38 protein-coding genes and 3 pseudogenes (1 of these 41 only partly in view) are annotated in these 48,896 nt (G+C 68.8%); 24 read left to right on the top strand and 17 right to left on the bottom strand.

The features are described from left to right. On the bottom strand, positions 1 to 368 hold a 368-nt coding region (locus AB0I54_RS13260; RefSeq protein ID WP_363296057.1), incomplete at its 3' end, for a PEP-utilizing enzyme. A 17-nt stretch (positions 369 to 385) separates the two neighbouring features. Between AB0I54_RS13260 and AB0I54_RS13255 the strand changes: the two are divergent. Both AB0I54_RS13255 and AB0I54_RS13250 read left to right on the top strand, forming a co-directional pair. Then, positions 386 to 505, top strand: a pseudogene (locus AB0I54_RS13255) (phosphoenolpyruvate--protein phosphotransferase); the annotation flags it as partial. Further along, on the top strand, positions 489 to 794 hold the full coding sequence (locus AB0I54_RS13250; RefSeq protein ID WP_363296056.1) for an HPr family phosphocarrier protein: 306 nt from the start codon (positions 489 to 491) through the stop codon (positions 792 to 794). The pseudogene AB0I54_RS13255 and the gene AB0I54_RS13250, both read left to right, overlap by 17 nt. 75 nt (positions 795 to 869) lie before the next feature. Here AB0I54_RS13250 and AB0I54_RS13245 read toward each other — a convergent pair whose 3' ends face one another. Continuing rightward, positions 870 to 2,105: an alpha/beta hydrolase-fold protein gene (locus AB0I54_RS13245; protein WP_363296055.1), complete on the bottom strand. Its 1,236-nt coding sequence runs from the start codon at positions 2,103 to 2,105 to the stop codon at positions 870 to 872. 464 nt (positions 2,106 to 2,569) lie between these two features. Between AB0I54_RS13245 and AB0I54_RS13240 the strand changes: the two genes are divergently transcribed. The 9 genes from AB0I54_RS13240 to AB0I54_RS13200 all read left to right on the top strand — a co-directional run bounded on the left by AB0I54_RS13240 (position 2,570) and on the right by AB0I54_RS13200 (position 16,062). Further along, positions 2,570 to 3,832 carry a phenylacetate--CoA ligase family protein gene (locus tag AB0I54_RS13240; RefSeq protein ID WP_363296054.1) on the top strand — a complete coding sequence of 421 codons (1,263 nt, stop codon included), beginning with the start codon at positions 2,570 to 2,572 and terminating at the stop codon, positions 3,830 to 3,832. Beyond that, the gene (locus tag AB0I54_RS13235; RefSeq protein ID WP_363296053.1) at positions 3,829 to 5,154 is read left to right on the top strand and encodes an MFS transporter; all 1,326 of its coding nucleotides are present in this window, start codon (positions 3,829 to 3,831) and stop codon (positions 5,152 to 5,154) included. Before AB0I54_RS13240 ends, AB0I54_RS13235 begins: the two co-directional genes overlap by 4 nt. Next, on the top strand, positions 5,151 to 6,287 hold the full coding sequence (locus AB0I54_RS13230; RefSeq protein WP_363296052.1) for a GNAT family N-acetyltransferase: 1,137 nt from the start codon (positions 5,151 to 5,153) through the stop codon (positions 6,285 to 6,287). Before AB0I54_RS13235 ends, AB0I54_RS13230 begins: the two co-directional genes overlap by 4 nt. Continuing rightward, positions 6,284 to 7,450 (top strand): acyl-protein synthase, encoded by a 1,167-nt coding sequence (locus AB0I54_RS13225; RefSeq protein ID WP_363296051.1) that lies wholly within the window; start codon positions 6,284 to 6,286, stop codon positions 7,448 to 7,450. Before AB0I54_RS13230 ends, AB0I54_RS13225 begins: the two co-directional genes overlap by 4 nt. Continuing rightward, entirely contained in the window at positions 7,447 to 9,960 is a 2,514-nt protein-coding gene (locus AB0I54_RS13220; RefSeq protein WP_363296050.1) for an acyl-CoA reductase, read from the top strand. Before AB0I54_RS13225 ends, AB0I54_RS13220 begins: the two co-directional genes overlap by 4 nt. A gap of 343 nt (positions 9,961 to 10,303) precedes the next feature. Next, a complete protein-coding gene (gene mmsA / locus AB0I54_RS13215; protein WP_363296049.1) occupies positions 10,304 to 11,851 on the top strand; it encodes a multiple monosaccharide ABC transporter ATP-binding protein in 1,548 nt (515 codons plus the stop codon). Continuing rightward, positions 11,848 to 13,146: a multiple monosaccharide ABC transporter permease gene (gene mmsB, locus AB0I54_RS13210; protein WP_363296048.1), complete on the top strand. Its 1,299-nt coding sequence runs from the start codon at positions 11,848 to 11,850 to the stop codon at positions 13,144 to 13,146. Before mmsA ends, mmsB begins: the two co-directional genes overlap by 4 nt. Positions 13,147 to 13,268: 122 nt before the next feature. Next, entirely contained in the window at positions 13,269 to 14,378 is a 1,110-nt protein-coding gene (locus AB0I54_RS13205) for a sugar-binding protein (protein ID WP_363296047.1), read from the top strand. 217 nt (positions 14,379 to 14,595) lie between these two features. Continuing rightward, positions 14,596 to 16,062, top strand: a complete 1,467-nt coding sequence (locus AB0I54_RS13200) for a cellulase family glycosylhydrolase (protein WP_363296046.1) — start codon at positions 14,596 to 14,598, stop codon at positions 16,060 to 16,062. Here the strand turns inward: AB0I54_RS13200 and AB0I54_RS13195 are convergent. From AB0I54_RS13195 to AB0I54_RS13170, 6 genes are all read right to left on the bottom strand, one after another. Next, positions 16,026 to 16,547 (bottom strand): transglycosylase SLT domain-containing protein, encoded by a 522-nt coding sequence (locus tag AB0I54_RS13195; RefSeq protein WP_363296045.1) that lies wholly within the window; start codon positions 16,545 to 16,547, stop codon positions 16,026 to 16,028. The two genes, AB0I54_RS13200 and AB0I54_RS13195, sit on opposite strands and share 37 nt — an antisense overlap. Positions 16,548 to 16,971: 424 nt before the next feature. Continuing rightward, on the bottom strand, positions 16,972 to 17,964 hold the full coding sequence (locus AB0I54_RS13190) for an asparaginase (RefSeq protein ID WP_363296044.1): 993 nt from the start codon (positions 17,962 to 17,964) through the stop codon (positions 16,972 to 16,974). A gap of 69 nt (positions 17,965 to 18,033) precedes the next feature. Next, positions 18,034 to 19,218 carry a hypothetical protein gene (locus AB0I54_RS13185; RefSeq protein ID WP_363296043.1) on the bottom strand — a complete coding sequence of 395 codons (1,185 nt, stop codon included), beginning with the start codon at positions 19,216 to 19,218 and terminating at the stop codon, positions 18,034 to 18,036. A gap of 226 nt (positions 19,219 to 19,444) precedes the next feature. Beyond that, positions 19,445 to 20,386, bottom strand: a complete 942-nt coding sequence (locus AB0I54_RS13180) for a 3-hydroxyacyl-CoA dehydrogenase (protein ID WP_363296042.1) — start codon at positions 20,384 to 20,386, stop codon at positions 19,445 to 19,447. Positions 20,387 to 20,418: 32 nt separating this feature from the next. Continuing rightward, complete coding sequence (locus AB0I54_RS13175) at positions 20,419 to 21,657, bottom strand: iron-containing alcohol dehydrogenase (protein ID WP_363296041.1); 1,239 nt, start codon at positions 21,655 to 21,657, stop codon at positions 20,419 to 20,421. Continuing rightward, complete coding sequence (locus tag AB0I54_RS13170; RefSeq protein ID WP_363296040.1) at positions 21,654 to 23,144, bottom strand: NAD-dependent succinate-semialdehyde dehydrogenase; 1,491 nt, start codon at positions 23,142 to 23,144, stop codon at positions 21,654 to 21,656. Before AB0I54_RS13170 ends, AB0I54_RS13175 begins: the two co-directional genes overlap by 4 nt. Before the next feature lie 234 nt (positions 23,145 to 23,378). Here AB0I54_RS13170 and AB0I54_RS13165 point away from each other — a divergent pair, with 234 nt between their 5' ends. Further along, positions 23,379 to 24,053 carry a GntR family transcriptional regulator gene (locus AB0I54_RS13165; RefSeq protein WP_363296039.1) on the top strand — a complete coding sequence of 225 codons (675 nt, stop codon included), beginning with the start codon at positions 23,379 to 23,381 and terminating at the stop codon, positions 24,051 to 24,053. A gap of 132 nt (positions 24,054 to 24,185) precedes the next feature. Then, a complete protein-coding gene (locus tag AB0I54_RS13160) occupies positions 24,186 to 25,901 on the top strand; it encodes a helix-turn-helix domain-containing protein (RefSeq protein WP_363296038.1) in 1,716 nt (571 codons plus the stop codon). 111 nt (positions 25,902 to 26,012) lie between these two features. On the opposite strand, the gene AB0I54_RS13155 is transcribed toward AB0I54_RS13160, so the two are convergent. From AB0I54_RS13155 to AB0I54_RS13140, 4 genes are all read right to left on the bottom strand, one after another. Further along, entirely contained in the window at positions 26,013 to 27,074 is a 1,062-nt protein-coding gene (locus AB0I54_RS13155) for an ABC transporter permease (protein ID WP_363296037.1), read from the bottom strand. After that, complete coding sequence (locus AB0I54_RS13150) at positions 27,071 to 29,527, bottom strand: ATP-binding cassette domain-containing protein (RefSeq protein WP_363296087.1); 2,457 nt, start codon at positions 29,525 to 29,527, stop codon at positions 27,071 to 27,073. Before AB0I54_RS13150 ends, AB0I54_RS13155 begins: the two co-directional genes overlap by 4 nt. Before the next feature lie 204 nt (positions 29,528 to 29,731). After that, positions 29,732 to 30,454 carry a glucose 1-dehydrogenase gene (locus AB0I54_RS13145; protein WP_363296036.1) on the bottom strand — a complete coding sequence of 241 codons (723 nt, stop codon included), beginning with the start codon at positions 30,452 to 30,454 and terminating at the stop codon, positions 29,732 to 29,734. Positions 30,455 to 30,668: 214 nt separating this feature from the next. Further along, positions 30,669 to 31,844: a substrate-binding domain-containing protein gene (locus AB0I54_RS13140; protein WP_363296035.1), complete on the bottom strand. Its 1,176-nt coding sequence runs from the start codon at positions 31,842 to 31,844 to the stop codon at positions 30,669 to 30,671. A 351-nt stretch (positions 31,845 to 32,195) separates the two neighbouring features. Here AB0I54_RS13140 and AB0I54_RS13135 point away from each other — a divergent pair, with 351 nt between their 5' ends. From AB0I54_RS13135 to AB0I54_RS13125, 3 genes are all read left to right on the top strand, one after another. Continuing rightward, positions 32,196 to 33,095 (top strand): alpha/beta hydrolase, encoded by a 900-nt coding sequence (locus AB0I54_RS13135; RefSeq protein WP_363296034.1) that lies wholly within the window; start codon positions 32,196 to 32,198, stop codon positions 33,093 to 33,095. A gap of 114 nt (positions 33,096 to 33,209) precedes the next feature. Then, complete coding sequence (locus tag AB0I54_RS13130) at positions 33,210 to 34,835, top strand: NAD(P)/FAD-dependent oxidoreductase (RefSeq protein WP_363296033.1); 1,626 nt, start codon at positions 33,210 to 33,212, stop codon at positions 34,833 to 34,835. 27 nt (positions 34,836 to 34,862) lie between these two features. Then, positions 34,863 to 35,633, top strand: a complete 771-nt coding sequence (locus tag AB0I54_RS13125; protein ID WP_363296031.1) for an SDR family oxidoreductase — start codon at positions 34,863 to 34,865, stop codon at positions 35,631 to 35,633. Positions 35,634 to 36,099: 466 nt separating this feature from the next. On the opposite strand, the gene AB0I54_RS13120 is transcribed toward AB0I54_RS13125, so the two are convergent. The 3 genes from AB0I54_RS13120 to AB0I54_RS13110 are packed head-to-tail and all read right to left on the bottom strand — an operon-like array spanning position 36,100 to position 38,677. After that, positions 36,100 to 36,738 carry a 3-oxoacid CoA-transferase subunit B gene (locus AB0I54_RS13120; RefSeq protein WP_363296086.1) on the bottom strand — a complete coding sequence of 213 codons (639 nt, stop codon included), beginning with the start codon at positions 36,736 to 36,738 and terminating at the stop codon, positions 36,100 to 36,102. A 50-nt stretch (positions 36,739 to 36,788) separates the two neighbouring features. After that, a complete protein-coding gene (locus AB0I54_RS13115) occupies positions 36,789 to 37,484 on the bottom strand; it encodes a 3-oxoacid CoA-transferase subunit A (protein ID WP_363296029.1) in 696 nt (231 codons plus the stop codon). Beyond that, the gene (locus tag AB0I54_RS13110) at positions 37,481 to 38,677 is read right to left on the bottom strand and encodes a thiolase family protein (protein WP_363296028.1); all 1,197 of its coding nucleotides are present in this window, start codon (positions 38,675 to 38,677) and stop codon (positions 37,481 to 37,483) included. The genes AB0I54_RS13115 and AB0I54_RS13110 overlap by 4 nt, the downstream gene beginning before the upstream one ends. A gap of 70 nt (positions 38,678 to 38,747) precedes the next feature. Here AB0I54_RS13110 and AB0I54_RS13105 point away from each other — a divergent pair, with 70 nt between their 5' ends. From AB0I54_RS13105 to AB0I54_RS13085, 5 genes and pseudogenes are all read left to right on the top strand, one after another. Further along, entirely contained in the window at positions 38,748 to 39,629 is an 882-nt protein-coding gene (locus AB0I54_RS13105) for a LysR family transcriptional regulator (RefSeq protein WP_363296027.1), read from the top strand. A gap of 428 nt (positions 39,630 to 40,057) precedes the next feature. Next, the gene (locus tag AB0I54_RS13100; RefSeq protein ID WP_363296026.1) at positions 40,058 to 40,717 is read left to right on the top strand and encodes an NAD(P)H-dependent oxidoreductase; all 660 of its coding nucleotides are present in this window, start codon (positions 40,058 to 40,060) and stop codon (positions 40,715 to 40,717) included. Positions 40,718 to 40,743: 26 nt separating this feature from the next. Next, a pseudogene (locus AB0I54_RS13095) lies at positions 40,744 to 40,971 on the top strand (hypothetical protein); the annotation flags it as partial. A gap of 58 nt (positions 40,972 to 41,029) precedes the next feature. Continuing rightward, the gene (locus tag AB0I54_RS13090; protein ID WP_363296025.1) at positions 41,030 to 42,283 is read left to right on the top strand and encodes a hypothetical protein; all 1,254 of its coding nucleotides are present in this window, start codon (positions 41,030 to 41,032) and stop codon (positions 42,281 to 42,283) included. Positions 42,284 to 42,331: 48 nt separating this feature from the next. After that, complete coding sequence (locus tag AB0I54_RS13085) at positions 42,332 to 43,402, top strand: phosphotransferase (RefSeq protein ID WP_363296024.1); 1,071 nt, start codon at positions 42,332 to 42,334, stop codon at positions 43,400 to 43,402. Positions 43,403 to 43,424: 22 nt separating this feature from the next. Here the strand turns inward: AB0I54_RS13085 and AB0I54_RS13080 are convergent, their stop codons facing one another. Further along, a complete protein-coding gene (locus tag AB0I54_RS13080) occupies positions 43,425 to 46,301 on the bottom strand; it encodes a tetratricopeptide repeat protein (protein WP_363296023.1) in 2,877 nt (958 codons plus the stop codon). A gap of 232 nt (positions 46,302 to 46,533) precedes the next feature. Between AB0I54_RS13080 and AB0I54_RS13075 the strand changes: the two genes are divergently transcribed. The 3 genes and pseudogenes from AB0I54_RS13075 (at position 46,534) to AB0I54_RS13065 (ending at position 48,042) form a co-directional block, all read left to right on the top strand. Next, positions 46,534 to 46,926, top strand: coding sequence for a hypothetical protein (locus AB0I54_RS13075; protein ID WP_363296022.1), 393 nt, complete (start codon positions 46,534 to 46,536; stop codon positions 46,924 to 46,926). Between the two features lie 12 nt (positions 46,927 to 46,938). After that, positions 46,939 to 47,205 (top strand): annotated as a pseudogene (locus tag AB0I54_RS13070) (FAD-dependent oxidoreductase); the annotation flags it as partial. A 90-nt stretch (positions 47,206 to 47,295) separates the two neighbouring features. Further along, on the top strand, positions 47,296 to 48,042 hold the full coding sequence (locus tag AB0I54_RS13065; protein ID WP_363296085.1) for a UDP-galactopyranose mutase: 747 nt from the start codon (positions 47,296 to 47,298) through the stop codon (positions 48,040 to 48,042). Positions 48,043 to 48,092: 50 nt separating this feature from the next. Here the strand turns inward: AB0I54_RS13065 and AB0I54_RS13060 are convergent, their stop codons facing one another. Beyond that, positions 48,093 to 48,896 carry the 3' portion of an FAD-binding oxidoreductase gene (locus tag AB0I54_RS13060; protein WP_363296021.1) on the bottom strand. 834 nt of this gene lie beyond the right edge of the window, so 804 of the gene's 1,638 nt are visible here — the last part of the coding sequence; its start codon lies beyond the right edge, outside the window; it ends in the stop codon at positions 48,093 to 48,095.

Raw genomic sequence — 48,896 nt, 5'->3', positions numbered from 1 at the left:
GCGCGTTCGTCGTCGTCGGGGTGGGCGACCGCGTTGGCCTGATCGGCGTCGAGCAGGATCTCCTGCCCGTCCGGCAGTTCGAGCAGCTGGGGGTCGACGGCCAGGAGGAAGGGTATGCCCAGCGAGCGGGCGACGATCGCGGCGTGGGAGTTCGGGCCGCCCGTCACGGAGATGGCCGCTGTCACCGTCAGGCCGGGTTCCAGCAGGTCGGCTGCGCCGATCGCGCGGCAGCCGACCTGCCGGACATCCGCCGCCCGTTCGGCGAGGGTGAGGTCGTCCAGGGCGGCGATGGTTCCGGCGTAGGCGTCGATGGCCTGGCGGACAGCGACGGGTACCGGCTGGCCGCCCGCACTGTCCTGGAAGACCACCCCGCCCCGACGTGCTGATCGTCGACGCGCCCTTCGTCGAAGGAGCCGTCGCAGCCGTCGTCACCGCCGCATCCGGTGCCGACCTCAAGACCGTCACCGAGGCCGCCAAGGAGGCCCGCCATGTCCACAACCTCTGACTCCACCACCACGAGCACCACGACCACTTCCAGTTCCAGGCATGAGACGGCGGTCGTCCTGCCCGCCAACCTCCACGCCCGGCCCGCAGGCCAACTCGCCCGGGCCGCAGCCGCATTCACCAGTGCCATACAACTGGAGTACGCCGACCGGACCGTCAATCCGACCGGCGTCCTCGCCGTGATGGGCCTGGGTGCCACCGCCGGAAGCAGTGTGACCGTCCGCGCCGAAGGCCACGACGCCGAACAGGCCGTCACGGCGTTGGCCGAGATCCTCGCCGGCGCCGAATGACCCGGACTGCCCGAAGGACACCTGCGGACGCGTCGTAATCGAGTATGCAGGCCGCCAAGACTCTCGCCACGGATCTCAAGGACGCCGGCCGATGGGCGCGGTTCCCGGCGCTGCACTCCTCTTGGGGTGGTGCCGGGGCACCACGTCCTGGGGGAAGGTGAGCTGCCGGCTCATCCACTGCAGGGTGCCGGGCATCTCCCGTACCCAGGTCGGGAAGTTGTGACTGCCCTGGTCGGGTTCGATCGACGCGACGCGCATGGGTGCCTTGACGGCCTTGATGAAGGCCAGCGTCTGCGGGTAACCCCGCTCGCCGTGTTTGCTCTCGGCGACCAGGACGGAGACCTGCGGTGCGGGCAGGTGCTTCAGCCGCCACATCAGATCGTGCTCGTTGACCCGGTTGACGCGACCCGGCCCGCTGCCGAAGAGGTTGCCGGTCGTGGGGTCGTCCTTGACCTTGTAGTCGGGCGACAGGGCGCCGGCCGTTGTGTACACACCGGGATTGCGCATCGTCAGCTGCAGGGCGCAACTGCCGCCGGACGAATAGCCCATGACGCCCCAGGCACTGGCGTCGTGGCCGACCCGGTAGGCGGACTTCAGGGCTTCCGGGAGGTCCTTGGCCAGGAAGGTCTCGGTCTGCGGTCCGCCCGGCACGTCCACGCACTCCGTGTCGCGCGGCGGAGCGATCGTCGGCCGGATCATCACCATGATCGTCGGCTGCATCCGGCCGCTCTTCTGCAGCTCCCCGGCGGTCTGTGACACCCGCAGGTGTTCGGCGAGATTGAAGATGCTGCCGGGATAGCCGCTGAGCGTCACGATCACCGGGAAGCGTTGCCTGGCGTACGCCTTCTGAAAGTACTGCGGTGGCAGGTAGACGAACGCGGGGTCGACCACACCCGTGCGGCGGCCGATGACCTTCACGGAATCCACCCGGCCGTTCACCGCGGCAGGACCGGTGGGCAGTCCGCTGACCCGGTTCAACTGCTCGCTGGTGGCGGGCTGCACCAGCGCCCCCTTCACCATGGGGCCGTTCCCCGTGCCGTGACCGATGGACGCCTGCGTCACGCCGACGGGGGCGGTCTCGGTATCGCCGAAGAGCTCGCCCCACGATCCGAAGAACTGGTACGACGAGTTCAGCCAGCATGCGAAGGCCGCGATGATCGCCACCTGAGTCACTCCGATGGCCACCAGCCGTCCAAGCACGTGCCGCACCCCGCGGTCGGCAAGCTGTGGCCACAGCCAGACCAGCACAGCCACACAGACGACGGCCACGGCCGCCGTGACGTACACGGTCGCTTCGCTGGTCAAACCCATGCCACTCGATCCCTGGTGTGCTCGTCTGTGCTGTTTCCTTCACCCAGAAGGAGGGCTACAGACACGTCCACGTTCCTCAACGAGGGCAAAGCTCTGCGGTTCCACGCGGAAGCCCTATTGCCCGTCAAACCCCCTGAGGGAGTGGAGCGGTGACAGAGACCCATGTCGCGCCGGTCCTCGTCGCCCTCACGGTGGCATCTGAGCCCAGAAGCGGACGAACCGAAAACAGGCCGGCATGTGACCACGGTCTCCGTTTCGCCGGGAACCGAAAACAGCAATGACTCGTCCGCGGCCCCGAAGCCCGGCACCTGAATGACGAGTTGGCAAGCGGCGTCCGAATGGTGAGATACGCTGGCGTCGCATCGGCTGATGAAATGGTTCTCCGAACTGCCGGAGCGAACCCATCCGCCGCACCCCGTCGTGCCTTTTCGCATGCCGGCGATTCAATCTTCAAGCAGGAATTGATGCCCGTTCAACCATTGGCGGAGCTCATACGCTTCGCACGCCACAACTCGCCGTTCTACCAGCACCTTTACTCGCACCTCCCCGACCATGTGGCGCACCTCACGGACCTGCCGATAGTGCCCCAGGCGGCTTTCTGGCGAGCCAACTCGCCGCGTGACAACAGGCTGCTGACGGCTCCACTGCACGAGGCGGTCGTATTCCGCAGCGGCGGCACCACGGGGTCCCCCAAGTTCTCCTACTACACTCGCACGGAATGGCGGGAATTCACCGCCGCATTCGGGGCCGGACTCGTCAACGCAGGTCTTCGACAGGGCCACCGAGTGGCCGACCTGTTCTACGCGGGTGACCTCTACGCGAGTTTCAGCTTCGTCCTCGACTCACTGCACCGCTCCCCCGTGGCCAACGTGCGTCTGCCCCTGGGCGGCGCGGCGCCCTGGGAATCCATCGTGACCACGCTGGAGGAGTTCCGCGTACAGGTGGTCGCCGCTACGCCGACCACACTGTGCTCGCTCGCCGAGCGCCTCACCACCGCCGGCCGGACGCTGCCCGACGTGGAACTGCTCTTCTTCGGCGGAGAGTGTCTCTTCGGCGACCAGCTTCCGCACCTGAGGGCCGCGTTCCCGAACGCCGAGCCCCGCTCGCTCGGCTACGCCAGCGTGGACGCGGGCCTGCTCGGCGAGGCCGTGCCCGGCGGCGACCCCCGGGTCCACCGCGCGTTCGCCCCGTACACCCTCGTCGAGATCGTCGACGACGACACCGAGCTGCCCGTCGACAGGGCTGGAGTGCCGGGTCGGCTCGTCGTCACCGACCTGCGCCGGCGGTTGATGCCCGTACTGCGCTATCCGGCCGGCGACCGGGCGGAATGGGTGGACCCCGACGCCGGAGTCTTCCGCATCCTCGGCCGTGCCGAGGAAGGAGTTCGGGTCGGTCCCGTCTCCCTCTACACCGAGGATGTCCACGCCATCGTGCGCGCCGCCGACACGGACCGCGAGGTGAGCGGTCTCCAGCTCGTGGTACGCCGCCGCGACGGCCGGGACGGTCTGGTACTACGGCTGGCGACCGGCGAACCCCAGGACGCACAGGGCGCGTTGGGGGCTGCCATCGCCGCGGGCGTGCTCGCGCAACGCCCGGCCTACGGGACCGCGACCGCGGCGGGGCACGTCAATCCACTCACCGTCGAATGGGTGCGGCACCGTGATCTCGCCGTCAACTCCCGTTCCGGCAAGCTGGTACGCGTCGTCGACGAGCGGCCGTGCGCATGAACGCGACCGAGCCCCGCGGCAGGCGCCTGCCGCTCGTGCTGCGCAACTCGTCCTTCGGCAGAGTCTGGTCCGCTCAGCTCCTCACCCAGGCCGCCGGCCGGATGTTCCAGGTCGGCGCGGTCTGGTGGCTCGTCGGCTTCGCCGCCGACGGCGATCAACGGGGTCTGGAATCAGGCCTGTTCCTCACCGTGAGCACTCTTCCTGCCGTCGCGCTCGCTCCCGTCGTCGCCCGCGTCGTGGCCCGCCACCCGCACCGCACCGTGCTGGCCGGCGCTGCGGCCGTCGCGGGCACTGTCGCCGCGGCGGCCGCACTCGCGGCGTACGCCGGGGAACTGCCCATGGCCGCGGTGTACGCGGTGGGTCTGGCGCTGGCATCCTGTCAGGCGCTGTTCGACCCTTGTCTGACCACATCGGTGCCCGATCTGGTCGAGGACGCCGACATCGAGGCGGCCACCGGATTCGAGCTGTCCACCCAGTCGATGGCCGGGCTCGGCGGTGGTCTGCTGGGACCGCTCGCGGTCGACGCGGGTGGGCTCGCGGGAGTCGTGGCCGTCTGCGGCCTCGCCCATCTGCTCGCCGCGGTGCTGGTCGTCTCGGCCCGCTTCGCGGATGCCGGGATGACCAAGGACGGCCCCGGGGGCAGAAGCGTCGGCCCCGGCGCGGCGCACGGCACGGTGCCCGCGCGCCGTACGCTGCGCCAAGTCCTGACCGCTCTCCCCTTCATTCGCCGGGTGCTGGTCTGCTTCGCCGCCGCCAACCTGTTCACCACCGCCATCTACGTCGTCATGCCTCTCTACACGCGCGGGGTACTGCACTCCACCGGCTCGACCGTCGCCGCGCTGGAGGCGGCCCTCGGCGCGGGCACGCTCGTCGGGTCCTTCACCGGAGCCCGTGTCCCCGGACGGCCGACGACCGTCGGCAGCGTCTGCCTGACCGTGATGGCCATGGCACTGTGCCTGCCGGGCCTGGTCGCCACGCACGCGGCGGCCCTGGGCTCGATGACCGTCGCGGGCTGGTGCGTCGGCGTGATCGGTGTCCGGTTCGTCGGGCTGTTCCAGCGGCTCGTTCCCGCCGCCGACAAGCCGGGCTTCTTCGCCGTCATGCAGGCACTGCTCGGCGCCACGTTCCCCGTGTCCTGTCTCCTCTTCGGCGCGCTCGGCGACCATCTGGCGGCTCGTACGCTCTGCCTCGCTCAGGGCGCCGGTCTGCTCCCCGTCGCGGCAGCCCTGTGGTGGCTCGGCAGCCGGACGGAACCCGACCGACGGCGCACGTCCCACGGCATCGCCGCAGCGCACCCGGCCCCGATGGGAGAGGCGCCATGAGCGCGACCATCGCCCCGGCCGGGGTCCGGGACATCGCAGAACTGCGGCAGCTGTACTTCGACGTGTACGGGAACGGCTACCCGGTGCCGCTCGGCAGCGACCCGGCCGTGATGCGCCGGCTGCTCACCGACGGCACCGCCCACTGGCTCACCGCCCGCACGCACCGCGGGGACATCGTCGGGTCGGCCGTCGTGCAGACCGACCCGGGCAGCCGTATCGGCAAACTGGTCGGACTCGCCGTACACCCCGGCCACCGGGGCGACGGACTGGCCTCCCGGCTCACCGGCGCGGTCTGCGACGCGGCGTTCGCCGCCGGTCTGCTCGACTCGGTGTTCGCCACCGTGCGCGTCGTCACCGAGGGCCCGCAGCACGTCGTCGTGCGCAACGGATTCCGGCCGCTGGGCCTGCTGCCCAACGCGGTCGAGGTCGATGGCTGCGAGAGCCTCGCGCTCTTCGCCCGGTACGCCGACGGCGTGTTGCAGCGACGGGCCCGCGTGGAGCACGTACCCGAACCTCTGGCGGGGCTGCTGGCCGCCGCGTCCACCGGTATCGGCATCGACTGCGCCGGTACGGGCCGCGTTCCGGTGCGGAGCGGGTCGCGTACGACGGCCGGTTCCGGGCCGATCGAGGTGATCGCCGCCCCGGCGTTCGTACGCCGACGCTTCCTGGAACGCTTCCCCCACCCCGACGACCGCTTCTTCCCTCTGCACACCCCCAACACGGTCCTGGTCGCCGCCGACGGCGGATTCGAGGCGTACGCCGATCTCGACCCGGTGGCGGGCAGCTGCGCCCTGGTCGCCGTCCACCCGCGTGCGTCCGCGCTGACCGGCGCGCTGGAGGCGCTGATGACCGCGGTCACCCAGGCAGGGGCGGACTACGTAGAAACCCTGCTCCCCCTGGCCGACACCGAGGCCCTGGAGATCTTCCTCGCCTCCGGATTCGTACCGAGCGCGGTCTACCCGGCGATGCGCCGCGTCCAGGACCGCCTCCACGACTATGTGGTCCTCTCCCGCACCAGCCGTCAGATCGACTTCCGGAGGGCGGCCGTCAGCCCGCTGCTCCAGCCCTACCTCAGCGCCTATCTCAGCGCCTGGGCCGCCACCTATCTGCCCCCTCACGAGGTGTCCCTGTGAACCCCCATCTCGCTCCCGTCGAGGTCCCCGACCCGACGCCGCTCGGCCAGGTGCAGCGGCTGTGCGACCTGACCGAGCCGTACGCCGCCGGCGCCCACGCCGACGAACTGTTCGCCGCCGCCATGGCCGAGTCCAACGCCTGGCACGCCGAGCGCTCCCCGTTCTTCGCCGCCCTCCTCCAGGACCCGCCGGAGACGCCCGCGCCCACCGTCGGACTCGGCGTGCGCACGCCGCTGGTGCCCGCCGCCTTCTTCAAGCGCCACGAGGTGCTCTCCGTACCCCGTGACGAGGTGTTCCTGCATCTGACCTCTTCGGGAACGACGGGCCAGAAGTCCCAGATGTTCTTCGACCGGTGGACGATCCGGTCGGCTCAGCGCATGGTGGCCCGGATCTTCGATCACTACGGCTGGATCACCCCCGATCGACCGGTCAACTACCTGCTCTACAGCTATGAGCCCGCACCGTCGCTGAAGCTGGGCACGTCGTTCACCGACAACTACCTGTGCGACTTCGCCCCCGCACGACACACCGCACACGCACTGCGGCACACCGGATCCGGGCACGAGTTCGACGTGCACGGCTGCGTCGCGGCGCTCCAGCGCTATGCCGAGGACGACATCCCGGTCCGCATCCTCGGCTTCCCGGCCTTCCTCCACTTCACCCTGGAGCGGATGAGGGCGATGGGGCTGCCGCCGCTGCGGCTGCCCGAGGGATCGCTGGTGGTCCTCGGCGGCGGCTGGAAGGGCCACGCGGACCGCCGGATCGGCAAGGACGACTTCCGTGCCGAAGTCACCGAACGCCTCGGCATCCCGGGCGCGCGCATCCGCGACACCTTCGGTTCCGTGGAGCACTGTGTGCCGTACGTCGAGTGCGCTCACCACCGCCTGCACATACCCGTGTGGTCCCGCGCGGCGGTCCGCGACCCGGCCACGCTGCGCCCCCTGCCGTACGGGGAACGCGGCTTCCTGCACCTGGTCAGCCCGTACATCACCTCGGTTCCGGCGCACAGCGTCGTGATGGGCGACGTCGCCTCGCTGCATCCGGGCGAGGAATGCCCCTGCCCGCTGTCCACCGACTGGTTCACCGTGCACGGCCGTGCCGGGGTGAGCCGCAACCGCAGCTGCGCGGTCGCCGCCGCCGAGCTGATGAAGGGATTGTCGTGACCACCACCTCCCCGCTCCACCTCTGGCAGGGCGAGTTCGTCGACGACGCCGAGGCCGCCCGGCGGCTGGACGGGCTGTCCGAGTCGGCCGGGCGCATCCTGGCGCGCCCGCTGCCCACGGAGGTCGTGCTCGGTGCCTGTGCCGCAGTCGGCGAAGAACTGGGCGACCCGGGCTCCACCCTGTACGGCCGACTCGCCGGGCAACTGCCCGCCGACGAGGTCACGGCCACCCTCGCCGAGTTGGCGACCGCCCTCACCCGGCAGGCGCTGGAACGCAAGCTGCGCCGGGAACTGGGCGGCCTGCGCCCGGAACGGCTGACCCGGCCGGACGCCCGCGAGACGGTCTACGAAGCCTGGGCGCCCGTAGGTCTGCTGGTACACATCGCCCCCGGCAACGCCGCCTCCGTGGCCCCGCTGAGCGTCGTCGAGGGCCTGCTGGCCGGAAACCTCAACATCCTCAAGACGAGCACCTCCGGCACGGCGCTCGCCCTCGACCTGCTCGCCGCGCTCGGCGCCGCCGACCCGACCGGGCTGATCTCCGAGCGGGTCATCGCCCTGCGCTTCCCGTCGTCACGCCGGGAGTGGCTCACGACCCTGTGCGACCAGGCCGACGCGATCGCGGTCTGGGGCGGCGACGACGCCGTGGGCGCGGTGCGCGAACTCGCGCCCCCGGGCTGCCGGGTCGTCGCATGGGGGCACCGGATCTCCTTCGCCTATCTGACCCGGGACGCGGCGTGCGACGACGCTCTGCTCGACGCACTGGCAGCGGACGTCTGCCGCCTCGAACAGCAGGCCTGCTCCAGCCCGCAAGTGCTGTATCTCGACACCGAGGACACCGACGAGACCTTCGCCTTCGCGGGCCGTTTCGCCGAGCGGCTGGCGAAGGTCTCCGGGGCCCTGCCCGCACCGCCGCCCGGGCCGGCCGAGCAGGCGGAGATCACCACCGTGCAGCGGCTCGCCGAGCTCGAACAACACCTCGGTCTCACCCGTGTGTTCGCCGCCGAGGACGGTACCTGGCGCGTGCTGGCGGACGCCCGCCCCACGCTCGACGCCTCTCCCCTGCACCGCAGCCTCTGGGTGAAACCCCTGCCCCGGCACCGGATCACGACGGTGCTGCGGCCGATGCGCCGCTATCTGCAGACCGCCGCGATCGGTGGCGACCGGGCGGACGTGGCCGCACTGTCGCGTGCGATGTTCGCCGCCGGCGTCACCCGCGTCACTCCGGTCGGTGCCATGCTGGAGAGCTACGACGGGGAGCCCCACGACGGTGTCTACGCCCTGCAGCGCTACAGCCGCCGGGTGAGCCTGCGCGCGCCGGGCACGGACTTCGGCACCGTGGCGTGCCTGGACGACCTGGTCGAACCCCCGGTTCTGCCCGCGGCACCCGGCGGGCCGTTGCTGGGCAAGGAGGAAGTGCAGCGCGCGCTCGGCTCGCTGGAGCCTCGTCACGCGCACCTGTACTTCCGCAGCGGCGGCTCCACGGGGGCACCGGCGCTGTCCGTGTTCACCTGCGACGACTACGACAACCAGATGCGCGCCGCGGCCGACGGACTGCTCGCGGCGGGCTTCGACCCGGCCCGCGACCGGGCGGCCAACCTGTTCTACTGCGGCGGGATGTACGGCAGCTTCATCAGCTTCTTCTCCATCCTGGAGCGGCTGAACGCCACCCAGCTCCCCATCGCGGCGGGGCCCGACCACGCCGCGGTCGCGGAGGCGCTGGTCACCCACCGGGCCGACACCCTCTTCGGGATGCCGTCCTACCTGTGGCAGCTGTTCCACGCCGAGGGCGACCGGCTGCGTGCCTACGGCGGCATCCGGACGGTGTTCTACGGCGGTGAGCACTTCACCACCGAACAACGCCGGGTGCTGACGCGGGAGTTCGGCGTCGAGGTGATCCGGTCCGCCGCCTACGGCAGTACCGATCTGGGCCCGCTGGGCTACCAGTGCGCCTCCTGCGACGGCTCGGTCCACCATGTGCTGACCGACCTGCACACGCTGGAGATCCTCGATCCGGACACCGACCGGCCGGTTCCGCCGGGCGAGCCGGGACGCCTGGTGTTCACCTCCCGCGCACGCGCGGGACAGCGACTGGAGCGCTATGAGATCGGCGACCTGGGACGCGCCGTGGACGGTCCCTGCGGCTGTGGCAGTCACGTGCCCCGGCTCGAACTGCTCGGACGTCACGGCGACGTCGTACGCATCGGCACGTACTTCGTCAACTACCGGCGCATTCTGCGAGCGGCCCAGGAACGCCTCGCCTACCCCGGCGAGGTCCAGCTCCTCGCCGAATCCGGTGCCGACCGGGAACGGCTGACCGTCCGGCTCGACGAGCGGTACGCGCAGGACCCCGAGGCGGCGCGGGAGGCTCTGGTGGCCGAGGTGCCCGAACTGGCCTCGGCACTGGCGGAGGGCCTCCTGACCTTCACCGTCCGGACCGTACCCACGGAGACGTTCGAGCGCACGCCCACCAGCGGGAAACTGCGCACGGTCGTCGACCTGCGGTCTGCGTAGCCGACGAGGCGGCGGGCGGCCATGCATCGCACGGGGCGCGATGGTGGCCGCCGACCGCATGGCTGCGGCGGTACGTGCCCGGTCACGAGGCAAGCCCGAGCAGTGCCGTTCAGACCACCGGTCCGATAACGACCCAGGCCAGGCTGCAGGCCATGTATTGACACCGGCTCCTCGGCCTGAAAGCCTCCATGCGGGAAGTCTGACAACGTTGTCCCAGACAGGTGACAACGTTGTCACGACCGCGTTGCTCTGCCCCGGAGCACCCCGAGGCTGCCGGCGGGCCGAACGAAGGAGTTCTGATGAGTCAAGGCCGTGGCGGGCTCCGCACCACGGAGTCCTGCTCATGACCCAGGCACCGCCCTTGCTGGAGATGCGGGGGATCACCAAGACGTTCCCCGGCGTGAAGGCACTCGCCGACGTCAACCTGGTCGTGCGGGAGGGCGAGATCCATGCGCTCTGCGGGGAGAACGGCGCCGGCAAGTCCACGCTGATGAAGGTGCTGAGCGGTGTGCACCCGTACGGGAGCTACACCGGCGAGATCCGCTACCGGGGTAGCGAGGTCCGCTTCCAGGACATCCGGGCCAGTGAGCAGGCCGGTATTGCGATCATCCACCAGGAGCTGGCGCTGGTGCCCGGCATGTCGATCACCGAGAACATCTTCCTCGGCAACGAGCCGCGCAGACGCGGTGCGATCGACTGGAAGGCCGCTCAGCGCCGGGCGCTGGAGCTGATGGAGCGTGTCGGGCTCCAGGAGGACCCCGACACGCTGATCAAGGACATCGGCGTCGGCAAGCAGCAACTCGTGGAGATCGCCAAGGCGTTCGCGAAGGACGTGCGGCTGCTCATCCTCGACGAGCCGACCGCGGCCCTCAACGAGACCGACTCCCAGCACCTGCTCGATCTGCTGCGCGGCTTCCGGGAGCGGGGCATCACCTCGATCATCATCTCGCACAAGCTGAACGAGATCGAGGCGGTCGCCGACACCATCACGATCCTGCGCGACGGCCGCACCATCGAGAGCCTCGACGTCAAGGCCGACGGCGTCGACGAGGACCGTATCGTGCGCGGGATGGTCGGCCGTGAACTCAGCAGCCGGTTCCCCGACCACGTGCCCGATATCGGCGAGGTGTTCTTCGAGGTCCGCGACTGGACCGTGCGGCACCCGAGTTCGGACGACCGGCTCGTGTGCAAGGGTTCGTCCTTCAACGTCCGGCGCGGCGAGATCGTCGGCTTCGCCGGCCTGATGGGTGCGGGTCGTACCGAGCTCGCGATGAGCCTGTTCGGCCGTTCGTACGGCACTTACCTGTCCGGCCGGGTCTTCAAGGACGGCAAGGAGATCCAGCTGAAGTCGGTGGCGTCCGCCATCCGGCACGGACTCGCCTATGTCAGTGAGGACCGCAAGTCGATCGGGCTCAATCTGCTCGACGACATCAAGACCTCGATGGTGTCCGCCAAGCTGTCGAAGATCGCCAGGCGCGGGGTCATCGATCCGGTGCGCGAACATCGCATCGCCGAGGAGTACCGCGGGAGTCTGCGGATCAAGACCCCCGGCATCGACGAGGGTGTCGTGAAGCTCTCCGGCGGCAACCAGCAGAAGGTCGTCCTGGCGAAGTGGATGTTCACCGATCCGGACCTGCTCATTCTCGACGAGCCGACACGCGGCATCGACGTCGGGGCCAAGTACGAGATCTACGGGATCATCCAGCGGCTCGTCGGCCAGGGAAAGGGCGTCGTCGTCATCTCCTCGGAGCTGCCGGAGCTCATCGGTCTGTGCGACCGCATCTACACGGTGTTCGAAGGCACCATCACCGGCGAGGTGGACCGCCGTGATGCCGACCCGGAACTCCTGATGAAGCAGATGACCGCTACGAAGAAGAGCCCAACCTCATGAGCCGAATCAAAGAGCTGCAGAAGAACCTCTTCGGAGGCACGACCTCCAACGCCCGCCAGTTCGGGATGATCTTCACTCTCGTGGCGATCGTCCTGCTGTTCCAGATCTGGACCGGAGGCCTGACCCTGACCTCCGGCAACCTCATCGCGGTCGTCAGCCAGTACTCCTACATCCTGATCCTGGCCATCGGCATGCTGATGGTGATCGTCGCCGGGCACATCGACCTCTCTGTCGGCTCCGTTGCGGCATTCACCGGCATCGTCGTCGCCAAGGCGATGCAGGAGCACTCGCTGCCGTGGCCGGTGGGCATCCTGCTCGGCCTGCTCGTCGGCGCGCTGATCGGCGCGTGGCAGGGGTTCTGGGTCGCCTATGTCGGAGTGCCGGCGTTCATCGTGACCCTGGCCGGGATGATGCTGTTCCGCGGCGGCAACCAGTACATCGGCAACGCCGACACGGTGCCGGTGCCCGCCGGGTTCCGCAAGATCGGCGCCGGCTTCCTGCCCGAGGTGGGACCGGACACCGGATACAACAACCTGACGCTGCTGCTCGGTCTGGCCGCCTGCGCCGGCATGGTGTGGCGCGAGTGGAGGGCACGTCAGACCCGGCGTGAGATGAAGGCGGACGTCGCGCCGCTGTGGATCACGGTGGTCCGCCTGGCCGTGATGCTGGGTGTCATCGTCTTCGCCACGCTGCGCTTCGCCGGCGGGCGCATCGGCACCAGCCTGCCGATCTCCGGCATCATCCTGATCGTCCTGGTGCTCGCGTACTCGTACTACACCCGCAACACCATCGGTGGACGGCACATCTACGCCGTGGGCGGCAATGCCCGTGCGGCCGAGCTGTCGGGCGTGAAGCTCAAGCGGGTCAACTTCCTCGTCATGATGAACATGTCCGTCCTGGCCGCCCTGGCCGGCATGATCTTCGTGGCGCGGTCCGCGGCTTCCGGCCCGCAGGACGGTCTGAGCTGGGAACTCGACGCCATCGCGGCCGTCTTCATCGGCGGCGCGGCGGTCTCCGGCGGCCTCGGTACGATCAGCGGCTCGATCGTTGGTGGTCTGGTCATGGCCCTGCTCAACAACGGTCTGCAACTGGAGGGCGTCGGCTCCGACATGGTCCAGATCATCAAGGGCCTGGTCCTCCTCCTCGCCGTCGCGTTCGACGTGTACAGCAAGCGTCAGGGACGTTTCTCGATCATTGGATCGCTCATGGGTCCGTTCCGGAAGGACGAGCCGGCCACCCCGGTCGAACCACCGGCTCCGAGCTCCGATCCGGACAAGGCTCCGGTCGCAAGCTGACCGTCAGGCCGCCCCGAGAGCGCCGGACACCACGGCGCCCGACCTCCGCACCACCGCAAGCTCGACCTCCGTACCAAGGCCAGCTCGACCTCCGTACCACTGCAAGAAGGGCTCATCTCACCATGCGCAGAATCATCACCAGAGGCATCGCCGCGGCCGGCGCCGTCGCACTGCTCGCCCTGGGCACGGCCTGCTCCAACGAGCGTGAGGGCTCCGGCAGTTCCGGCGGGAATCACGCCAAGGGCTTCGCGCAGGACTCCCTCATCGGTGTCGCGCTTCCGGCCAAGACGTCGGAGAACTGGGTACTCGCCGGTGACCTGTTCACCAACGGCCTGAAGAAGGCGGGCTTCAAGACCGACGTACAGTACGCGGGCGCCTCGACCACCGTCGCCGATCAGCAGTCGCAGATCTCCTCCATGGTCACCAAGGGCGCGAAGGTGATCGTCATCGGAGCGACCGACGCCTCGCAGCTCGCCACTCAGGTCGCGCAGGCCAAGCAGGCCGGAGCGACCGTCATCGCCTACGACCGGCTCATCACCAACACCCCCGACGTCGACTACTATGTCGCGTTCGACAACTTCAAGGTCGGTCAGTTGCAGGGACAGGCCCTCGTCGACGGCATGAAGGCGAAGAAGCCGAAGGGGCCGTGGACGATCGAGATGTTCTCCGGGTCGCCGGACGACAACAACTCCAAGGTGTTCTTCGATGGTGCGATGAGCGTGCTCAAGTCCTACATCGACAAGGGCGACATCGTTGTCGGCTCGGGGCAGAAGGGCATCAAGCAGACCGCGATCCAGGGCTGGAAGGCCGAGAACGCGCAGCAGCGCATGGACTCGCTGCTGACCTCGACCTACAACGGCGGCAAGAAGCTCGACGGCGTTCTGTCGCCGAACGACACCCTCGCCCGCGCGATCATCACCTCGGTGAAGGGCGCGGGCAAGCCGGTCCCGGTCGTCACGGGTCAGGACTCCGAGGTCGAGTCGGTCAAGTCGATCATGGCCGGTGAGCAGTACTCGACCATCAACAAGGACACCCGAAAGCTCGTCGCCGAGACCGTCGGCATGGTCGAGTCCCTGCAGAAGGGCGACAAGCCGAAGATCAACGACACCAAGTCGTACAACAACGGCACCAAGGTCGTCCCGGCCTACCTCCTCCCGCCGGTCATCGTGACCAAGGAGAACGCGGCCGAGGCCTACGCCAGCGACCCCAAGTTGGCTCCCCTCACCAAGTAAGCAGCAGGGCGAACACCCGCACGCGCCCCGGAGGACGAATCCGGGGCGCGGTGTCGCATGCCGCTCCTCCCCCTCCCCCGGCAACCGACCGAGGCCGCCCGAGCCTCACATCGTCCGGTTTCCGCCTTTGCCGAACCTCGGCCAACCCGGTTCGCTCGCTGCGGAGTTGACTACGCCCGCATTCGGCGCGCCCTCGCGCCACGAGCCGGAGGTGTTGATGCGCAGGTACGCGGTCGCCGCCATGGCCGCCCTGGCACTGCTCGCGGCCGTGCTGCTTCCCGGCCCCGCGCACGCGGGTTCCGTCGAGCCGACGCCCGGGACCAGGCTGACCGATGACCGGGGCAGAGTGCTCACCCTGCGGGGCTGGAACGTCGGGGACAAGACACACCGCGGTGCCGACGCGTTGTCCGCGATCACCGAGCGGCACTTCCGCGACATGGCGGCGCAGGGCTTCGACTTCGCCCGGCTGCTGGTGTTCTGGGACGACCTCGAACCGGAACCCGGCCGCTACAGCCGACCGTACCTGCGCAAGATCGAGCAGGTGCTGGACTGGGCCCACCAGTACCGGATCCATGTGGTGATCGATGCCCACCAAGACGTGTTCGGGCCCCGTTTCGGACATCGTGGAATCCCCGAGTGGGCGACGCGCACGGACGGGCTGCCGTTCACACCGCACCCGGACGACTGGTTCTCCGAGTACTTCGAGCCGGCGGTGCAGGCCGCGTTCCAGCACCTCTATCAGGACGCCGACCTGAGGAGGGCGCAGGCCCGTATGTGGCGGTTGCTTGCCGAACGGTTCGGGGGGCACCCTGCGGTTCTCGGCTACGACCTGATCAACGAGCCGATGGGGCGCATCAATGCGGGCGAGGACCTGCCGACCGCCGCGAGGCGCATCGAGTCCCGACAGCTCACCCCGATGTACAGCCGCATCGCCGACGCCGTCCGGCAGGTCGACACGGACGGTTGGCTGTTCGTAGAGCCGACGCCGATCGTGGGCGAGGGCGTGCCGACAGGTCTGGGCCGGATCGACGACCCGAAGGTGGTGTACGCCCCTCACCTGTACAACGCGGCCATGGAGGCGGGCGGGGACTACGACCCGGACAGTGGCTGGCTGGAGGCGTACGAGACCGCCGTGGTCGGCTATCCGCACGAGCACGGCATCCCGGTCGTCGTCGGTGAGTGGGGGCCGTTGAACGGCGGCCTGCCCAACATGGGCCGCTTCCATGACGACGCCCTGGCGTCCATGGACCGCTACAGCGGCGGCTGGGCAGGTTGGGAGTGGTGTTACGGCGGGGGGTACTGCGCGATGGACGTGAACGGCCGGCTGCGCCCGAACAAGGAGCGAACCGTCCGTCCGTACGCCCGTGCTGTTGCGGGCGAGGTCCACGTCGACAGCTACAGCCCGGCCACACACACCTACCGGCTCAGCTACGAACCACAGCGCGGCGGCACGACCGAACTGTCCCTGCCCCCGGCTCCGGTGGGCCGGCGGGTCGTGGTCGTCGGCCCGGCGAGTGCCCGGCCCGCCGTCGTGCCGGCGGGCAAGGCCGCGACGGTCCGGGTCACCGCACGGTCTGCCGACGCAAGTTGCGTGACGGTGGTTGTCACACCCACGCGGACTTCGTCGTCGTCCGAGCGTGGGCCGGGTCAGTACGCGGAGTTGACGTTGTCGATGGAACCGTAGCGCTGAGCGGCGTAGTTGGCGGCGGCGGTGATGTTCGCCACCGGGTCAGTGACGCTCTGAGCGGTGCCGGCGACGTGGTAGGCGTTGAAGGTGGGCTGGATCACCTGCAGGAGGCCCTTGGACGGGGTGCCGTTCTGCGCGTTGACGTCCCAGTTGTTCTGGGCGTTGGGGTTGCCGCCGGACTCACGCATGATGTTGCGGTGCAGGCCGTCGTAGCTGCCGGGGATGCCCTTCTCCTTCATGATGGCCAGCGACTGCTTGATCCAGCCGTCGAGGTTCCCCGCGCTGCCGGTGCTGCCCTTGGGGTCGGTGTTGCTGTCGCGAGAGGGAGCCGTGACGCTGTGGGCGGCCTGCGGTGCTTCGGCGGCCTGTGCGGAGGCCGGCATCAGCGTGAGAGCGGCGGCCGCGGCGCCGGTGGTGGCGAGGCCGGTCAGGGCGAGGGTGCGCAGGCGGGCAAAGCGGCGGGGAGCGGTGATCGCGGTCATGAGAAGGGACTCTCCTGTAGGACGTCTTAGAGGCGCCGGCCGGTATCGGTCGCGGCCTGTAGGGCGTCGGGGCGAGGGCCCCGTGCTGCCGTGCAAGTGCTGGGCCGGCCGGCGGTGTACTTCCGGTCCGTCCCGCAGCTTGCGGCGACGAGAGACATGGTTAGCGGCGGGCGGAAGCGGGCGCAAGAATGTGACGTACTACCCGACTAAGGAGAAATGTCCGAAATTAGCCATTCTGGCGGCTTAGGGCCTGCTCATGGCGGGACGCCTCTACGATGCCGGGTAGGACGTGATCTGGGTCCTATGGGTGGCGTCACGCTCCAGGCGCCCCTCCGGCGCTCTCCAGGCCCCTGACAGGGCCGACCCGAGAGCCGCGACTGCGTCACGCTGCGTCACAGTGCGATCACCCGAGGTGGCCAACGGTTCAGCCGTGCTCGGCGAAGGCTGCGGTGACGGCCTCGCGATCGGCACCGCCGGCCAGCAGGAGCCGGAGGAGGATCCGGGCCTTGTACGGGTCGAGAAGGCCGCCGTTGATGAGGCCGCGGCGTTGCAGGTCGGTCTCCGAGCCGATGGCGCCGTAGGTCTGCCGCAGAACGGATCCGCTGCCGGTGCGGGAGGTGAGCACCACGGGCATGCGTTCGGCCAGGGTTCCCAGGAGATCGGCGAGTTTGCTCGGGACATGCCCGACTCCGAAGCCGGCGACGACCAGTCCATCGCTCGCCCCGGCGATGGCGGTGAGGATGTCCGCGTCCTCGTCGAGGGTGACGGTGTGCAGCGCGACCCGAGTCCTGTCCAGCGCTTCAGGCCGCGGGTACGGCGCGCGGCGGCGCGTGGGGGCCATGAGTACTCGGGGATGGCCTTCGATGACGTGACCGATCGGGCCGGTGTCGGGCGAGGCGAAGGTGGCGGTGCTGGTGCTGTGGGTTTTGCGTACCCAGCGGGCCGCGTGGATCTCGTCGTTGAACACGACCAGTGCTCCCAGGCCCTGGCTCGCGGGAGAGACGGCGGTGCGGGCGGCGGCGAGCAGGTTCGCCGGGCCGTCGTGCCCCGCGAGTGTCGGGTTGCGCATGGCCCCGGTCAGGACGAACGGCTCGGCGTGCGGCCAGACCAGGTCGATCAGGAACGCGGTCTCTTCCAGCGTGTCGGTCCCCTGGGTGACCACCACTCCGCAGGCCCCGGCCCGGACCGCCTGCGACGCGGATTCCACCAGAGTCAAGACGTGAGCGAACGTCAGATTCGCGCTGGGGACCGCCTCGATGTCGTGGATGTCCAGGGGCGTTCCGAGCTGGTCGAGCCCGGGCACGGCCGCGGCGAGGTCGGCTCCGTTCAACCGGCTGACCACCGGTCCGTCTTCGACGCCCGGGGTGTGGCCCGTCATCGATATCGTGCCGCCGAGCGTGAACAGTGCGACGCCCATACCCCTGTGCCTTCCGCTCGCCTGCGGGCAACGGCTGATCCCTGCCCTCGGCAGCCTATCGGGAGGGGATCACGCTTGCCGACCTTGTGACAAAGCGTCAGGCGTTCCAGCGCCGGGGGCTGTACCGGTGTCACGGTCGCCGGCCAGCCGTAGTGTCACAAGGGCCGCGATCCCGGCCGCGATGCCGAAGGTGAGAGCGGCCGGGACGCCCTCGCCCAGCTGTGAGAACACATGCACGGGCCCCCACACGGTGGCGGTGTCGTCCATCGCCATGTGCAGCACCTGGCTCGCCAGCAGACCCAGCACGGTTGCGCAGACCGCGCCCGCCGCCATCGCCGGCACCGTGGTCCGGGTGAGCAGGCCGGGCAGCAGCCGCAGCGCCCACCACACCACGGCCAGCATGACCACGTCGGCGACCCGGTACAGCAGCCAGTCGCCGAGCGGCGTGGTCGCCGGGCCCGTCCAGCCGCCGAGCAGCAACCACTCACGCAGCAGATCGCCGGGCTCCGACCACAACCCCGCGCCGCCGAACGAGGTCTGGATCCAGGCCGCCACCGATTGGTACGAAAGGATCACCAGCGACACCGCGATCACACCGGTCCCCACACTCGCTGCCAGCCGGGCGGCGCGCGGCGGCACACTGCGACGGGGCAGTGACTCCGCACCCCTGGCGGCCACACTCGCCGCAAGCACCGTGAGCGGGGCGGTCAACAACGACACGAACACCACGACCGGCCCGCTCGACGCGATCACACCCGCCAGCCGCGGCAGGAACCGATAGCTGCCGTGGCCCCCGGATGCGATCAGCCACGGCGCGGAGACCGTCACGGCCAGCGTTCCGGCCACCGGGCCCCAGGCCCACAGCGCGAGCAGCGTGGCCGGCGTACGGCCCCGCGTCGGCGGAATCCTGTGGACCAGGAGCAGCGCGCCGGCCAGGAAGAACACGAAGACCGCCACGAATCTGATCTGCATCGCGGTGCTGTACAGACCGGCATACTGAGTGCCGCCGCTCAAGACCGTGCCGCCGCCCCCGCCCGTATCCGCGTCCACAGGCCCGTCGGACAGCAGCGTCATCGGGGGGTCGTACGACCAGGGCGCCAGCCATCGCCGGAGTTCGCTCGCGGACTGGACATCGAACACCCGCGTGCTGCCGCGCAGTTGCAGTGCCAGATCACTCGCCCCCGCCCACCACAGCAACAGCGTGATGAGCAGGCCACCGACCAGTGCCGGTATCAGCGCGCGCCGATATGCCATATGTCTTCCCCCGCCTTGGCCCTGCATCCGTGAATGTTGCGATGAGCCGAACAACCGAAGCTTGACGTGCTCCCTGGCCTAGAGTCCAGGGAGCACGTCAAGCGATCCGCGCACGTACCAAAAAACGTGTTGGAGTCGTCGGCTGGGCGAGGTGCCTCGGACAGTGCACATGTCCGAGGCACCTCGCCCAGCCGTCCGCGCCGACGAGTGAAGACCCGAGCGGAACTCAGGAGGTGGCGCGAATGTCCTCCCACAGCGGCGTCAGCCGCATGAGTTGCTCATCTCGCCAGCGAACCCGCTCTTCCCAGCGGTCGAGTGGGAGAAGAGTGCGACGCTGGCCCACTGCGGTCGACACGAGGTCCTGCGTCCATGGGTCGTTCTGACCGCGCTCAGCGCCCATGCGTGCATACGCGGGTCCCATTTTCTCCGCGTGTGATTCAAGACCGCCCCGGGTGTTGAGGTCGACGGTCTCGAACGGGCCGATGAGACTCCACCGGCGCCCGAGTCCACTGCGGACGACCTCGTCGATCTCGTCAACGGTCGCAACCCCGTCTCGCACCAGGCAGTAGGCCTCACGCAGTACCGCGCCTTGAAGACGGTTGAACACGAACCCTTCCGGTTCATGGTTGACCGTGATCGGGCGTAGCCCTGCGCCGGTGTAGATGGCACGGGCGCGCTCGACGGCCCACGTAGCGGTGCTGGGAGAAGGGACCAGCTCGATCACCGGGATGAGGTACGGCGGGTTGCCGGGGTGACCGACCAGGATCCGGTCCCGCAGCCCTTCGCTCAGGTCGGCTGTGATGAGACTGGGACGTATCGCTGAGCTCGAACTGGCGAACACCGCTTGATCAGGCGCGCTCTGGGCCGCACGCCGGATCAGGTCCTGCTTGACGTCTACCCGCTCCGGGGCGCATTCCTGCACCAGCGCCACTCCCGCGACCGCCTCCGCCAAGTCACCGGCGAACGTGACCCGCGCACTCACGGCGCTCGGATTCTCGACGAGGCCGTGCGCGGACAACTGGTCAAGGCGATCGGAGAGCTCACGCTGGGCGCGCTCCAGAGCGTCCGGGAACGGATCCCACACCCGGACCGGGTGCCCGGCTCGTGCGAAGACGATCGCGAAGGCGACCCCGATGGAGCCGGCGCCGGCGACGGCGATCGGCTCCATCGGGCCACGTGTCGGTGTGGCAGCTGTGCTCGTCACACCGACCACCAGGTGCGGTCGTTGTCGTAGCCACGCTGCAGGATCTCGACAACGGACTCGTGGGTGACATCGCGCGGGTTGTTGGCCGTCAGGCGGGTCGCGAGCATCGCCTGGTCGGCCACGTAGGAGAAGTCCTTCGGGTCCAGGCCGAGTGTCTTCAGGTCGGTCGGGCAGCCGACGGTCTCCAGCAGCGCCTCGACCCGGGAGATGCCGGCCTTCGCCTGGTCCAACGGGGTCGACTCGGGGTCGGCGACACCGAGCAGTGCCCCGATTTCGGCGAACTCCGCGATCCGGGTCGGAAGGTTGTAGCGCATCACGTACGGCAGAAGCGCTCCGACACCGAACCCGTGCGAGGTGTGGGTCAGCGCACCGATCGGGGACTGGATGGCGTGCGCCGCGGCGGTACCGGCGGTGTTGATGGCCATGCCCGCGTTGTACGCGGCCAGCATGGTCGCGGAGCGTGCTTCGATGTCGGACGGGTCGGCGACCACGGCCTCCAGGGACGAGTTGAGCAGAGTCAGGCCGCTGCGGCAGAAGATGTCGGTCAGCGGGTTCTTCCCGACGTAGAGATGATGGGCCAGGAACTCCGGCGTCACGTCCTTGACCCGGTCGGTGAACGTCTCGACCAGGTGAGTCAGCGCGTCGGCCGTCGTGGCCGCGGTGAGTGCCGGCGGGCAGGAGACGGTGAGCTCGGGGTCGATGACGGCGGCGTACGCCTCCAGGTGTGGGCTGGCCACGCCGACCTTCATGCCTTTCTCCCGGTCGAAGACGACCGAGATACAGGTCACTTCGGCGCCGGTACCGGCGGTGGTGGGTACGGTGATGACCGGAAGTCCGGGGCCCGGGACGAGGAACTCGCCGTAGTAGTCCCGGACGTCACCGCCGTGTGCGAGGACGGCAGCGGACACCTTCGCCAGGTCGAGGCAGGAGCCGCCGCCGACCGCGAGCAGCGCATCCACGTCGGCGTCGCCGTACCGGTCGACGACGGTGAGTATGTTCTCGCGAGGCAGGTCCGGCTCGGCCTCGGAGAACACCGAGACCGTGATCCCTTGTCCTTCGATGGCAGTCACCATGTCCTTGAACTCGGTCACCTGTGCCATACGGGCGTCGGTGACGACGAGGACGTGCCGTGCGATCTCGGCAAGGAGATGGGGCAGGTGGCGCCGCTCGCCGGGACCGAAAAGAACGGTCTTGGGCTGGCGCAGAATGCCGATGGAGGCGACGCAGGTGGTCACAGGCCCGCCTCCGTCTCGTCCACGGTGATGGCAAGGTACTTGGGCTCGAGGAACTCGTATATCGCCTCGTGTCCGCCTTCGCGGCCCAGGCCGGAGGCCTTGATGCCGCCGAACGCCGCTGCGGGGTCGGCCATGATGCCGCGGTTGATGCCGACCATGCCGAAATCGAGGCGCTCGCTCACGGCAATGGCGCGGTCCAGGTTGCGGGTGAACACGTACGCGGCAAGCCCGTAGGTGGTGTCGTTGGCGACCTTGACCGCCTCGGCGACCGAGTCAACGGTGTAGATCGTCGCAATGGGGGCGAACAGCTCCTGGTGGCAAAGGTCGTCATCCGCCTCTGTCACCGAGAAGACGGTCGGCTCGAAGAAGAATCCGTCGCCCGGCACCTCCTTGCCCCCGGTCAGCAGGGTCGCGCCGATCTCGGAGAAGCCGTCGACGAGTTCCCTGACGGTGTTGCGCTGCCCGGCCGAGATGATCGGGCCGACCTCCGTGGCCGGGTCGAACCCGTCGCCGACCTTCAGCTTCTCGGTCAACGCGACGAACTTGGCCGTGAACTGTTCCGCGACGCGGCTGTCGACGATGATCCGGTTGGCCGCCACACAGGCCTGACCGGCGTTGCGGAACTTGCACACGATCGCCTGTTCGGCCGCCAGGTCGAGGTCGGCGTCATCGAGCACGATGAACGGACCGTCGCCGCCGAGCTCCATCGAGGCATTGGTGATGTTCGCAGCCGCCTGGCTCAGCAGGGTGCTGCCCACACCGGTCGAGCCGGTGAAGCTCACCTTGCGCAGACGGCTGTCCGCCATGAGCGCCGCCGACACCTTGGCCGAGGTCGTCGTGTGGACGAGGTTGACCACACCCGCCGGGAAACCGGCATCGTGCAGCGCCTGCACGAACAGCGCGCAGGTCAGCGGGGTCTCCTTCGCGGACTTCACCACGACCGTGCATCCGGCGGCGAGCGCTGCGCCGGCCTTGCGGGCGATCATCAGCAACGGGAAGTTCCAGGGAGTGATGAGAAGGCACGGGCCGACCGGCTGGTGGGTGGTGACGACGCGGTAGGCGCCTCGGGAGCCGTGCGCGTAGGTGCCGTGAAGGTGGGCGATCTGCTCGGCGTACCAGAGGAAGAAGTCGACCGAGAGCTGGAACTCTCCTCGGGCCTCGCCCAACGGCTTGCCACTCTCCAGCGTCATGGTCTCGACGATCTCGTCGGCACGCTGCAGGAGTAGCCGGTGCGCGCGGTGGAACAGGTCGGCACGCTCGCGCGGAAGCACGTGACGCCAGGCGTCCTGAGCGGCGACGGCCGCATCGAGCCCGGCGAGTGCCTGGTCGACGGTGCCGTCGGCGACCTCGGCGATCGTCTGACCGCTTGCGGGGTTGACGACCGAGAACGTCTCGACGGCATGGGTCCACGCACCGTCGATGTAGAGATCGACGGGGACCTCCCGTCCGCGGACCTGTGCTGTGACCGGCGCGGTCGGTGTCGTCATGGTGGGGGTCCTCCTCTTTCGGCGGGAGCGGGTGCGGCGGCAACCAGGCGGCTCGGGTGGAGCTGCCGCCGGGGCGCACGGCGCGTTCGCGCTGTGACGTATTACCGTCATCTCGTAATACGCTACGGGCCAAAGCGCGGGATATGGTCCAGTGCATCGATTTGAGACAGTGCCTCACGAGCCCCAAGCGCCACCGGGCCCGGCAGGCATCAGCTGGAGGTTGACGGAACCGTCATGAGTACTTCGAGACTGACTCGGCATGCGGCACCGCTGCGGCAGCAGATCACACGTCTGCTCCGTGAAGACATCCTGAGCGGGGCCTTCCAGCCGGGCGACGCCCTGCGCGAGAGCGGCCTGTGCGAGGCCTACGGAGTCTCGCGCACCGTGGTCAGAGAAGCACTGCGCCAACTCGAGTCCGAGCGACTGGTGACGGTGGTCGCCCACCACGGACCGGTCGTGACCGTGTTGACACCGCAGGACATCGAGCGGATCTACGAGGTGCGGCGCGCTCTCGAGGGCCTGGTGGGCGAACTCTTCGTGGCACGCGCTTCGGAGCAGGTGAAGCGCGAGCTGCGAGAGCTCCTGATCGAGATGGAGACGACCTACCTCCAGGGCACCATCAAGACACGCGAGGAGGCGAACGAGCGGTTCTACGGACTCCTGCTCGAAGGGGCCGGCAACCCGGTCCTCACCGAGGATGTTGCCCGCATTCACGCCCGCGTCCAGATCTTTCGTCGCTACGCGTTCATGGACGACCAACGGGCGCGGATCTCCTTTGAGGAATTCGGCCGCATCATCGAAGCCGCGGCCGTTACGTGTGACGCCGCCGCGGCGCGAGCCGCGTGCGAGCACCATGTCTGCGGCGCGGCGGCGCTGGCCGTCGACGAGTATCGCCGTCGTCTGGCCTGAGGCCTCGGGCAACTCGCACAGATCCGGAATCGACGGTCTCGTCGATTTCCTCCTACTACAAGGTGATAGCGATGTGGCACTATACGCGCCATGTCGCATAATGCTCCGGCTCTGCATTAGGAAGGGAAGAGCATGTCGATCGGGCCAGTCCGCACGCTCAAAGACGAATGGTTGACAGGGAGCACCGACCGCATAGATGTCGCGCCTGCGCTGCTGAGGTCCTGGGAGCGTTCCCGAAACGCGCTCGGTGCGCCGGCCAACGTCCGCGACGTCCCGCATGTGGCGGAGGATGAGCTCGATCAGCATCTCCTGGACCTGTTTCAGGCCCCGATGTCACGTTTCTCCGCTGACTTGTCAGGAACGGGTGTCGGCCTTCTGCTGGCGGACGCCCAAGGTCGTGTTCTCGGACGCTGGGCTGCGGACCGTGACGCGTGGCGTCACTTCGACATGGTCGGAACCGACCGCGGAGCCGTCCTGGACGAGTCGCTCGTGGGCACCAACGGCGTCGGCACGGTCCTGGCGACCGGGCAGAGCGTCCAGATCACGGGCGCGGAGCACTACGCGGACATGTACAACGACGCTGTCTGTACCGGAACGCCGATCCGGCACCCGCTGACTCAGAAGATCGTTGCTGTGGTGACGTTGTCCAGCGGGCTCATCGAGGGCCGTTCGCTGCTGCGGCCCATGGTCAAGACGGTCGCCGACCAGTTGCAGCAACATCTCCTTGATGTGGCCTCCCCCAAGGCCCGGGCGGTCTTCCAAGCGTTCCTGGACGCCTCGGAGGCGAAGGCCGGCGCGGTGGTCGGGTTCGGTCCGCAGGGACTGATCATGCAGAGCCAGGGCGCCGGCCGCCTGTCCAGCGCAGATGTCGCGGCGCTCGGAGATCTGACCCATCGGCAGTCCGGCGGCCGGTTCATCGTCGAACTCTCCGGCGGCCCCACCGAGGTCCGCGTGGCACCGGTCGAGGGAGGCGCCGGAGCGATCGTGTCCCTCCAGCGGGGCAGGACCTCGACCACCACTGCGCTGGGGCCGGCTCGGGCGCAGCTGATCGGACGCTCCCCGGACTGGATGGCGGCTCTGCACGCCGTCGCACGAAGGCGGGAGGCGACGCGCCCGGTGGTGATCGCCGGTGAGGCCGGCGTCGGCAAGACGTCACTTGCCTTGGGGCTCCCGTTCCGCTCCGGCGAATCCGGACCAGGTGCTCACATCGTGATCGACACGGTGGAGCGGACCCTGATCGGCGGGAAGCGATGGCTTCGCAACATCGCGGAGCGGCTGCAAGGCGGAGCGCCGGTGATCGTCAAGGGGATCGACGCCCTCGACCCTGCAGCGAGGCTCGCGCTGGCCGGACTGTTGGAGATGAGCGTTCCGAAGGGCCCTGTGATGCTCACTGCCACGCTTCGCTCGGCCGCGGAGGCCGAGGAGACGGCGGTGGGTCTCGGGGCGTCACACGTGTGGGTTCCTCCGCTGCGGGAGCGCACCGCCGACTTGCCCGCTTTGTGGCGCTACTTCACGGACCGGGTCATGCCGGGCGTCGGCTTGGAACCACGTGCGGAGACCCTTGACCTGCTCACCGGATACGAGTGGCCCCGCAACCTCAAGGAGCTCCACAACGTCGTGGACGGGTTGGCGCTTGCCGGCAAACGCGGATACGTCCTCCCCTGTGACCTGCCGGAGCGGATCCAGGGTGCCCGTACGCTGACCATGATCGAGCGTGCCGAGCTGGAGGCGATCTCTCGGGCGCTGCGGGAAGCCGACGGAAACCGTTCCCGCGCCGCGGAGATGCTCGGCCTGTCCAGAGCGACGATCTACCGCAAGATGAAGGCCTACAAGATCACCGACTCATGACGGGTGACTTCGAAGCGACCGTCGCGCAGCCACCACGGAGGCACAGGTACAAACAGCGTGGTCCGGGAGCTCTGCTCCCGGACCACGCTGTTTGTACCTGTGCCTCGGTCGTCAGCTGACCGTGGGCAACGCCCGTTGGCGTCGGCGCTGCGCCAGCCCGCGAAGAGCGGGGGCCGCCACGCGAAGCAGGACCACTGCGGCGAGGACCGCTGCCTGCGCGATGAGCTGCTGGGCGTCGTTCCAGCCCAACGAGCGAAGCAGCTGTCCGAGCTGTGTCAGGAACAGCGCCCCGACGCCGCTGGCCACGATGCTCGCGATGCCGCCGGTCATTGCGGTGCCACCCAGGACCACGGCCGCGACCGTCGGGAGCACATAGGTGTCCCCGATGAAGAGCCCGGGAGTCCGGGTGTAGCCGGCCAGGAGAACGCCGGCGGCGCCGTAGGCGAGGCCCGCGAAACCGTAGGCCACGACCTGGTAGAGGGTGACGCGGATGCCCAGAGCCGAGGCGGTGGGAACGCTGACACCGATGTAGGTCAGTCGGCGCCCGACCGCGGAGCGCTTTGCGATGACGCCACCGACGGCCAGCATGACGACCGCGATGATGAAGATGTTCGGGATTCCGAGGGTCCGGTCGACGGAGAACCGGCTCAGGCCGCCGGGCGCTGTGGCCGGCGAGCCGCCGGAGATCGCCAGAACCGTGCCGAGCAGGACCGCGTTCATGCCGAGCGTCACGACCAGCGGCATGACGCGGGCGACAGCGACCAGGACTCCGTTGACCAGGCCGACGAGGCCGGGGCCGACCACGGCGACGGTGACGGCGAGCCACGCCGGCCAGCCGTGGGACTGGACCATGCAGGTGCAGATGGCCGCGGCGAGCGCGATCATGCCTGGCACCGACAGGTCGAGGCCACGTTGCTGCACGACGAGGGTCTGCCCGGCGGCCGCCATGGCGAGCACGGCGGCGAAGGGCAGCATGCTGAGCAGCGGGGCTGAGCCGACGCTGCCGGGCGCGATGGCGGGGCTGAGGGCGAAGAGGATGATCGTGGCAATCACGATCCCCACCCAGCTGCCCGAGAGGAGGCGGCGCCAGGCGGCGCCCGCGTCCAGGTCGTCCATGGCGTTCCGCCGATGACTCGGGGTGCGGCGGGAGGCGTTGGTGGGTCGGGTGCTCATGCGTGTGCTCCCGTCCGGCGGCTACGGCGCAGCTGCGCGTACAGCGCCGCGGCGCCGATCGTGATGAGGCCCGGGAGCCAGTAGCCCCAGGCAGGGGAAAGGTTGAGGAACGGGGAGACATTGACCAGCTGCTGAGCAAGGACAGCGGCGGCGATGATCCCGATGAACGAACCGCGGCCACCGAAGATGCTGGCTCCCGCAAGCACGACCACGGTCACTGAGTTGAGGGTGTACGCGAGACCAGGACGACCGTCACCGATACCGATCTGGGCCATCAGGATGATGCTGGCGGGCAGGACCAGTACCGAGCAGATCACGTACGAGGTGAACTGGATCAGTCGGATCTTCACCCCGAGACGCTCCGCGGCGTCCGGCTCGGATCCAAGAGCCCGGAGCTCGACGCCCCACCTGGTGCGACGCAGTGCCAGCTCAAGGAGCAGAACCAGGAGCACCGCGATGATGGTCACCAGCGGAACCGCACCGAAGTGGGCCTGGATGTCGGCTGCCACCGACGGGAAGATCGTGCCGCCCGGCGTGTCCCGCAGGGACAGGTAGATGCCCTGGAGGGCCATGTAGACCGCGAGGGTCGCGACGACCGGGTTGATGCGGAACCAGGTCACCATGACGCCGTTGATCACGCCTACCGCGACCGCGCCGAGGGCCATGAGGACCAGACCGAGGACCAGGTTTCCGCCGTCCACGATCCAGTACGACCCGATCACGACCAGGAAGCCCATGAGAGGTCCGACCGAGAGGTCGAAGCCGGCTCCCATGACGACGACCTGCTGCGCGGCACCGACCAGCAACAGGGGCGCGAGCATGAGCAGGAGGTTGTTCAGGTTGAGCTGACCGAAGTAGTCGCCGTTGTGCAGCCCGGTCCCGAGACCGAGGAGCACCACGATCGCGGCGATCACTGCCGCAGGGGCCTGGTCGCCGGCCAGCCAGGCCCGCAGTCGGCGACCCTTCTCCGGGCGGGTCTTGTCTTGGCCGCGCACGCTCGTCGAGGTCAGTGCGGCGTGAGCGATGGCCGCTTCGGTGATCTCCTCACCGGTGAGCTCCTCGACGACGCTGCCGCGCGACATGATCAGCACGCGGTGGCACAGGCCCTCGAGCTCGACGTTGTCGGAGGAGAGCACAATGACGGCGGCACCGTCATCGGCCGCGGTGCGCAGGATCTTGTACAGGTCGACGCGTGCACCGGCGTCGACACCCTGAGTGGGCTCCTCCACCACGAGGACCTTCGGTGCGGCCAACAGCGTGCGGGCCATGACGGCCTTCTGCTGGTTGCCTCCCGAGAGAGAGCTGATCGGCGTCTCGGGGGCCGGGGTCTTGATCGCGAGGTTGCGGATCTGGTCCTTCGCGGTGGCCTGGGTCAGCGCGTCGCTGACAAGGCCGAGGCGTGAGACCTTGTGCAGGGTGCGGGCCACGATGTTCTCGCTCACGCCCAGTGGCAGGAAGACACCTTCGCCGTGCCGGTCAGCAGGCACGTAGACGACACCGGCGTTCGCAGCCGCTGCGTTTGTGCCGCGGACCTGCTGCCCGTCGACGACGATCTTGCCTGAAGTCGAGGCCAGGCCGGCCAGGGCACGGACGAGTTCGGCTTGGCCGTTGCCCTGGACCCCGGCCAAACCGACGATCTCGCCGGAGCGGACGGTCAGGGAGATGTTGTCAAAGCCGGGACCGGAGAGCCCGGTCACGACGAGGCGCTCGGCCGCGCCCGCAGGTACGGGTTCCTTGGTGGGGAAGACCGTCTCGAGTTTGCGGCCCACGACACGCTCGACGATCTGCGCCTCGGTAACGGCGTCGGCGTCGAAGGTTCCGCGGGTCTGGCCGTCGCGAAGGACCGTGATCCGGTCGGCGATCTGCTTGACTTCAGGGATGCGGTGGGAGATGTAGACGACACCGGCGCCGGTTGCGACGGTCTCGCGGACCTTCGTGAAGAGACGTTGTACTTCTTCGGCGTTGAGATGCTCGGTCGGCTCGTCGAGGATCAGAACCTTCGGGTTCAACGCGAGGGCCTTGGCGATCTCGATGATGAACCGCTTCTCCATCGACAGATCGGCGACGCGGGCGCGCGGGTCGATGTTCATCTCCCACGGCGCAAGGGTCTCACGGGACCAGGAGACCGCGCGGCGAAGCCCGCCGACGCGCTTGTACCCGACGCCGAGTGCCATGTTCTCCGCCACGGTCAGGTCCGGAAGAAGCGCCGGATGCTGACGCACGATGCCGAGGCCGAGGTTGCGAGCCTGCTCGGGGTGCGCATGCGTGAGTTGGTCCCCGCCGATGAGCACCATGCCGTCGTCCGCCGCCAATGCGCCCGAGGCCACGGCCATCAGGGTGGACTTGCCGGCGCCGTTCTCGCCGACCAGGGCGTGGACTTCGCCCGGGCGGACGTCGAAGCTCACCTCGTCCAGCGCGCGCACGCCCGGGAAGGACTTCCCGATGCCCTGCATGGAGAGCACCGATGCGACCTGGCTTGCTGTCTGACTTGCTGTGTGGTGGGACTGGGTGGGATCGGGGCTCGCACCCTGCTGCGGTGGCCGGACCTGAGTCTCAGGTCCGTTGCTGCCGAAGTTGGTCACGTCGGACTCCTGGAAGATGTTGAGGGGCGCACACCCGAGTGGTCGGGCCGGCGCCTCGGCCCGCTGATGGGCCCATTACTGGGCGAGGTAGCCGCCGTCGATGACGAGCTCGGAACCGGTCACGAAGCTGGCCTCGTCGGAGGCGAGGAAGACGACTCCGGCGGCGATCTCCTCGGGTCGTCCAGCGCGACCCATCGGGGTCTGGGAGATGACGTACTCGTTCACCTCCGGGGCCTGTGCCTCGGTCAGTGGGGTCCAGATGAAACCGGGATGAACCGAGTTCACGCGCACGCGTTCCTTGGCGTAGCTGACGGCGGCGCTCTTCGACATGTTGCGCACCGCGCCCTTGGTCGCGTGGTAGGCGTGCGCACCGGCGACAGCGGCGCTGCCCCAGATCGAGGACACGTTGATGATGCTGCCGCCGCCCTGGGTGATCATCTGTGGGATCACCTCGCGCATCCCGAGCCAGGTGCCGGTCTGGTTGACCGCGACGACCCGGTTCCACTCCTCACTGGTGAGTTCGTGGACGGTTTCATAGGCGATGATGCCGGCGTTGTTGACGAGGAAGTCGACGCGCCCGTGGCGGTCGATGACCTCGGTGATCACACGCTGCCAGTCGGCTTCGCGGGCCACGTCAAGGCTCGTATAGGTGACGCCGGCGCCGAATGAGTCGTCGGCGGCAGCGCGGCTGGTCGCGATGACGGCCGCGCCCTCGGCTGCCATGGCATCGACGATCGCGTGGCCGATGCCTCGCGAGGCGCCGGTGACGATGCCGACCTTACCCTCGAGTCGGTTCATGGATGCTCCTCGGATATCCGTACGCCGCTGCGTTGTTCGGATCTCGTGCGGGAAAACGGTCGGGAAAAGCGGTGAGATGAGGTGCCCGGGCCTTCCAGGGACTGGTGGAGGCCCGGGCACCTGCTGGGAATGCCAGAGCTGCGGCCGGTTCTGTCTGTGAACGTGGCGGTGGTCTGGCCGAGATGGCCCGAAAGCCGACCGGGCTGCTACGGGGCTACTTGTAAAGAGCCTTGATCTGGTCGGTGGTCAGGCCGGAGGAGAGGATCGCGTCAGCCGGCAGCGACTTGTCGTACTTCGGCATCATCTTCGGGTTGGTCGAGTCCTCGATGATCTCCAGGTTGTACGTCGAGGGCGAGGTGTCGGTGATGCCGTTGTAGGCCGCGAGGCCCTTGTTCAGAGCAGCCTGGACGACCCAGTTGCGGGAAGACTCGGTCGCGATCTGATAGCTCGGGTACCGCTTGTGGTACTGGTACCAGAGGGAGGCGAACTCATTGGAGTCATTGGCCGCCCAGACCGGCAGAGGCTTGTCCGCGGCGATGAACGCGCGAATACCGCCGACCGAACCGCCGCCGAAGTCGGAGACGATGCCGTCGATCTTGCCGTACTTCGTGATGAGACCGGCCACGACCTGCTGCGTCTTGCTCACGTCCCAGTCGGTGGCGACGTACCCGTCCGCGTTCAGCAGGTGCACGCCGGGATGCTCTGCGACCGCCTTCTTGACGCCGTCGTAGACGGTCTGGGAGTAGGCGCTGCCGGCGACACCGCCCAGCATGACCAGGTTGCCCTTGCCGTGCATCGCCTTGGCGGTCCAGTCGGCGAGGTTCTTGCCGTACGTCTCGACGTTCTCGGAGACGAAGTCGACGTAGTCCTTGCCCGGTGTACCGCCGATGCCGGAGACGATCGGCACGACTGCCACGCCGGCCGCGGTCGCCTTCTGGACGGTCGGCAGGAGGGCCTGCCCGGCGTCGCCGAACGTGACGATCACGTTGACGCCCTGGGCGACCATCGAGTTGATGTCCGAGATCGCCTTCTGGGTGTTGTTCTGCGCATCGGTCACCACGACCTGGGTGATGTTCGAGCACTTGGCCGCCTGGGCCTTGAAGAGCGCGATCGTGGCCTTGCGCCAGGTGTTGTTGTTGTTGCCGTCGGCGTAGCCCACCTTGATCGGCTTGGTGCCGCAGAACTTGCTGATGTCCGGGATGTCGGCCTGCACGCCGACACCGCCCACCTTCACGGTCGGCCACGGGCCGTCGGAGCCGACCGACGCGCCGGAACCACCGGAGCCACCGGAGCCGGTGGAACTGGTGGACAGACCCCCGCAGGCGCTCAGCGCCATGGCCATGGCAGCTGCGACGCCGGCCGCCGCGACGGGCCGCTTCTTGATGTGCATGGAATGTCTCCTCGTCGAGAGCTGTGAAGGACCTCGCAGGCCCGAGAGCACCAGGTGTGCGCAAGCACCGAGCCCAAAGAGCGCGGAACCTGGTGCGACTCCGATGGGCGGGATCGCCGGCGTGACCGGAGTGACGTGAACGCCTGGGTGATGGAAACGGGCTCGGTGAGGGCTTGGCAGAAGGCTGTCGCGAGCAGGACCGTATGACGCGAGTCACTGTGAGACGGCGGTGCCTCATTTTGTGACACCGTTCACCTTCGACGCCTGGGCGCGGTGATCCTCGACTGGCCGGGTCAGCTGTCTGTCGGCCCGACGAACAGCCACCACCAACCCTGACGTCGAGGAGCACCGATGCCCCTTTCCCGTCCTTCAGACCCGCTCGGGGAGATCTACGCCGAGTGGAGCGTGGAATTCGAGGCCAACCCGCAGATGTCGCTCCAGCTGATGCGCTGGGTCTTCGAGGACTGGCAGCGAGCGACCACTGAACCCGAAGGGGTCACCTACGCCACGACCACCATCGGTGGCGTACCGGGCGTCCTCGTGACCCCGGTCGATGCGGATCCCTCTCAGGTGATGGTGGTCATGCACGGCGGAGGGTTCGCGCTCGGATCCTCCGCCAGCCACCGCAAGCTCGCCGGGCACCTGGCCAAGGCCTGCGGAACCCATGCGTTCGTTCTCGACTTCCGGCTCGCGCCGGAGTTCCCGTTCCCGGCGCAGATCGAGGACGGCCTCGCTGTCTACCAGGCCCTCCTGGACCAGGGCATCAAGGCCGACGACGTGTGCTTCGTCGGCGACAGCGCCGGCGGGAACCTCGCGGTCGCGATGACACTCACGCTGCGTCGCGACGGCCGCCCGCTGCCCGGACGCGTCCTGACGATGTCGCCGTGGCTGAACATGGAGAACACCGGCGCCACGATCGAGACCAACAACGACACGGACTTCCTGATCACACGGGAAGGCCTCGCCGGGAACATCGGCCGGTACCTCTCCGGGGGCGCGGACCCGACGGACCCGTACGTCAACCCGCTCTACGCCACCTATGAGGGGTTCCCGCGCCTCTACGTCTGCGCAGCCGACACCGAATCCCTCTTCGAGGACTCCGAGCGCCTGGTCGACCTGGCCAAGAACGCCGGCGTCGACGTGACGTTCTCCATCGGCAAGGGCATGCAGCACGTCTTCCCGTTCCAGGCCGGGCGCCTCGCGCGCGCCGACGAGGAGATCGCCTCCATGGCCGCCTGGTACCGGTCCTGACCAGGACCTGCCGGAGCCCTGGCGAGACCTCTGACCGGGACATCCGCCTTCCCTGCTGCGCGCTCCCCCCTGAGTGCCCATCTGTCATCACTCGGTGAAAGGACCGACACACACATGACCAGCAAGCCCGACTACGACGCCATCGTCATCGGCGCCGGTTTCTCCGGCCTGGCAATGCTCCACCACCTGCGCGAGATCGGTCTTTCGACCCTCGTGGTAGACGGCGAGGACGGCATCGGCGGCACCTGGTGGGTCAACCGGTACCCCGGCGTCCGCACCGACAGCGAGTACAGCTACTACTCCTTCTCCTTCTCCAAGGAGGTTCGCGAGGAGTGGAGCTGGACCGAGCGGTACCCGGCCGGCGCGGAGGTCCTGGAGTACCTCAACTTCGTCGCCGACCGGCTCGACCTGCGCAAGGACATCCGTCTGTCCACCCGCGTGAACAAGGCCGTCTACGACGAGGATGCGAACACGTGGACCGTCCACCTCGGCGACGGCAGCACCCTGACCACGACCTACCTCGTCTCCGGCATGGGCGTCCTCTCGCAGGCGATCTTCCCTGCCATCGACGGCATTGACGCGTTCCAGGGCGAGAAGTACCACTCCTCGATGTGGCCCCGCGGCGGCGCGGACCTGACCGGCAAGCGTGTCGGCATCATCGGGCTGGGTGCCTCCGGCATCCAGATGGTGCCTGAGGTCGCCAAGGTCGCCGGCGACTTCTACGTCTTCCAGCGCACGCCGAACTTCATCGTCGAGACCACGAACGACCCGGTGACCGAGCAGGACATGGCCTACCTGCGTGACCACTACGACGAGATCTACGAGAAGGCGGCGAACCACCCCTTCGGCGTCGCGATGGAGCCGGCCGAGCACAGCGCCCTCGAGGTCTCCGCGCAGGAGCGCGACCGGATCTTCGAGAGCAAGTGGAACGAGGGCGGATTCCACTTTGCCAACGAGTGCTTCAACGATCTGGCCACCAGCCATGAGGCCAGCGAGCTCGCCTCGGAGTTCATCCGCAAGAAGATCCACGAGATCGTCGAGGACCAGGCCGTCGCCGACCTTCTCTCGCCGACCACCTACTCGTTCAACGGCAAGCGCGTCCCGACCGGCCACAACTACTACGCGGCGTTCAACAGGCCGAACGTGCACCTCGTCGATGTCGCGTCGCAGCCGATCAGCCGGATCTCCGAGCGCGGCGTGGTGGTCGGCGACACCGAGTACGAGCTCGACGTGCTGATTTTCGCCACTGGCTTCGACGCCATGACCGGCACCCTGACCAACATCGACATCGTGGGTCGCGGTGGCCGCACGCTGCGCGAGAAGTGGCTCGCCGACGGCCTGAAGTCGAACCTCGGCATCAACGCCAACGGCTTCCCGAACTTCTTCATGTCCCTCGGCCCGCAGACGCCGTACTCGAACCTGCCGGTCCCGATCCAGCTCGGTGCCCAGTGGCTCCAGAGGGCCATCGCGTGGGCGCGTGAGAACGACGTTCCGTTCCTCGAGGCCACCCCCGAGTCGGAGACCTGGTGGATGGAGGAGACCGAGCGGGCCGGCAAGGCCACCGTCATGTACTCCGAGGGCAAGAAGGCCAAGGCATGGTTCCTGGGCGACAACCTCCCCGGCAAGCCGGAGGAGTTCCAGGTCTACATGGGCGGCGGACAGGTGTATCAGCAGTTCTGCCGTGCAGCTGAGGCCGACGGCTACCGCTCCTTCCTTGCCAACCAGTCGGTCGAGGCCTGAGAGCTGAACAGGGAAAGGGAAATCGGCATGGGACGTCTGGAGAACAAGGTCGCCCTGGTCACCGGGGCCGCGATGGGCATGGGCCGAGCGACCGCGGAGCTGTTCGCGGTCGAGGGCGCCAAGGTGGCCGTCACGGACCTGGACGAGGCCAAGGGCAAAGAGGTCGTGGCGGAGATCCGCGCGGCAGGCGGGACCGCGGAGTTCTGGAGCCTGAATGTCGCCCGGGAGGCCGAGGCGAAGTCGGTGATCGACGCAGCGGCAGAGGAGTTCGGCGGTCTCGACATCCTCGTCAACTGCGCCGGCATCATCGGCGTCGACAAGCCGACTCACGAACTCACCGAGGCCGAGTGGGACGCTCTGTTCGCCGTCGATGTGAAGGGCGTCTTCTTCTGCACCAAGCATGCCATCCCGCACATGATCGAGCGGGGCAAGGGCAGCATCGTCAACTACTCGTCCATCTACGGGATGATCGGGAACGACGAGTTCACGGCGTACCACGTTGCCAAGGGCGCGGTCTCGATGCAGACCAAGCAGGACGCGGCCAGCTACGGCAAGTACAACATTCGCGTGAACTCGGTACACCCGAGCACGGTCCTGACCCCGCTGGTCGAGGGCATCGCGGCTGAGTTCCCCGGCGGTCTGCCGGCCTATGAGGAATACATGACGGGGAACCAGTCTCTGCGTCGGCTGGGTCGTCCGCTCGATGTCGCCTACGGGGTCCTTTACCTGGCTTCGGACGAAGCGGACTGGGTGACGGGCGTGAACCTGCCGATCGACGGCGGCTACACGGCACGCTGATCAGCCATTGGCGTCGGCCCTTCTCCGAAGCACTTGGAGAGGGGCCGACGCTGTCGTGCGTTCGACCAGCGCCGAGCAGAGTGAGCTCACAGCGCTGCTGGGGAAGGTGGTGCCACCAAAAGGCGGTTCGAGGCCATCGCCGTAGTGGCCTCCCAGGGGCTGCCGGTGCAGCCGGCCACCCGGGTCCTGCCTGTCCCCCGAGTCCGGCTTGCGTGCCTGCATCCACGCGCAACTCGCGCTCCGCCGACAACCGGCGCTGAAGGCCACTCCCCCATCGCTGCCGACCTGGTCGACTTCAGGGAGCCGAGGCCGCACTCGCGGAAACCGTTCTGCCCCGGCTGCGCACGTGACGCAACTCGGGGCAGGTGGCGACAAACGCCTCTGAGGGGAGGGGAAGGAGCGGAACGGGCGGCCGTTGTAGGAGACGATCACAGGAACCGGAGCGTCAGGTGCGGGCCTGAGGAAGTCAGAACAGCTCGACGTCGAGGAGTGAGCGCAGCTCGTCGAGGGTCATGCCGTAGGTCTCCAGCACATGGACACCGTCGGGCCGCAGGTCGAAGGTGGCGACCTCGGTGTAGACCCGGCTGACGCAGCCGATGCCGGTGAGCGGGTAGGTGCACTGCCGGACCAGTTTGGGCGCACCGGTCTTCGTGAAGAGCGTCATCATCACGTAGACGTCCTTGGCTCCGATGGCGAGGTCCATCGCGCCGCCGACGGCGGGAATGTCGCCCGGCTTGCCGGTGTGCCAGTTGGCCAGGTCACCGTGCTCGGAGACCTGGTAGGCACCGAGCACACAGACGTCCAGGTGACCGCCGCGCATCATGGCGAAGGAGTCGGCGTGGTGGAAGTACGCCGCCCCTGGGAGCTCGGTGACCGGGACCTTGCCGGCGTTGGTGAGGTCGGGGTCGATCCGGGCGCCCTCGGCCTTCGGCCCCATGCCGAGCATGCCGTTCTCGGTGTGGAGGACGACGCCGAGTTCCTCCGGCAGGTGGTCGGCGATCTTGGTGGGCTGACCGATGCCAAGGTTGACGAACGCGCCGGCCGGGATGTCCCGTGCGATCACGGCGGCCACCTCGTCCATGCTGAGCAGATGGTCGACGGTCATCGGCGCCTCGCCCGCGGACGCCGAGGGTGTCGCGGCGGTGGTGTCGGTGGTCATCGTGCCCCCTGGACGGTGTAGTGGCGGGTCTTGACCGGGACGATGCGGTCGACGTATATGGACGGCGTGACGACCGCCTCCGGGTCGAGCCCGCCGAGCGGGACGACCTCGTCGACCTGGACGACCGTGGTGGTGGCGGCGGTCGCCATCACCGGGCCGAAGTTGCGGGCGGTCTTGCGGTAGACGAGGTTGCCCATCGCGTCGGCCTCGTGCGCGGAGATGAGCGCGTAGTCGCCCTTGATCGGATACTCCAGCAGGTAGTCGCGTCCGTCGATGGTGCGCACCTCCTTGCCCTCGGCGAGCGGGGTGCCGACCGCGGTCGGGCAGTAGAACGCGCCGATCCCGGCGCCGGCGGCCCGCATCCGCTCGGCGAGGTTGCCCTGGGGCACCACCTCGAGCTCGATCTTCCCCTCGTGGTAGAGCGCGTCGAAGACGTAGGAGTCGACCTGCCGCGGAAAGGAGCACAGCACCTTGCGGACCCGGCCGGCCGCGAGCAGTGCCGCCAGTCCGACGTCGCCGTTTCCGGCGTTGTTGGAGACGATCGTGAGGTCCTTCGCGCCCTGCCGGATGAGGGCGTCGATGAGGTCGAACGGCATCCCGGCCAGGCCGAAGCCGCCGACCAGGACAGTGGAGCCGTCCTCGATCCCGGCGACGGCCTCGTCGGTCGAATCCAGCACAGCGGTGCGGCTCACTTCGACACCTCCAGGTTCTCCAGGACGACGGCCAGCGCCTGGCCTACGCCGATGCAGATCGCGGCCACGCCGTACCGCTCGCGGCGTTCCTTCAGGACCACGGCCAGGGTCCCGAGGATCCGGCCGCCGGAGGCGCCCAGCGGGTGCCCGATCGCAATGGCCCCACCGCGCTGGTTGACGATCCCGGGATCGCGCAGGCCGTCCTTGAGCCAGGCGTCGATGCAGGCCAGTGACTGCACCGCGAACGCCTCGTTGAGCTCGACCGCACCGACCTGGTCCCAGGTGATCCCGGCGCGGGCGAGCGCTCGGCCGGCGGCCTCGACCGGGGCGTAGCCGAATTCCTGCGGATCCAGCGCCATCGCGCCTCTGCCGATGATCCGGGCGACCGGGTCGCGGCCGATGGTCGCTGCCGCCGACTCGCTACCGAGGATCACCGCGGAGCCGCCGTCGGAGAGCGGGGAGGCATTGCCCGCGGTGATGGTGCCGTCCGGCCGGAACGACGGCTTGAGCCCGGCGAGCTTCTCGGTGTTCGAGTCCGCGCGGATGCCCTCGTCGCGGACCAGGTCGCCGACCGGGGTGACCAGCGCGTCGTAGAAGCCGTCCGCCCACGCCTGGTGCGCGAGGCGGTGGGAGCGCACGGCGAACTCGTCCTGGCGCTCGCGGGAGATGCCGAAGCGCTCCTGGAGCTGCTCGTTGCACTCTCCCAGCGAGACGGTCCATTCCTTCGGCATCCGCGGGTTGACCAGCCGCCAGCCCAGTGTCGTCGACACCGCTGTGACGTCACCCGCCGGGAATGCCCGCGACGGCTTGGGCAGCACCCACGGCGCCCGCGTCATCGACTCGACACCGCCCACGAGAACGATGTCGGCGTCGCCCGTCTCGATCGTGCGGGAGCCGGCCATCGCCGCGTCCAGGCTCGAACCGCACAGCCGGTTGACCGTCGTGGCGGGCACGCTGGTCGGCAGACCGGCCAGCAGCGCAGCCATCCGGCCGACGTTGCGGTTCTCCTCGCCGGCGCCGTTGGCGTTGCCCCAGACGACCTCGTCGATGGCGGCGGGATCCAGCGACGGCGCCTGGGCGAGCACGCCGCTGATCGCGGTGGCGGCCAGATCGTCGGGCCGGATGTTGGCCAGCGCGCCGTTGAACTTGCCGAACGGTGTCCGCGTGGCGGCGTAGAGGAATGCACTGTTCATGGCTCGACGCTAGACCGCACCGCCGATACTGTGAAATACCAATATCGACGTCGATTGAGATGCTGAAACTATGGATCTGCGCCAGCTCCGCTACTTCGTCGCGGTCGCGGAAGAGCGCCACTTCGGGCGGGCAGCCGAGCGGCTCCACATGGCACAGCCGCCGCTCTCGAAGGCGATCCGGCAGCTCGAGGATGAGCTCGGCGTCACTCTGTTCCACCGCACCACACGTCGGGTCGACCTCACCGACGCCGGCCGCGCCTACCTCGACCGGGTACGGGCGATTCTCACCGAGGTCGACCAGGCCGCCCACCACGCCCGCCGGGTCGCCGCCGGTTCGGTCGGTCACCTCACCCTTGGCTGCGTCGGCTCGGCGACGTACAGCCTGCTGCCGACGCTGTCGCGTCACCTCGCCACCGAACTGCCGGGCATCGACTTCTCCTTCCGCGGGGAGATGCTCGCCCCGGATCAGGTGGACGCGCTGCGCAGCGGCGCGATCGACGTGGCCCTGCTGCGCCCGCCCACGGCCGACCCGTCCCTCGCCGTCCACACCCTGCGCCAGGACCGCCTCGTGGTGGCACTCCCGGCCGAGCATCCACTCGCAGCGAAGACCCGGGTGAGCGCCGCCGACCTCGCCGGAATCGACCTGATCATGCACTCGGCGGGCCGCCACTCGGTGATGCACGATGTCGTGCTCGGTGTCCTGCGAGACGCCGGCGTCGAGCCGCACATCCGGCACGAGGTCGGGGAGACCTCGACGCTCATCACCCTCGTCGCCGGCGGCCTCGGAGTCGCGGTCGTGCCCGAGCCGGTGACCGCGCTCGCGCTCGACGGTGTCGTCTACCGGCCCCTGGTGCGCCCGACGGCGGCGATCGAACTGGCCGTCGCCCACCGCGCCGACCGCAACGAACCTCACCTGGCTCGCGCGGTTGAGGTCATTCGCCGGCTCTTTTGAGCGGCGGGCCCGTACGCCGTCAGCAGCTCACGAGCCTCCGGGCGGCACGGACCGTTGGTCCAGGTGGCGACGGCTTCGGCGTGCTCTCGTCCATGCCCGGCCAGCGGTGCGGGACCAGCAGCATCTCGCCCGCACCCGGAGTCGTGACTCGCTCCAATTCCTCGGCCACGGCCGGTCGTCGGCCTGCCCGCTCCGCTCGGCCTCGATGTACTGCCCGATCACCACCTCTGCTGCCTCCAGCCGGGCCACCTCGGCATCGACCTCCCACCCGGCTCTCCCCGGCGCCCACACCCGGCGCTCCGGAGCGAGCGTCCGACCGTCGGCCCGGCCGGCGCCGGGCTGGCGGTCGCACAGCGGCCGTCTCGGAACCACACTGGTCAGTGGGGCACCCCGTTGGACGCGTGTGACTACGACGGAAGGACAGACCCATGACCACGAACACGTCCCCCGGCCCCCTGCGGGTCCTGGTCTTCGGCGCGGCACTGCGGGCCGATTCGGCCAACGCCCGCCTCGCCTCCCTCGTGGCCCGGCTCATCTCCGACACCGGTGCCACCGTCGACCTCGCCGCCATGCGCGACTTCGACATGCCGCTGTACGACGGCGACGTGGAAGCCACCGAGGGGCTGCCGCCCGGCGCCCTCGCCCTTCGCGACCGGCTCGAACAGAGCGACGCCGTCGTCATCTCCTCGCCGGAGTACAACGCCTCCGTGCCGGGAGTGCTGAAGAACGCGATCGACTGGGTCTCGCGTGTCCGGCCGCAGCCGTTCAAGACCAAGCACGCGATGCTCGTCTCCGCCTCGCCGTCCCTGGTCGGCGGGAACCGCGGGCTGTGGGCCCTGAGGATTCCCCTGGAACACCTAGGTACCCGCGTCTACCCGGACATGTTCAGCCTGGCCGACAGCTACCAGGCCTTCACCGAGGACGGGACGCTGGCCGACCCGGGGCTTCAGCAACGTCTCACCGAGACCGTGTCGGGATTCCTCAGCCTCGTCGAAGCGGACGTGCGCTACGTCTGTCTGGAACGCCGGTGGTACGAGTTCCTGGGAGACCGCACCGAGGCGGCCATCACCCAACGCGCAGAGGCGTGACGCCGGGACACCACGAGGCGCTGCGACGGCTGAACGGCCAGCCCGGCGCGATCTTCCGGGACCGGGACGGCGAGGTCCTCAACACCTGGACGCTGGACATCCTCGACGGGCGGATCCAGACCATCCGCACGGTCAGCAACCCCGACAAGCTCGGGCACGTGGGCCCCGTGGCGGATGCCTGGGCGGTCCTGCGCGAAACACAGCGGGCACGCATCCCCGATACGGCACAGCCAACTCGCTTACGTATCACCTGACATCCGTGCAAAATCATGGGAGCGGCCAGTCGGCGATCACCGTCGGGGGGTGTCGGTCTTGCGGACAGTCCTGTCCTTCTGGGACGGCGGGGAAGGTCATCTGGCTCGGGTGGCCCATCTGGCCACACTCCTGCAGGAACGCGGCGACCACTGTCTGATCATCTCCAGCAGGGCGAAGGCCGCCCGGGTTCGTGCGCTCGCTCCTGAGGTCGATGTCGCCGAGGTGGACAACCGGCCGGGCGTGCGGCGGCCTTCAAAGCCCCTGCCGGTGTATTCGCACGCCTTCCGGCACGCGCAGCGGCGCCTCGCTCTGGGCTTCGACGACCAGGACTTCGTCACCGCCAACACGGGCCGCGTGCTTGAGGTTCTGCGAGCGTTCCGTCCCGATGTGGCGATCAACGACTACCACGACACCCTCCGGACCGCGGCGGACGCGGCCCGCGTTCCGGTCGTCTCCCTGGCGATGGCTCACGGTCTGCGTTCAGGGCCCTCGCTCGGTGCGTGGAAGCTGCACGAGTTGGGTGACCGTCCGGTTCCGGAGTGTCTGCGGAGCTTCAACCACAGCCGTGCGCAGTGGGATCTGCCTCCCTACCAGGACGAGCGGGAGACATTCGAGGGAGACCTCAATCTCATACCGAGCTGCCCCGCGCTGGACCCGCTCCGGCAGCGCACGAACGATGTCTACACAGGCCCCGTCATGACGGGGCCGACACCACGGAGCCGCCGACCGCGTCGTAAGCCGCTTGTCGTCTCCTACCTGGCGGAGGGGAACAACCGGCCGGAGTCGACCTACGCACGGGCACTCGCGGCGGTGGTGCGGGCCGAGCGCAACGTCGAGTTCGCCGTTCTGGGGGGCGCGCGGTACTCCCGGTACTTCCGTAGCGGTGACGCGTTCCTCGGCATGGTTCCGGCGCAGCGGTATCTGGCTCTGCTGGACGAGTCGGATCTGGTGATCACGCATGGGGGCACCACATTGGTGCACGCGTTGGAGCGGTCCGTTCCCGTGTTGTGTCTGCCCTGGACGTCGTCCGAGGCCGCCTGGGCGGTACGGGCCGAACAGCACGGTGCGGGAATGCTGTACCCCGCCTACCGCCGTCCGCTCGAATGGCGGATCGACGACGCCGTCCATCCGTCGACGGCGCTTGCCGGGCACTGGTCCTTGCAGATCACTGCGGCGGGACTGCTGAACAGCGTGCGGCGGATCCTGGAGGAGCCGGGGTACCGGCGCGCTGCGGCCGATTTGGGGGAGCAACTGTCGGCCGCCCGGCGCCGCTTCGATCTCGTCGACCTCGTGCGGAGCGCCGGCCGTTAGGACGTGTTGTCACAGGCCACTCGGTCGTCGGGCCGTGGGGAAACGGGGGTGTCTCGCGTGCTTCGTTTTCGTGGGGAATTGTCTGTTCTGGCAGGGCGGCTGCGGGAGCAGGCGCACCGTCCCGTCCCTGGAGCGGAGTCCTCGCTGGCCGAAATGCTGGGTGACCGGCTGCTGTTGGCAGTGCGTTCGCACAACACGCCTTCGACCCTCTACTACGTTCAGGCCGACGGCGAGACGTATGTGGTGAAGGTGGAGTTCGGGCGCGCGCAGACGATGCGGGACGAGGTCCAGTGGTACCGCGACGCGGCACGAAGAGGTCTGCCGAGACCTCTGTTCATCACCGGGCACAGTGGCCGGGGCCTGTCGTTCCTGCTGCTGAAGTGCTTCGGTGACGGCTCCACGGTGGACGATCTCGCACTGGCCGGCGCGTCGGCCGGTGAGCTCGGGCGTCACGTCGCGCGCGCCCTGGACAGCGACATCGAACTGTTCCACCTCACACAGCGTCACGTCGACCCGGCGCAGGTGCACCGGCTGGCTGAGCGGCGTCTTGCCCGGCGTCGTCGGCAGGCAGGGGCGTTCCCGTTTCTTCGGACGCTGTTGGACGCGGCTGTCGTCACGGTCAACGGGGAGGCGATGCCTGGCGTGGCACGGTGTCTGAGCCGCGTCTTCGAAGATCCGCGCCTGGTGGCCCACTTGACGCCCGACCGGGTCGGGGTGACGTTCGGAGACCTGCACTGTGGCAACATCCTCGTCGATGGCGGATCCACCGAGGTGGTCGATCCCCGGGGCGGCCCCCTGCTGCCGATCACCTATGACTACGGCAAGCTCGTGCAGTCCCTCGAAGGCGGGTACGGCGCTGTCATGGCGGGCCGGTACGTGCTGCGCCGGACAGGCGAAACGGAGTACGAGTTCACCACGGAGGACGTGCCGGGTTACACGGATCTCGGTGTGCTGCTGGCGGCGCGCTGCGACGAGCGCCTGTATCTGCAGTCCCTGTATCAGGCTGCACTGCACTTTGTGGCCATGCTGCCCCACCACGCCTCGGCGCAGGAGGAGACCACGGCTCTGTACCTGTGTGGCGTCTCGCTGTTCGACAAGTTGCTCGCGCAACTTGCGTAGTACAAAGTCGGACCGGAACTCCTCAGGCCTGTTCTTCGCGTTGCCGGAGTCGGTCCAGTGCGGTGCGGACCGCCCGGGTGTCGGGGTGGTTGTCTCCCAGCACCCGGGACCGGGCGGCCGCCGCACTCTCCAGCGCCGACACCGCTCCGGTGACATCACCCGCCTCCGCTCGCCACCGGCCCAGTTCCGCATGGCTGACGAGGGTGTGCGGATGCTCCGTGCCCAGCACACGCAGCCGGTCCGCCAGCACGGCCGCCAATCCTGTCAGGGCTGCCTCCAGGTCGCCGGCCTCCGCCTGCCAGCGGGCGAGCTCATGGCGGGTCGCGAGGGTGTCGGGGTGATCGGCGCCGAGGATACGGATCCGGTCCGGCAGCACGTCTTCGAGGCCCCGCACCGCCGCCTCGGGGTCTCCTCCGTGTCCGCTCCACCGCGCGACCTCGTGCCTCGTGGTGAGCGTATCCGGATGCTCCGGACCGAGGACCCTCAGCCGGTCGATGAGAAGCGCCTTGAACGCGGCAGCCGTGTCGATCGTTCCGTCGGCCTCTCCGCTCCAACGCGCCCGGTTCGCCCGGGTGTCGAGCACGTCCGGGTGATCGGGGCCGAGCACCTTGATCCGGTCGCGCAACAGGTCGCTGAACGCTGCGGCGGCGCCCCTGGCGTCCCCGGCCTTGCCCCGCCAGTACGCGAGGTTGCTCCGGGTGGCGAGGGTGTGCGGATGGTCGGCACCCAGGATCCGGGTCCGGTCGACGAGGAGCTGGTCGAGGGCTCGTGCCGCGCCCGCGCTGTCGCCCGCTTCCCCTCGCCAGTAGGCCACGTTGTTGCGGGTGTTGAGCGTATCGGGATGGTCCGGGCCGAGGACCCTGAGACGATCCTCCAGAAGAGCCTCCAGCGCCCGTGCCGCCCCCGCGGCGTCGCCGGCCTCTCCACGCCAGTAGCCGAGGTTGTTGCGGGCCTTGAGCGTGGCGGGATGATCGGCACCCAGCGCCCCGAGCATGTCCTCGAAGACCGCTTCGAGGCCTTGTGCCGCAGCGGTGGCGTCACCCGTCTCGCCGCGCCAGCGGGCAAGTGTCGCACGGCTCGCCAGGGTGTCGGGGTGCAGCCGGCCCAGTACGCGTTGTCGTGTGGCAAGAACCTCCTGTGTCGCGGTCAGCGCGCCACCCGCGTCTCCGGCGTGACCCCGCCATCGGGCCAGATCCTGCAGACTGGCCAAGGTACTGGGATGTTCCGTGCCGAGCAGTCGGGACTGTTCCGCCGCCACCTGCCGCAAGGTGCGCACGGCGGCTGCGGGATCTCCGGCGTGGCCCTGGGCCCGCCCGATCCTGGCCCGGGCCGCCAGCATCTCGGGATGGTCGGGGCCGAGGAGGCGTGAGGCGGATGCGGCCATCTCCGTCCAGTAGCCGATCGCCGCGGCCTGCAAGCCGGCGTCGAACAGGCTGTCACCGGCGCGGTACAGCAGGCGATACCGGTCCGACGTCCACAGATGGTCCCCCGCCGACCGCGACAGCGCGTCAGCATTGGCGCGCAGCACGGCCACCAGATCGGCGTCGAGATAGGTGTGGGCCGGCCAGATTTCGGCAAGAGCGTCTGCCGCCGCGTCCGCGGCCTGCGCGAGATCGCGCGGCTCGGCGGATTCCCGTACGGCGCGGGCGGTCACCGCGTGGACGCCCACGGCGCGCGGGCCGCCCGCCGAGTCGATGTGCAGCAGGCCGTACGAATGCAACGCCAGACATGCCTCCCAGACGTCGTCCGGAGACGGCGTCGAGACGGCTTCGCCGGCAGGGTTGGCTCGTGCCGCATGTGCCGCGGCCGCGTCGGTGTCCCACACCCGCACCGGATGACCCGCCGGATCGAGGTGGGCGGCCATCTGCATGACCTTACGGGCGGCGCCTTCGGGGGGCAGAGCGGCGGCGGCTTCCAGACCGAGCGTGAGCGTGATCGCCACGGGACGCCCGTAGGCCTCGGTGTCCGCCCACCCGGGCAGCAGTTCCGCCAGGGACGCCGACTGCTCCACATAGCGCTCAAGGTAGTCGGAGCAGGTGAAGCGCTGTTTGCGGATCAGGTAGGCGGCGGCGTGGGAGAGCGCCAGCGGCAACTGTCCGAGCGCCTCGGCGAGATCGTCGGCCGAGCCGTCCAGTAGATGGCCGAATCCTGCGGAGGACAGCCTCTGACGCAGATAGGCCGCCGACTCCTCCGGCCGGAACGTCCTCACGTCGATCACGCTCCTGCCTCCGCCGCTCAGCGCGGGATGCTTGCGCCGGGTCGTGGCGACCACGTGCCCGCTGCCGCCGGGCCCGCGCGGCCACAGGTCGTCCACGTCGTGCAGGTCGGCGATGTCGTCGAGAACGACGAGCCACGATTTCGTGCCGGCGGTCAGCCAGGACAGCAGGACTTCGGCGTCGTGCACCACATCGTCCCCCGTGGTGCCAGGGATCGCCAGGCGACGTGCCGCCTCCGCGTAGGTCAGCTGGATGGTCTCGCGCGCTACGGCGGTCACCCAGATGACGACGTCCCTCCTGTCGCCCTGCGGATCGAGCGCCCGATAGGCGAAGGAGGCGGCGAGCTGGGACTTACCGGTGCCGCCTCCCCCGACCAGCACCTGGGTCGGTACCACGCCGGTGGCCGTCGATGGCCCGGAGACCAACTGGTCACGTAACCGGGCACGGGGCTGGAACGCCGAAGCCAGAGCCGGAAGAGCGCCGATGACGACGGGCCAGGGGTCCGCGGGCGAGGGAACGCCGTGAATGTTGATCTGGGTGTTCCCGCCGGAGCTGTTCACCTGGGAACCGTGGGCGATGTCCGCGCTGAAGGCATGCGCCGCGGAGGCCGGCGGACCGGGGGCCGATGCCGCGCGGTCACCGTCGGAGGAACCCGGGCGGGCCCTGCTCGTTCCAGACGTCATGCTCGTCGAGCCTTCGACACTCGGTTGTCCGTGGTACCGCTGCCGGTTTCGCGTTTCCCGGCGTGCGCCGGGGCGGCAACGCTACTCGCCGGTGAGCGCGAGCCACAAGGGCACGCGGAGGCGCACGGCAACTCGACAGCGGCAACTTTCCCGATCCGCATACCTCACCCCCGGGCTCGATCCCGATACCATGGCGCCCGGGACTTGGCGTTGCGTCAACCGGGGGGCCGACATGGAACTTGAAGCGGCGTCAGTGGTGGTCGGAGCGCTCGCGGCCGGAGGCGCTCAAGGGCTTCAGGATGCGGCGAGTGCGGCGGTGCGGGACGCCTACACCCGGCTGCGTGACCTGGTGGCGGGGCGGTTCCGGGGGCACCGACGGGCGGAGGCGGTGCTCGACGACTATGTCTCGGATCCCGAGACGTGGCGCACGCCGCTCGAAGTCTTCCTGCGGGAGACCGGAGCGGTGAGCGACCCAGCGGTTCTGGAAGCCGCGCAGCAGCTCATGGCGCTGCTCGATCCGGCAGGCACCGCAAAGGGTCAGTACACCGTCAACATCCACGACTCGTCGGGCCTTCAGGTGAACCAGCAGGGCGGAAACGTGCAGGTGAACACCTTTAACGGCTGACGGCCGACGATGGGCGGCACGGTGGCCGTCGTGGGTGCCGGCCTGTCGGGTGCGGCGGCGGCATGGCTCTTGACGCGGCGGGGGTTCACGGTCGAGGTCTATGAAGAGGCGCACGTGGTGGGTGGTCATGTGCGCACGGAGTGGTTCCGGGGTATCCCCTACGAGCCCCATGGGGCGCATGTCTTCCACACCAACCACCGTCGCGTGTGGGACATCGTGTCGCGCGCCGTCGAATTCGCTCCGTATCGGCATCGTGTTCTCACCCGGCTTCGCGGTCACCTGGTCTCCTGGCCACCGCAGAAGGCCGAGCTGTGCGCCCTGGCGGATTTCGCCGATGTCGCGCGGGAGCTGGCGAATCGTCCCGGCACCGTGGACGCGTCCGACTTCGAGTCGTACTGCATCTCCGTGCTCGGACCGACGCTGTACGCCGAGAGTGTTCGCGACTACACCGAAAAGCAGTGGGGGCGACATCCTCGTACCCTCTCGGCAGCCGTTGCCAAGGGGCGCGTGGAACTTCGGGACGACGGTTGCGTCGACTTCTTTCGGGACCCCTACCAGGGTTGGCCGCGCCGGGGGTACGGGGAACTCGTCGAGGCACTGCTCGGCCCGGCGGTCGTGCACCTCGGATGCAAAATCACCGTCGCCGATCTTCCGGAGATGACACGCGCGGGCCAACCGGTCATCGTCACCTCGGCGTTGGACGACTTCCTCGGCGAACCCGGCGCTCTTCAGTGGCGAGGGGTGCGGCTGCAACCGGTGTACATGCCCGAGACCACCCTGGCGCAGGGCGCGATGGTCATCAACGAACCCGCCGCAGCCGTCCCATGGACACGGTCCATAGAGACGAAGTGGGCGCTTGGGGAACTGCACGACCGACCGGGCACCGTCGTGCTGCGGGAATATCCAGGTGCGCGGGCCAAACACTATCCGGTGCTCGACTCGGCGGGCGAGAACCGGCGGACGCAGCGGGAGCTGGAACATCGGCTGCGCGGCCTGTCCAGGAACCCGATCCATCCAGCCGGCCGGTTGGCCACCTACTCCTACATCAACATGGATGCCGCCATTCTCAGCGGATTGCGGGTCGCGGAGAAGATCGCAGCCCGGGAAACCGGCTAGAAGAGCGCTTTGACCCGCCGCCAAGGGCGAAACCGGCTGACTGGCGGTTGTCACCGCCGATCGGTTCCCACCTGCGGCAACGGGTCGAGAAGCACACCGGGGTTCAGGATCCCCGCCGGGTCGAGTGCCCCCTTCGCGGCACGAAGTGCGAGGGCGAACGGCTCTGGACGCTGGCGGTCGTAGCCCGGCCGGTGGTCACGGCCGACCGCGTGATGGTGGGTGACGGTCGCACCGAGGTTGCCAAGGATCTCCATCGCGGCTGTCTTGATCCGGTCCCACATCGCGACTTCCTCACCGCGCCGCCCTGGTGCGATGACGGTGAAGTACGGCGCGGGCCCGTCCGGATAGACATGGGTGAAGCGGCAGTTGATCGTGCCCTGGTGGCCCGTCACCTCTTTGACGACGTCGGCCAGTTGCCCGCGCACCGACTCGTACAACTGCGGGACACGGTCCCAGGTGCAGGCTGTTTCGAACGTCTCGGTGACCACACTCATGCGGGCGAGCGCGTCACGGAGATACGGCATTCTCAGGAACGCCGAACGCCACGTGTGCGCGGCGGTGTCCGCGGAGCCCGGCACCGTCGGCGCGGGCGAGCCACCATGGTCGCGGGCCAGGGTGACGAGTTCGGTCAGGCGTCCCTCGACAGGGACATGGGCCGATTCCACGCCGAGGACGAGCGCACTGTGGCTGTCCCGTGCGACACCGGCCAGGGCGGCCTCCCCGGGGTCGAGCAACCGGCAGTTGGCCGGGTGCAGACCCGACTGCGCGACGGCCCGTACGGCGTCCATGGCCTGGTGGACGTCGTCGAACAGCACCGTGGCCGACGCCTTGTGACGCGGACGCTCCTGCAGCCG

Source organism: Streptomyces sp. NPDC050625 (assembly GCF_040654755.1).
In the GTDB taxonomy this organism is placed as follows: Bacteria; Actinomycetota; Actinomycetes; order Streptomycetales; family Streptomycetaceae; genus Streptomyces.
This window is presented reverse-complemented; position numbering and strand designations above follow the sequence as displayed.

What these genes read in the sequence shown, in the direction of transcription:
- AB0I54_RS13250 (WP_363296056.1), top strand. Translation starts at nt 489, where the DNA reads ATGTCCACAACCTCTGACTCCACCACCACGAGCACCACGACCACTTCC.
- AB0I54_RS13245 (WP_363296055.1), bottom strand. Translation starts at nt 2,105, where the DNA reads ATGGGTTTGACCAGCGAAGCGACCGTGTACGTCACGGCGGCCGTGGCC.
- AB0I54_RS13240 (WP_363296054.1), top strand. Translation starts at nt 2,570, where the DNA reads ATGCCCGTTCAACCATTGGCGGAGCTCATACGCTTCGCACGCCACAAC.
- AB0I54_RS13235 (WP_363296053.1), top strand. Translation starts at nt 3,829, where the DNA reads ATGAACGCGACCGAGCCCCGCGGCAGGCGCCTGCCGCTCGTGCTGCGC.
- AB0I54_RS13230 (WP_363296052.1), top strand. Translation starts at nt 5,151, where the DNA reads ATGAGCGCGACCATCGCCCCGGCCGGGGTCCGGGACATCGCAGAACTG.
- mmsA (WP_363296049.1), top strand. Translation starts at nt 10,304, where the DNA reads ATGACCCAGGCACCGCCCTTGCTGGAGATGCGGGGGATCACCAAGACG.
- mmsB (WP_363296048.1), top strand. Translation starts at nt 11,848, where the DNA reads ATGAGCCGAATCAAAGAGCTGCAGAAGAACCTCTTCGGAGGCACGACC.
- AB0I54_RS13205 (WP_363296047.1), top strand. Translation starts at nt 13,269, where the DNA reads ATGCGCAGAATCATCACCAGAGGCATCGCCGCGGCCGGCGCCGTCGCA.
- AB0I54_RS13200 (WP_363296046.1), top strand. Translation starts at nt 14,596, where the DNA reads ATGCGCAGGTACGCGGTCGCCGCCATGGCCGCCCTGGCACTGCTCGCG.
- AB0I54_RS13195 (WP_363296045.1), bottom strand. Translation starts at nt 16,547, where the DNA reads ATGACCGCGATCACCGCTCCCCGCCGCTTTGCCCGCCTGCGCACCCTC.
- AB0I54_RS13190 (WP_363296044.1), bottom strand. Translation starts at nt 17,964, where the DNA reads ATGGGCGTCGCACTGTTCACGCTCGGCGGCACGATATCGATGACGGGC.
- AB0I54_RS13185 (WP_363296043.1), bottom strand. Translation starts at nt 19,218, where the DNA reads ATGGCATATCGGCGCGCGCTGATACCGGCACTGGTCGGTGGCCTGCTC.
- AB0I54_RS13180 (WP_363296042.1), bottom strand. Translation starts at nt 20,386, where the DNA reads ATGGAGCCGATCGCCGTCGCCGGCGCCGGCTCCATCGGGGTCGCCTTC.
- AB0I54_RS13170 (WP_363296040.1), bottom strand. Translation starts at nt 23,144, where the DNA reads ATGACGACACCGACCGCGCCGGTCACAGCACAGGTCCGCGGACGGGAG.
- AB0I54_RS13165 (WP_363296039.1), top strand. Translation starts at nt 23,379, where the DNA reads ATGAGTACTTCGAGACTGACTCGGCATGCGGCACCGCTGCGGCAGCAG.
- AB0I54_RS13160 (WP_363296038.1), top strand. Translation starts at nt 24,186, where the DNA reads ATGTCGATCGGGCCAGTCCGCACGCTCAAAGACGAATGGTTGACAGGG.
- AB0I54_RS13155 (WP_363296037.1), bottom strand. Translation starts at nt 27,074, where the DNA reads ATGAGCACCCGACCCACCAACGCCTCCCGCCGCACCCCGAGTCATCGG.
- AB0I54_RS13150 (WP_363296087.1), bottom strand. Translation starts at nt 29,527, where the DNA reads ATGCAGGGCATCGGGAAGTCCTTCCCGGGCGTGCGCGCGCTGGACGAG.
- AB0I54_RS13145 (WP_363296036.1), bottom strand. Translation starts at nt 30,454, where the DNA reads ATGAACCGACTCGAGGGTAAGGTCGGCATCGTCACCGGCGCCTCGCGA.
- AB0I54_RS13140 (WP_363296035.1), bottom strand. Translation starts at nt 31,844, where the DNA reads ATGCACATCAAGAAGCGGCCCGTCGCGGCGGCCGGCGTCGCAGCTGCC.
- AB0I54_RS13135 (WP_363296034.1), top strand. Translation starts at nt 32,196, where the DNA reads ATGCCCCTTTCCCGTCCTTCAGACCCGCTCGGGGAGATCTACGCCGAG.
- AB0I54_RS13130 (WP_363296033.1), top strand. Translation starts at nt 33,210, where the DNA reads ATGACCAGCAAGCCCGACTACGACGCCATCGTCATCGGCGCCGGTTTC.
- AB0I54_RS13125 (WP_363296031.1), top strand. Translation starts at nt 34,863, where the DNA reads ATGGGACGTCTGGAGAACAAGGTCGCCCTGGTCACCGGGGCCGCGATG.
- AB0I54_RS13120 (WP_363296086.1), bottom strand. Translation starts at nt 36,738, where the DNA reads ATGACCGTCGACCATCTGCTCAGCATGGACGAGGTGGCCGCCGTGATC.
- AB0I54_RS13110 (WP_363296028.1), bottom strand. Translation starts at nt 38,677, where the DNA reads ATGAACAGTGCATTCCTCTACGCCGCCACGCGGACACCGTTCGGCAAG.
- AB0I54_RS13105 (WP_363296027.1), top strand. Translation starts at nt 38,748, where the DNA reads ATGGATCTGCGCCAGCTCCGCTACTTCGTCGCGGTCGCGGAAGAGCGC.
- AB0I54_RS13100 (WP_363296026.1), top strand. Translation starts at nt 40,058, where the DNA reads ATGACCACGAACACGTCCCCCGGCCCCCTGCGGGTCCTGGTCTTCGGC.
- AB0I54_RS13080 (WP_363296023.1), bottom strand. Translation starts at nt 46,301, where the DNA reads ATGACGTCTGGAACGAGCAGGGCCCGCCCGGGTTCCTCCGACGGTGAC.
- AB0I54_RS13075 (WP_363296022.1), top strand. Translation starts at nt 46,534, where the DNA reads ATGGAACTTGAAGCGGCGTCAGTGGTGGTCGGAGCGCTCGCGGCCGGA.